Below are 41,172 nucleotides of genomic sequence, written 5' to 3' on the forward strand. Positions count from 1 at the left end.
CCGAGATCGTGTCCCGCACCCGGCGCTTCGCCCGTCGCCAGGTGCGGTGGTTCCGGCGCGACCCTCGCATCCGGTGGATCGACGTCGGGCAAAACGGGCTCGTGCCCGACGACCCGGTGCTGGGAGACTGGTCGAGATGCACCTGACGAAGCACCACGGCCTCGGGAACGACTTCCTGGTGCTCCTCGACCTCGAGGGCACCCGGCCCATCGACGCCGAGATGGCCCGCGCCCTGTGCGACCGCCGACGCGGGGTGGGCGCCGACGGGCTCATCCGGGTGACCTCCGGTGCTGACGGCGCCGACGTCGTCATGGAGCTGCGCAACAGCGACGGCAGCGAGGCCGAGATGAGCGGCAACGGCATCCGCTGCCTCGGCCAGGCGGTTGCCCGGGCGCGCGGGGTCACCGAGCTCGACCTGCTGGTCGCCACCGACGGCGGGTCCCGCCGCCTTGCGGTCATCCCCGGCGCCGACGACCGCACCGTGTCGGTCGAGGTCGACATGGGCGAGGTCCGGGAGGGCCCCGCCCGCGACCCGGACGCCCCGGCCCCGTCGCCTGCCCCGCTCGAGGCCGTCACCCTCGACCTGGGCAACCCGCACCTGGTGCTCCTCGTCGACGACCCCTGGGCGGTGGCCATCGAGACCGAGGGCCCGGCGCTCGAGGCGCACCACCCGCAGGGCATCAACGTCGAGTGGGTCGCCCCCGTGGCAGGACGCCCCGACACCATCGGGCTGCGGGTGTGGGAGCGGGGGGCCGGCGTGACCGAGGCCTGCGGCACGGGGGCGTGCGCTGCCGCCCACGCCGCCAACCGGTGGGGGCTGGTGGGCAAGCGCGTCACCGTGGAGATGCCGGGCGGCGCCGTCGAGGTGGTCCTGGCCGGCGACGGTGCCACCCTGGTCGGCCCGGCCACCTACGTCGCCACCATCGAGGTCCCGTGGCCCTGATCGAACGCTCCTTCCGGGAGCGCATCATCCTCGTGGGGGTCACGATCCCGCCGGAGACGGTGGAGGGGACCGAAGCCCACCTCGACGAGCTCGCCCTGCTCGTCGACACCGCCGGTGCCGACGTGGTGGGCCGGGTCTTCCAGCGCCGGACCACCCCCGACTCGGCCACCTTCGTGGGCAAGGGCAAGGCCCAGGAGCTGCACGAGCTGAGCCTCGAGGTCGACTCCGACACCGTGGTCTTCGACAACGACCTCACACCGGCCCAGCAGCGCAACCTCGAGAAGATCCTCGGGCGCACGGCCATCAGCCGCACCGAGGTGATCCTCGACATCTTCGCCCAGAACGCCCGGACCCAGGAGGGCAAGGCCCAGGTCGAGCTGGCCCAGCTGCGCCACCGCCTACCGCGCCTGCGCGGCCGAGGGACCCAGCTGTCGCGTCAGGCGGGCGCCATGGGCGCCGGCGGAGCCAGGGCGCCCATCGGGTCACGCGGGCCCGGTGAGACCCAGCTCGAGGTCGACCGTCGCCGGCTCTTGAGGCGCATGACCAAGCTCGAGGCCGACCTGGCGCGGGTGAGCCAGGTGCGCACGACCCAGGCCAAGGGCCGGGGCCGGGCCGGCAACCGGGGGGTGGCCATCGTGGGCTACACCAACGCCGGCAAGTCGACGCTGCTGAACCGCCTCACCGATGCCGGGGTGCTCGTCGAGGACCGCCTCTTCGCCACCCTCGACCCCCGGGTCCGCCGCCTCGACCTGCCCGGGGGTGAGGCGGTGCTCCTCTCCGACACCGTCGGCTTCGTCCGCAAGCTGCCGCACCAGCTGGTGGAGGCCTTCCGCTCCACCCTCGAGGTCGTGGTCGAGGCCGACCTGCTGGTCCACCTGGTCGACGCCTCGGCCCCCGACCCCGAGGCCCAGATCGATGCTGTGCGCACGGTGCTCGCCGAGATCGACGCTGACCACGTCCCCGAGCTGTTGGTGTTCAACAAGGCCGACCGGACCGACGACGCCGCGGCGCTGGTCGCCCGCCACGAGGGGTCGGTCTCCATGTCGGCGCTCTCCGGCGAGGGCGTCGACGAGCTGGTGGCCACCATCGCCGACCGCCTTCGCTCCCTCGAGGTCATCGTGGAGCTCGTCGTGCCCTACGACCGAGGCGACGTCGTCGCCGCCCTCCACCGCGACGGCGAGGTCCTGAGCGAGGTCCACGAGGAGGGCGCCACGCGCATCCGTGCCCGACTCGACGAGGCCGGCGCCCGGCGCTTCGCGGCGTTCGCCGCAGGCTGAGCCGCCGCGCGCCCGGCGCCTGTTCAGGCCACGCCGAGGCGGTCGGCCACGAGCTGGAGGCGGTCGTCGGGCTGCACCATGGCGATCCGCACGTGGGCGGCGGCGGCTGCGCCGTAGAACTCGCCGGGCGAGACGAGGCACCCCGCCTCGGTGGCCAGGCGCTCGGCGAAGGCCCACGCGTCGCCGCCGGGTGCGGGCACCCACAGGTAGAGGCCCCCACCGGGAAGGGCAACCTCGAGGTCGAAGGCGTCGATCAGCACCTGGGCCATGCGCTCCAGGCGCGCCCGGTAGCGGGCGGCCTGGGCCCGGGCATGGTGGTCGTCGTCGAGGGCCACAACGCCGGCGTGCTGCGCGGGCCCCGGGACCATGAAGCCGGCGTGCTTGCGCACCTCGCTCAGGTAGTGCACCAGGTCGGGGTCGCCGGCGTAGAAGCCGACCCGCAGGCCGGCCAGGCTCGAGCGCTTCGAGAGCGAGTGCACGGCTACCACCCCGTCGCCGCCCGACTGCAGCACGCTGCGGGCGGGCCCGTCCCAGGTGAGCTCGGCATAGCACTCGTCGGACAGCACGGCCACGCCATGGTCGCGACCCCAGGCGACCACTGCCGCCAGGTCGTCCAGGCCGCCGGCGGGGTTGCCGGGCGTGTTCGACCACAGGCAGAGGGCCCGGTCGGCGTCGGCCGGGTCGATGGCGCTGAGGTCGAGGCGCCACCGCTCGTCGACAGGCACGGCCACCGCCCGGCAGCCGGCGAGGATGGCCCCCATCTCGTAGGTCGGGTAGCTCACCGCCGGGTAGAGGACGGTGTCGAGGTCGGGGGTGCGCAGGCGCAGCCAGTGGGGCAGGCCGGCCACCAGCTCCTTCGTGCCGATGCAGGCAGCCACGTGGGCCGGGTCGACCTCCACCTCGAAGCGGCGCCCCAACCAGCCGGCGGCGGCGCTGCGGTAGGCGAGGGTGCCGATCGAGGGCGGATAGCCCCGCTCCATCCCCGACGAGGCGAGCGCCTCGATCACCGCCGGCGACGGGGGGTCGTGGGGCGTGCCCACCGACAGGTCGACGCTGCCGCCGTCGTGCGCCGCCGCCACCGCCGCCAGTGGGGCGAGGCGGTCGTAGGGGTAGGCGGGCGGGACGAAGCCGGCGGTCATGGCTCCATGGTGCCCGACGCGTCAGGGGCGAGGTCCCCAGCACCCGCCGCTAGCCTCCGGGCCATGGCTGACCTCCACGCCCAGATCGACGACCTGTGGGAGCGCCGCGACGAGCTCGAACCTGGTGACCCCGACGTGGGCGCCATCGTGCTCGAAGCCGTCGGGATGCTCGACCGGGGCGAAGCCCGGGTCGCCGAGGTCGACCCCGCGACCGACCAGGTGGTGGTGCACGACTGGCTGAAGCGAGCCATCCTCCTGCTGTTCCGCCAGGCGCGCATGGACACCACCGAGGTCGGGCCCTTCGAGTTCGCCGACAAGCTGCCGCTCAAGGGCGGCTACGAGGCGGCCGGCGTACGGGTGGTGCCCGGCGCCTCGGCCCGGTGGGGGTCGTTCCTCGACCGGGGCGTGATCCTCATGCCGAGCTACGTCAACATCGGGGCGCGGGTCGGCGCCGGCACCATGGTCGACACCTGGGCCACGGTGGGCTCGTGCGCCCAGATCGGCGCCAACGTGCACCTCTCCGGCGGCGTTGGCATCGGCGGCGTGCTCGAGCCGCCGCAGGCCGCTCCCGTCATCGTGGAGGACGAGGCGTTCATCGGCAGCCGCTGCATGGTCACCGAGGGCGCCAGGGTCGGGCGAGGGGCGATGCTCGGCGCCGGGGTGATCCTCAACCCGTCGATCCCCGTGATCGACGCCGAGACGGGCGAGGAGGTCAGCCGGGGCCACGTGCCGCCGTGGTGCCTGGCCATCTCGGCCACCCGCCCGAAGGCGTTCCCCGGCGGGGAGTTCGGCCTCGCCTGCGTCCTGATCATCAAGCGCTTCGCCGTGGGAGAGCGCCACGACAAGGCCGCGCTCAATGCCGTGCTCCGCCAGCACGGGGTCGCCACCTGATGTCTGGAGCCGTCGTGACCGACCTGCTCGCCCTCACCGCCGAGCTGGTCGACATCGCCTCGGTCAGCCACCACGAAGGCCCCCTGGCCGATCACCTCGAGGACGAGCTGCGGACGGTGCCATGGCTGGCGGTCGAGCGGGTGGACGACAACGTCGTCGCCCGCACCGAGCTGGGCCGCCCGCTCCGGCTGGTGCTGGCCGGCCACACCGACACCGTGCCGGCCAACGGCAACGAGGTCGCCCGCATCGAGGGGGACACGCTCTGGGGCCTGGGGGCCACCGACATGAAGGCGGGCCTCGCCGTGGCGCTCGAGCTGGCCCGAACCGTGGCCGAGCCCGCCGTCGACGTGACCTACGTCTTCTACGCCACCGAGGAGGTCGAGGCCCGCCACAACGGCCTGGGCCACCTCTTCCGCGACCGGCCCGACCTCCTCGCCGGCGACGCCGCCATCCTGGGCGAGCCCACCGCCGGCTCCATCGAGGCGGGCTGCCAGGGGAGCCTGCGCGCCGTCGCCACGCTGACCGGGCAGCGGGCCCACACCGCCCGGGCCTGGATGGGCGTCAACGCCATCCACCGGCTGGGCCGCCTCCTCGCCGTCCTCGACGACTACGAGGGCCGGCGGCCCGTGCTCGACGGTTGCGAGTACCGCGAGGCGATGCTGGCGGTGGGCGTCGAGGGTGGGGTGGCCGGCAACGTCGTGCCCGACCGGGCCAGCGTCAAGGTCAACCTCCGCTTTGCCCCGGACCGCTCGGCGGAGGAGGCGGAAGCCCACCTGCGCGAGGTCCTCGCGCCGGTCCTCGGCCCTGACGACGTCGTCGAGGTGCTCGACCTCGCGCCCGCTGCCGCCCCCGGCCTCGACCACCCGCTGCTGCGCAGCCTCATCGACCGCAACGCCCTCGAGGTGCGCTCCAAGCTCGGGTGGACCGACGTTGCGCGCTTCGCGGCGCACGGCATCCCCGCCTGCAACTTCGGCCCTGGGGAGCCCACCTTGGCCCACACCGCGCAGGAGCGGGTGGAGCGAGCGTCGATCGAGTCGACCCACGCCGCCCTGCTCGATCTGCTCGAGCTCGGCCCGTCCTGAGCGACCTCCTGGCGAGCTACCTGGTGTGCGCGCGGGGGAGGTGGTGGCGCTGGCGCCAGGCACCCGCGGCTGCCATGGCGGCAGCGAGGGCGGCGACGGTGCCGGCCGCGGCTTGACCGCCCGAGCCACCCTCGTCGTCGAGGGTGGTGAGGATCGCTTCGTCGCTCTCCGTCTCGTCGATGCCCCGCTCGTCGGGCACCGTCACCTCGGGAGCCTCGCCGGGGTCGCCCGCCGCCGTCTCGGGCTCAGTCGGGGTGTCATCGGCTGAGTTGGAAGCGGCCGGCTCGGTGGTCGGCTCGGCGGCGGTGGTCGGCTCGGCGGGCGGAGAGGTCTCGGGCGACGCGGTCGGCGGTGTGGACGCTGGCGCCACTGGCTCCTCCGGCGGTGGGGCCGGGGCCGGTTCCGGTTCTCCCAGGCCTGCCACGGCGGCGGCGAGGTCGAGCCGACCGGCGCCGTAGGTGCTGCGCGAGCCGAGGTCCTCAGCGGTCGCGAGCAGACGGTCGACCGTCTCCTGGGGCGAGAGGCCGAGCCCCCGCAGCACGGCTGCTGCCCCGGCGACGTGGGGCGCCGCCATCGAGGTCCCCTGGAGGTAGCCGTAGACGTCGCGCCGGCTGGGGTCGTCCCGGTCGAGGTAGGTGCTCAGGATCTGGCTCGAGGCGGGCTCGTTCAGGGAGCGGGCACCGCCAGGGGCAGCCATGGCCCACTTGGCCTGACCGGTGCCGTTGGAGAAGTACGACGCCTGGTCTTCCTTGCTGGTGGAGGTGACCACGATGGCGGGCTCGTCGGCGAACCCCGAGCCCAGCACGAACTGGTTGCCGGCGGCGACCACGAGGATGGCACCCTTGCTCCAGGCGTAGCGGACCGCCTCGGTGAACTTCGGCCCGAGGATGGCGTCGGTGTCGCCACCGAGGGAGAGGTTGATGACGTCGGCGCCGCTGTCGGCAGCGTGGCGGATGCCACGGTTGACGGCGTCGAGGCTGCCGCCGCAGGAGTCCTCCAGCGGGTAGTAGCGCAGCACCTTGACCGGCATGATCTTGGCGTCGGGCGCCACCCCGGCGATGCCGAGGCCGTTGCCGGTGCTGGCGGCGGCGATGCCCGCCACGTGGGTGCCGTGGCCGCAGTCGTCGCTCGCCGGGGCCGCGGGGTCGATGGCGTTGAAGCCCGGGACCAGCTTGTCGACGAGGTCCTCGTGGTCGAGCTGCACGCCGGAGTCCACGATGGCGATGACGGTGCCTGCCCCTCGCCCCACGCTCCAGGCCGCCTGGGCATTGATGCGCTCCAGGCCCCACTGGCGATCGAGGCCCGGGTCGCCGGCGGCCGGCGCGGGCACGGCCGCGGCCACCGTCGCCACCACGGCGAGGACGAGGACGGCGATCGGACGGCGCATGTCGGAAGTCTCCCTCATGTCCGACCCGACCGGTAGTCGGGGCGGCGCCGGGAGCACGGTGCTCAGAGGCGGCGCATCACCGTGACGACCTTGCCGAAGACCTGGACCGTCTCGGCGTCGAACGCCATGGGCGACAGCCGCTCGTTGGCGGGTACCAGCACCACCTGGCTGCCCTGGCGGGTGAAGGTCTTGATGGTGGCCTCCTCGCCCGGGATGCCGGCGCAGACGATGTCGCCGTCGCGGGCCTCGACCTCCTGGCGGACGACGACGAAGTCACCGTCGAGGATGCCGGCGTCGACCATCGAGTCGCCCCGGACCCGCAGCATGAACAGCGAGCCCTCGCCGGTGAGGTCGGCGGGCACGGGGACGAGCTCCTCGACGTTCTCGTTGGCCAGCACGTCGGTGCCAGCGGCGACGTCGCCGACGAGGGGCACGTGGTTGACGGGCCGGCGCTCGGCCGAGGCCCCCGAGGCCGGGTCGTAGCGGACCTCGATGGCCCGGGGCTTGGTGGGGTCGCGCCGGAGGTAGCCGCGCTTCTGGAGCGTCGCCAGGTGGCTGTGGACCGTGGAGGGGGAGGTGAGGCCCACCGCCTCGCCGATCTCGCGGACCGACGGGGGGAAGCCGCGGTCCTGCTGCTGGGTGACGATGAAGTGCAGGATCTCCCGCTGGCGGTCGGTCAGCTCGTCGGCCATGGCTGCTCCTCGGGTCCTCGGGATGTGGCCGGCGCCGGTCGCCGACCATCGAACGCATGTTCACGGGCGAGGGTACCGGAGGCCCCACGGCCTGGCAAACACCCGTTCGACTTGCCCCTTGACGTCGAACGCTCGTTCGTGGTTTGGTGGGGGTCCACGAACGAGCGTTCGACCCGCTGGAGGATCCCCATGGCAGCCATCGCCTACCCCGAGCTCGAGGCCCCGCCGGCGCCGGGCCGCCCCGCCGCCCCGCACCTGCGCCTGGTGGCCCCGGTGCCGCCTCGGCGGCGGGTGTCGGCGGTCCACCGCCGCCGTCGGGTGGCGGTGCTGGTGGCCGTGCTCCTCGTCGCCGGCGTCTCGTGGGCCGCGGTCGGGGCGCTGCGCCCCGCCGCCCCGATCGGGCCTGCCTCCTCCGCACCGCCCGCCTCGGTCGTGGTGGCCGGGCCCGGCGACACCTTCTGGTCGATCGCGGTGGCCACCGGTGGCGAGGGCGACCTCCGCGCCCGGGTCGACGCCCTCATGGCGGCCAACGGCGGCGCCTCGCTTCGCCCTGGCGACCGGGTCGTGATCCCGGGCTGAGCGGGGCCGTCGCTGCCGTGCTCGCTCCGGGGAGGCCCGGGCCAGGCGGTACCGTTCGGGCGTGCGGTGCCCCCAGTGCTCGAGCCTCGACGACAAGGTGGTCGACTCCCGCGTGGCCGACGACGGGGCGGCCATCCGGCGGCGCCGGGAGTGCCTGGCGTGCAGCCGGCGCTTCACCACCTTCGAGCGCCTCGAGGAGGCGCCGCTGCTCGTGGTGAAGCGGTCTGGCGAGAAGGTCCCCTTCGACCGGGCCAAGATCGTCGCCGGAGTGGCGGCCGCGGCCAAGAACCGGCCGGTGGCCGCCCCCGCCATGGCGGGCCTGGCCGCCGAGGTGGAGGAGGAGGCCCGCCTCGCCGGTACCGAGGTCACCACCCAGGCGCTCGGCATTGCCGTGCTCGAACGCCTCGCCACCCTCGACGACGTCGCCTACCTGCGCTTCGCCAGCGTCTACAAGGGCTTCGAGGATCTCACCGACTTCGAGCGCGAGGTCGGCCTCCTCATCAAGGACAGCGAGCCCAAGCACCGCGGGGGCTGACGCTGGCGAGATCATCTTCCCCAACCCCATGGGCCTGCCGCGCGCCGGTAGGCGCCGGTAACGTTGGACCCCGACCCGAGGAGCGCGCCATGCCAGAGAAGTCACCCCAGAAGCCGGCCGGGAAGAAGGCGGGCAAGTCGTTGAAGGAGAAGCGCGACGCCAAGCGGGAGAAGAAGGAGAGCAAGGGTCGCTGACCGGCCTCTGCGACCTCAGGACAGGTAGCGGGCGAAGAGGGTGCCGTCGTCCTCGAGGAGGGTGGCGAGGCGCAGGGCGGCCGGGGGCGTGAGCGCGGGGCCGTCGAGGAGGCGGGGGCCGTCGCCGGCGGTGAGGATCGGCGAGATCGTGAGGCACAGCTCGTCGAGCACACCGGCCGACGCCACCTGGCCGAGCAGCGTGGGCCCACCCTCGCACAGCACGAGGCGGTGGCCCCGCTCGCCGAGGGCTGCCAGCGCCGCGGCGACGTCGACCCGCTCGTCGCCGGCGACGACCACGTCGGCCACCTCGCGCACCGCGGCCAGGCGCCCGGGGTCGGCGGCGGCGCAGGTGACGACGATGGTGCGGGCCGTCGCCTCGGTGAACAGCGCCGAGGTGAGGTCGAGGTCGAGGGAGCGGGTCACCACGGCGATTGGCGCCGGCCCCCGCGCCGGCCGGTAGTGCTCGGCTCGGACGGTGCCCGCGGCGACCAGGATCACGTCGGCCAGCGAGCGCAGCAGGTGGAACACGGCGCGGTCGGCGGGGCCACCGAGGGGCCCGGAGCGCCCGTCGACCGCTGCACTGCCATCGGCGGAGGTGACCATGTTGGCCATCACCCAGGGCCGCCCGACGGGAGCGGGACGGTCGTCGTCGGCGTAGACCACTTCGGGGTCGACGTCGTCGACCGGGTCGGGGAGCAGCTGGCGCATCGTCCGGCGAACCTACTCCTCGGGCCTCGTCGCAGCGCCGGTCGTGGGAGGATGGCCGCTGCCGGCGAGACCTCTGGGGGGACGATGACCGCGATCGACGAGGAGCCGACCCGACGGGTCGAGCACCGGACCTGCCCGCTCTGCGAAGCCACGTGCGGCCTGGCGGTGACCTTCGAGGGCGACCGCGCCGTGCACATCCGCGGCGACCGCGACGACGTGTTCTCCAAGGGGTTCATCTGCCCCAAGGGATCCACGCTCCGCCAGCTCGACGAGGACCCCGACCGGCTGCGCACGCCCATGATCAAGGGCGACGACGGGGTCCACCGGCCGGCCACCTGGGACGAGGCCTTCGCCGAGGTGGCCCGTCGCCTCCCTGCGGTGGTCGACGCCAACGGCCGCGATGCCGTGGCCATCTACGTCGGCAACCCGAACGCCCACAACCTCTCACCCATGCTCTACAACGCCGCGCTCATCCGTGCCCTCGGCACGTCGAACCGCTACTCGGCCAGCACCGTCGACCAGATGCCGAAGCAGGTCGCAGGGGGCCTGATGTTCGGCACCGGCATCTCGGTGCCGGTGCCCGACGTCGACCGCACCGACCACCTCCTCGTCCTGGGCGCCAACCCGTTCGCGTCCAACGGCTCGCTCATGACCGCGCCCGACATCCCCGGGCGACTGCGGGCCCTGCGCGCCCGTGGCGGCCGGCTGGTGGTGGTCGACCCCCGCCGCTCCAAGACCGCCGAGGAGGCCGACGAGCACGTCGCCATCCGGCCCGGGACCGACGCCTTCCTCCTCTTCGCCCTCGTCCACGTGCTGGTCGACGACGGCCTCGTCGACTTGGGGTCGGTGGGCGATCACGTGGCCGGCCTCGACGAGGTCGCACGCCTGGCTGCCGACTTCACCCCCGAGGTGGTGGCCCCGGTGTGCGGGATCGACGCCCCCACCATCCGTCGCATGGCCGCCGAGCTGGCTGCCGCGCCCACCGCCGCGGTCTACGGGCGCATCGGCACCTGCACCCAGGAGTTCGGGACGATCGCCAGCTGGCTGGTCGACGTGGTCAACACCCTCACGGGCAACCTCGACCGCCCCGGCGGGGCGATGTTCACCAGGCCCGCCACCGGCTCACCCACCACCTCGGGGGCGCCGGGGCGGGGCCGGGGCATCCGCCTCGGCTCGCGCCACACGCGGGTGCGGGGATTGGCCGGCGCCCTCGGGGAGCTGCCGGTGGTGGCGCTGGCCGAGGAGATCACCACGCCGGGCGAGGGCCAGGTGCGGGCCCTGTTCACGGTGGCCGGCAACCCGGTGCTCTCCACCCCCGACAGCGCGGCGCTCGACGCCGCCCTCGGCCAGCTCGAGCTGATGGTCAGCGTCGACATCTACCTCAACGAGACGACCCGCCACGCCCATGTGATCCTCCCCGGCGCCGGTCCGTTCACCAAGGGCCACTACGACCTGCTGCTCTACCGCCTGGCCATCCGCAACGTGGCCAACTGGTCGCCACCGTCGGTGCCGCTGGCCGAGGGCGAGCTCGACGAGTGGGAGATCCTCGCCCGCCTGGCGCTCATCGCCGCAGGCGAGGGGCCCGACGCCGACCCCGCCACCCTCGACGACGCCATGGCCGCCGACATGGTGGCCCGGGCGGTGGCGGACCCGCACGGTCCGGTTCACGGTCGCGACGCCGAGGAGCTGGTCGCGGCCCTCGGGAGCCGCCGGGGCCCGGCGCGCCTCCTCGACCTCATGTTGCGGACGGGCCCCTACGGCGAGGCGTTCGGCGCCAACCCCGGTGGTCTGTCGCTCGACGTCCTCGAGGCCAACCCCCACGGCGTCGACCTCGGCCCGCTCGAGCCGAGGGTCCCCGAGGCGCTGCGCACGCCGAGCGGGATGATCGAGCTGGCGCCGCCCGAGCTGGTGGCCGACACCGACCGCCTCCGCGCCGCCCTCGACCGCCGGGCCGACGACGGCACGTTCGTGCTCATCGGCCGGCGCGACCTGCGCTCCAACAACTCCTGGATGCACAACCTGGAGGTGCTGGTGAAGGGCCGACCCCGATGCACGATGCACGTCCACCCCGACGACGCCGAGCGCCTCGGCCTGGTCGACGGCGCGACGGCCTGCGTGACCTCCAGGGTGAACGCGGTTGAGGTCCCGGTGGAGGTCACCGACTCGATCATGCCGGGCGTGGTGAGCATCCCCCATGGGTGGGGCCACGGCGTGGCCGGCACGGACATGGCGGTCGCCGGTCGTCACGCCGGGGTCAACGCCAATCTGCTGGTCGATGCCGGAGTGGTCGACCCGCTGTCGGGCAACGCCGTGCTCAACGGTGTGCCGGTGACGGTGGCGCCGGTCACGGCGCCCGCCCCGGTCCCGGCCTGACGGCGCCGGCGGTCGGCCGCGGGGGCGCCCACCGGCCCCCGTAGGATCCCGGCGTCCGACGACGAGGGGGAGCACGACATGGCCGAGGGCCTGCAGGGACGGGTGGCGCTGGTGACCGGCGGGGGCCGGGGGATCGGCCGGGCGATCTCGCTCGGCCTCGCCGCCGACGGCGCCGACGTGGCCGTCAACTACCGACGCGACCGCGAGGCGGCCGAGGCCGTCGTCGCCGAGATCGAGGCCATGGGCCGCCGGGCGGGCGCCTACCAGGCATCGGTCGACCGCATCGACGAGGACCGAGCCATGGTCGAGGCGGTCCAGGCCGACTTTGGGCCCGTCGGCATCCTGGTCAACAACGGCGGCATCGCCAGCCGTGGCAACAGCGTCGTCGACACCGACCCCGACGAGCTCGACCGGGTCGTGCGCACCCACGCCTACGGCCCCCACCACCTCTGCGCCCTCGTGGTGCCGGCCATGCGCGACCTGCCGCGCGGCGACGTGGTGATGATCTCGAGCGTGGCCACCGACGGCCTCGCCGCCCGCGGCGGGCCCTACAACATGGGAAAGACGGCCATGGAGGCGCTGGCCCACACCCTCGCCAAGGAGGAGCGCGGCCTCCACGTCAACATCGTGGCGCCGGGCCTGGTGGCCACCGACATGGGCGACCGGCTGGCCCGGGCCACCAGCGGGGGCGTGCTGAGCGAGGCTGCCGACCTCGACGACCGCAGCCCCTACGGCCGGGTGTGCCGGCCCGACGACGTTGCCGCGGTGGTGCGCTTCCTCGTCTCCGACGCCGCCGGCTACCTCACCGGCCAGCGCATCCGCGTCGACGGCGGCGGGCCGCTGGCCTGAGCCGCCCGCTGGTCTGACGGCGGGTTGTGTGCGCTGGACGTCCGCTCCGGACCGCTGACGCGCACAGCTCGGGGTCCGGCGGCGTCGTCCCCAAGGGGGGAGGGGCGTCGTCCCTGGGTACGCTGGGTGGCCGCCGGTGGCCGCCACCGCCCTGTGGAGCGTGCCCCGGGTTTTCCCCATGGGTTTCCACAGGGTGGGGAGGAAAGTCACAGGAAACACCCCCTGACGATCCACAGCGGCCCCGTCCTACGGTCGACCCGGTCGGCCGGGGCGGTCAGGCCGCTCGTGCACGCGTGCACGAGCGGGAGATTTCGCGAACGCCCTCTGACCAGCGGTTTCCCGGAGGTGCCACCGTTGACACCTTCGTAATTACACTGCTGTAATGACCCGACATCTTGTGGCCCGGCTCCGTGGGGCCCACCAGATGTTGTGGCCAGAGCAGGTCGGGGCAGTGGTGACACAGCGCCGGTGACGCACAGCGACAAGACATCAGGCCCTCCGTCCGGGGGACCGGCGAGCGGCAGAGGAGAGCACGAACCATGGCGATGGCACCTGAGCGAACGGGGATCGGCATCACCCGGCACTTCGTCCCGGAGGGTTCGCATCCCTACGACCAGGTGACGTGGGAGCGCCGCGACAGCCGGATCACCAACTGGAAGGACGGCAGCGTCGCCTTCGAGCAGCTCGGCGTCGAGGTGCCCTCCACGTGGTCGCTCAACGCCACCAACATCCTTGCCCAGAAGTACTTCCGCGGCACGCTCGGCACGCCCGAGCGCGAGACCTCGCTCAAGCAGGTCGCCGACCGCGTGGTCGACACCATCGCCGCCTGGGGCCGCAAGGACGGCTACTTCGTCGACGAGGCCGAGGCCGAGGCCTTCACCGTCGAGCTGAAGCACCTCATCATCACCCAGCGGGCCGCCTTCAACTCCCCGGTGTGGTTCAACATCGGCGTCAAGGACGTCCCCCAGCAGGCATCGGCCTGCTTCATCCTCTCCGTCGACGACCGCATGAGGTCGATCCTCAACTGGTACGTCGAGGAGGGCACGATCTTCAAGGGCGGCTCGGGCTCGGGCATCAACCTGTCGCGCATCCGCTCCTCCGTCGAGCCGCTCGAGGGCGGCGGCACCGCCTCGGGCCCGGTCAGCTTCATGCGGGGCGCCGACGCCTCGGCCGGCACCATCAAGTCGGGCGGAAAGACCCGCCGCGCCGCCAAGATGGTCATCCTCAACGCCGACCACCCCGACATCGAGGACTTCATCTGGTGCAAGGCCCTCGAGGAGCGCAAGGCCCGCGTGCTGCGCGACGCCGGCTTCGACATGGACCTCGATGGCAAGGACTCCGCCTCGATCCAGTACCAGAACGCCAACAACTCGGTGCGCGTCACCGACGAGTTCATGCAGGCCGTGGTCGACGGCGCCGACTGGGACCTCAAGGCCGTCACCACCGGCGAGGTCGTCCGCACCGTCAAGGCCCGCGACCTCATGCGCCAGATCTCCGAGGCCACCTGGCAGTGCGCGGATCCGGGCATGCAGTTCGACACCACCATCAACCGCTGGAACACCGCCGCGGCCACCGGGCGCATCAACGGCTCCAACCCGTGCAGCGAGTACATGCACCTCGACGACTCCGCCTGCAACCTGGCCAGCATCAACCTGCTGAAGTTCCTCGACGACACCGACGACCGCTTCGACGTCGAGGGCTACAAGCGTGCCGTCGAGGTCGTCTTCACCGCCCAGGAGATCCTGGTCGGCAACGCCGACTACCCGACCGAGGGCATCGCCGAGACCTCCCGCCGCTTCCGCCAGCTCGGCATCGGCTACGCAAACCTGGGCGCCCTGCTGATGGCCCTCGGCCTGCCCTACGACTCCGACGCCGGGCGGGCCTGGGCCGGTGCCCTCACCGCTCTCATGACCGGCCACGCCTACGCCACCTCGGCCCGCACCGCGGCGCGCATGGGCCCCTTCGCCGGCTACGCCGAGAACGCCGAGCACATGGTGCGCGTGCTGCGCATGCACCGCTCGGAGGCGGCCAACATCGACGAGGACCTCGTCCCCCACGACGTGCTCGGCGCCGCCCAGCAGGCCTGGGACGAAGCCGTCGAGATCGGCGAGCTCTACGGGGTGCGCAACTCCCAGGCCAGCGTGCTCGCGCCGACGGGCACCATCGGCCTGCTCATGGACTGTGACACAACCGGCATCGAGCCCGACCTCGGGCTGTGCAAGATGAAGAAGCTGGTGGGCGGGGGCAACATGACGATCGTCAACCAGACGATCCCGCGGGCGCTCCGCCGTCTCGGCTACGACGACACCCAGATCACCGAGATCGTCGCCTACATCGACGAGAACAAGTCGATCCTCGGCGCCCCGCACCTCAGCCCCGACCACGTGCCGGTGTTCGCCTGCTCCATGGGCGACAACGCCATCCACTACAGCGGCCACGTCAAGATGATGGGCGCCGCCCAGCCGTTCCTCTCGGGTGCCATCTCCAAGACGGTGAACATGCCCGAGGAGGTCACCGTCGAGGACGTCGAGCAGCTGCACATCGACGCCTGGCGCCTCGGCATCAAGGCCGTGGCCATCTACCGCGACAACTGCAAGGTGGCCCAGCCCCTGTCGATGGCCAAGAAGGGCGAGAAGCAGGGCACCGCCGAGGCGCCCAACGGCGTCGAGCTGGCGCCCGCCCAGGTGATCGAGCGGGTCATCGAGAAGATCGTCGTCCAGCCCACCCGCGACCGGCTGCCCCGCAACCGGCGCAGCCGCACCTTCGAGTTCCGGGTGGCCGACTGCAAGGGCTTCGTCACCGTCGGCGAGTATGACGACGGCCGCCCCGGCGAGGTCTTCATGAAGGTCTCCAAGCAGGGCTCCACCTTGGCGGGGATCATGGACGCCTTCGCCATCTCGGTGAGCCATGGCCTCCAGTACGGCGTTCCCCTCAAGGCCTTCGTCGAGGCGTTCACCAACATGCGCTTCGAGCCGGCCGGCATGACTGACGACCCCGACATCCGCTTCGCCTCGTCGCTGGTCGACTACATCTTCCGCCGCATGGCGGTCGACTACCTGGCCCTCGACGAGCGCATGGAGCTCGGCATCCTGTCGGTGGGGGAGCGCACCAACCCCACGTTGCCCGGCATCGAGGAGGCCACCACCGTGTCCAACGCCGGCCTCGACGTGGTCCCCTCACCGCCCGGCGACAACACCCCCTCGGTCGACCTCACCACCCAGGTGGCGCCGCCGATCGAGACCATCGCCTACGTTGCCAGCGCCGACGCACCGATCTGCATGCTCTGTGGCGTGCAGATGCAGCGGGCCGGCTCCTGCCACGCCTGCCCCAGCTGCGGCAGCACCAGCGGCTGCTCGTGATGGAAGATGTCATCCAGGGCAAGGCCGATTTCGCGTCCTTACGCTAACTATCGCGAGCACCGGACCCCGGGGGACCACCCCCGGGCCTGGCTCGCTTTGAGGCACGGTTGAGGTCGCTCCGTGGCGATCAGTTTCGGACGGAGCGTCACGGGTAGAGGTTGACGCGACGCTGAGAGCGTTGTCTGTCCCGGGTGAGTAATCTGTTCCCCGACCTGACGGCGTAGAGTCCGAAGGACGGTGCCTTCGTGTATCCCCGAACCACTGGTCTCCGACCATCAACAGACCGGCGCATGAGGCCTGGCGCCACCGCCGTGTTGCCGATGGGGTTCCATCACCAGTACTTCGCTGAGAGAGCCGCTTCCGTCTCCGACATCGCCGAGGCACATGGAGTGGCGTCATGATCAGTGGTGCCGGCGGACGTCCCCAGGGCGACGCGCCCGCGCTTGGGAGCGAACTGCTCCCTTCGGACCATGAGCTACCGAACGCCGATGAGGTCATCCAGCGGTTGCTCCGCGCCGTTCGTGAGCACCTCGGGATGGACATCGCGTTCATCGGTGAGGTCACCGATGCGGCTCGGGTGTTCCGCTACGTCGATGCCGCCCCCAGCGTCGACGTCGTCGAGGTTGGGCACGCCGATCCCCTCGACGAGGCGTACTGCTCCTACGTGCTCAACGGCGAACTGCCCGAGCTGCTCGTCGATCCCATGGAGCACCCGCTCGCCGCCAGCATGCCGGTGACCCAGGAGCTGCCTGTCGGATCGCACCTCAGCGTGCCGATCCGCTTCTCCGACGGTCGCGTCTACGGGACGTTCTGTTGCTTCTCCTTCGACGTTCATGGATCGCTGGACCAGCGCGACGTCAGCACGCTCCGGATGATGGCCGAGCTCGCCGGGGAGTACATCGAGGCAGCGGACGTGGCCGAGCGGCACGGACGTGAGCGCCGCGCGCTGGAGGAGGAGATGCGCAGCTACCGGCGCAACGAGATCCGGCTGGTAGCGGCAGAAGCGGATTCCCTGGAGGCATCGCGCCTCAAGAGCGAGTTCCTGGCCAACATGAGCCACGAGATCCGGACGCCGTTGAACGGGGTGATCGGGATGGCGGAGCTCCTCGCCGGCACCGCACTCACCCCGGTCCAGACCGAGTACGTGCACGCGCTCGACCAGTCTGCAGAGGTGCTGCTCGGCATCATCAACGACATCTTGGACCTGTCCAAGATCGAAGCGGGGCGCCTCGATCTCGAGGATGAACCCTTCTCACCTGCAGAGGTCCTCGAAGAGGTCGCAGTGCTGCTCGCCCCACGCACCGACGAGACCACCGTCGAGATCGTCGTCGACATCGCTCCGGACGTGCCCGCCCTGGTGCACGGCGACGCTGGCCGTTTCCGCCAGGTCGTCTCCAACTTCGCCAGCAACGCGGTGAAGTTCACCGCGGCTGGGGAGATCCTCCTGCGGATGCGGGCGACCGTGGCGGATGGGATGGCCGACCTGCATGTGAGCGTCGAGGACACCGGCATCGGCATCGCCCCGAGCGTCATCGACTCGATCTTCCAGAGCTTCACCCAGGCAGAGTCGTCGACCACCAGGCACTACGGGGGAACCGGCCTCGGCCTCACCATCGCCAGGCAGCTGGCGGAGGCGATGGGCGGGCAGGTCGGTGTCAGCAGCGAGCCCGATGTCGGCAGCACCTTCTGGTTCTCCCTTCGAGCGAGGTGCGCCGAGGCGCCACCGGCGCTCGTCGCCCCCGCATCGTTGCGGGACGTCCGGGTGATCGTGGTCGATGACAACGCCACCAACCTCGTGCAGGCCATGGGGGTGCCGGTTGGGCCTGCGCCCGAGGGCGGCGAGGCGGACGACCCGCACCTCACCGACCGACGCCAGGACACCGCTGCCGGCCCGCAGGTGCTCGTGGTCGAGGACAACGAGATCAACCGGCTCGTCGCCGTGGGCATGCTGGAGCGCCTGGGCTGCGACGTCGAGCTCGCCTGCGACGGCGCCGAAGCCGTGGACCGGGCGCGCGCCGGCTCGTACGATGTCATCTTCATGGATTGCCAGATGCAGGGCATGGACGGCTTCGAGGCAACCATGGCGATCCGGGCACAGGAGGTGGCGCGACGCACTCCGATCCTCGCGCTCACCGCCAGCGCGCTGCCCAGTGACGAGGAGAAGTGCATGGAGGCGGGGATGGACGGCTACCTCACCAAGCCGGTCACCTCGGTCAAGCTGCAGGCGGCGCTCGAGCGGTGGACCTCCTCCCGTTTCGGCGGCGCCGGAGCGACGGCGGAGCACGCTCCCGGAGGTGACGGAGGCGGTGTGCTCGACGTTGCCATGGTCGAAGGGCTCCGGGCCCTCGGAGTGACGGAAGACGGCGTTCCCGTCGTGGGAACCATGGTGGAGATCTTCCTCGTCTCCTCCGCAGCGCGGATCGACGCCCTCGGTGAGGCGCTGCGGGCCCGAGACCTCGAGCAGGCCCTCCTGCATGCCCACAGCCTCAGCGGGAGCTCACTCACGTTCGGTGCCCGGCAGCTGGGTGAGCTCGCCGGTGAGATCGAGCAGCTCGTCGCGGGGGGAAGGATCGAGGAGGCGGAGGTGCGGTACGAGGAGGTGGCCCCGGCGATGGAGGTCGCTTCCAAGGCGTTGACGGCAGCCCTCCGGACCCAGGTGTGACCACCCCCACGCCGGAGCCGTCGGGTGGGTCAGGCCAGCGGCTCGCCCGGAAGGGGGACGAGCGTGCCGCGTTCCCGACCAGGTCCGTCGCCCCATGAGCGATCCGACCATGGACCCTACGACCACGGCAGTGGTGCTCATCGGCTTCCAGAACGACTTCTTCGCTGACGACGGCGCCCTGCGGTCCGTGTTCGAGGATCCAGCCGGGGCCACCAACGCCCTGGCCACGACGGTCGAGCTGGTCGAGCGCATGACCGCCAGCGCCGCCACGGTGGTGAACGCTCCCATCGCCTTCAGCGAGGGCTACGCGGAGCTGGTCGACCCCGTTGGGGTGCTGGCGGCGATCAGAGACGCCGGGGCGTTCCGCACCGGCACGGCGGGCGCGAGCACCGTCGACGAGCTGGAGTCGTTCGGGGACCGCATCCAGGAGGTGCCGGGACGCCGCGGCATGGATGCCTTCTCGAACACCCGCCTCGATGAGGTCCTCACCGAGGCCGGGGTCACCGACGTCGTCCTCACCGGTGCGCTCACCTCCGTGTGCGTGGACTCCACGGCACGTTCTGCCGTCGAGCGCGGCTACCGGGTGACGGTGGTGCGGGACTGCGTCGTCGGGCGCACCGCCTTCGAGCACGCGTTCTTCTGCGACAACATCTTCCCGATGTACGCCGAGGTGCTCGACGCTGCCGACGTGCTCGGTCGGATCGGATCGCAGCCGTCGTGACGGAGCGACCTTCCGCCGCCGAGCTGCAGGTCCAGGTCCAGTACCGCCTCATCGAGGCCCTCCAGGAGCGAGAGCACCAGCTGGCTGCCGCCCAGCGGGTCGCCAACATGGGGAGCTGGAGCTGGGACGTGGAGGCGGACGAGATCGACTGCTCCGACCAGTTCTACCGGATCTTCGGCCTGCCCCCGGGTCAGGCCGCCGTGAGCTTCTCCGCGCTGTTCTCGATGATCCCGGGAGAGGACCGAGAGCGTTGCCAGAGCATCGTCGCCGACGCGCTGCGCGACGGCAGCCGTTGCACCTTCGACTGCCCGATCGTGCGACCCAACGGTGAGCAACGTTGGATTCGCGTCATCGCCGACGTGGAAGTCGATGAGGCCGGCGTCGGAGTCCGGATGCACGGCATCACCCACGACATCACCGAGGCGCACGCGGCGGATGTCGCCTTCCGGGAGCTCGATGGCCTCTTCCGGGCGCTGGTCGAGAACACCTCCGACGTGTTCACGATCATCGACGACGACGGCGTGGTGCAGTACACCAGCCCTTCGCTGGAGCGGATCCTCGGTCGGCCTCGGATGAGCGGAGCGATCGTCGAGATGGTCCACCCCGACGATGCTGAACAGGTGCTCTCCGGCCTCGCTGCGCTGCTCGACGAACCGGCATCGGTGGTCACCATGCAGCTCCGGGCTCGCCACGCGGACGGCTCGTGGCGCAGGTTCGAGACCACGGGGAAGAACCTGCTGGAGGACGAGTCGATCCGGGGCCTGCTCTTCACGAGTCGCGACGTCACCGACCGCGTGGAGGTGGAGGCGCGCCTGGAGCACGAGCTGCTGCACGATTCGCTGACCGGCCTCCCCAACCGCACGCTCCTCACCGAGATCGCGAAGGCGGCGCTGGGCAGGGCAGCGCGACAGCAGACGACCACTGCGCTGATGGTCGTCGACATCGACAGCTTCCGGTCGATCAACGAGCGGTTCGGCTTCGCCGTGGGCGACGTCGTCCTTGCCGACATCGCCCACCGGCTGGAGGGGGCCTTCCGAGTCTCCGACGGCGTCGCCCGTGACGCAAACCTCGGGCGGTTCGGAGGCGACGAGTTCCTGGTCCTCTGCGAGAACGTCGGTGTCGCCGGTGCGGTCGAGGCGCTGTGCCAGAGGGTGAGCTCGGTGCTCGCGTACGAGATGACGGCGGGGGACACGTCCGTGGCAGTCACCGTGAGCGCCGGCATCGCCGTCGCTCCGCCCGGCACCACTGATTTCGACACGATGCTCCGCCAGGCCGGAGCCGCCACCGCCACCGCCAAGTCGGGCGGTCCAGGAAGGTGCGAGCTGTTCGACGCCGATCTGCGTCGCGCCGAGGACCAGCGCACCGGCGCCGTCGACGCCTTGGCTCGTGCTCTGAGCGAGGGCCAGCTGCGCCTGCACTACCAGCCGAAGATCTCTTTGGCCACCGACCTGATCATGGGGGCCGAGGGCCTGCTCCGCTGGGAGCACCCCGAGCGCGGCCTCGTTCCGCCGCTCGACTTCATCCCGCTCGCCGAGGAGACCGGGCTCATCGTTCCCATCGGGGCATGGGTGATCGAAGAGGCGTGCAGGCAGGCAGCGCGCTGGCGCGACGCGTTCCTCGATCGTCCACCGCTGGTCCTGTTCGTGAACGTCTCGACCCGCCAGTTCGCCCCGCAGCTCGTCGACACGGTGGCCGCGGCCCTCCAGGCGGCGGGTGTCCCGGGATCGATGATCGGCATCGAGGTCACCGAGAGCGCGCTGATGGGCGACGTCACGACGGCCATCGGCGTGCTCGAAGGGCTGCGGGCGCTCGGCGTGACCCTCGCCATCGACGACTTCGGCACCGGTTACTCGTCCCTGGCCTACCTGAAGCAGTTCCACCTCGACGAGCTGAAGATCGACAAGTCGTTCATCGACGACCTCGGTCAAGAAGGGAGGGGCTCGGCCATCGTTGCCGCCACCATCGGGCTCGCCCACGCCCTCGACCTCCATGTCGTCGCCGAGGGCGTGGAGACCGGCGACCAGGTGGAGCGCCTCCGAGCGCTCGGGTGTGACATCGGCCAGGGGTACCACCTGGCTCGCCCGGCTCCTCCCGAGGCCATGGAGCAGCTCCTCCGCGCCGAGGCCACCGCGAGCTGGCGAGGCCGTGAGTCGGCAGGAGTGACGCCCGGTGCCCCCGATTCCTACCGGGCGGTCCGGGTCCTCGTCGTCGACGACGCCGCTGAGGTGCGCCAGCTCGCAGCCCTGAGCCTCGGCGCCGTCGGGTTCGAGGTGGCCGAGGCTCCCGACGGTCGAGCGGGGATCGAGTCAGCATTCGCGTTCGAGCCCGACTGCATCCTGCTCGACGTGATGATGCCGGAGATGGGCGGGATGGAGGCCTGTCGGCTGCTGCGGGCCGACCCGAGGACCGCCAGCTGCACGATCATCATGCTCACGGCCAACGCCGACGCCGCCGACAAGGTGGCGGCGTTCTCCCACGGCGCCGACGACTACATCATCAAGCCGTTCTCCCCCCGCGACCTCTCCTCCCGTGTCAACGCCGCCCTGCGCCGCCGCGCCGAGTCGGCACCGCCCTCGTAGCGTCGTCGGCGAGCGTGCCCAGTGGTACCGGGGTGGGCATCGAGCGGTCATCGGGTAGGACTGCCCAATGCGGCGGATCGGGCGCTCTGGGGTGGTGGCGGTGGTGCTCGCGCTCCTCGCCCCGGTGTCCATGGCGCTCGGCGACCCTGGGGGCGACCGCCACCACCAGGTCGCGCCGGGGGTGTCGTACACCGAGCTGCGCCGGTCGCCTGGTCTGGTGGCTCACGTGGCGCGGATCGCCCCGAACTCGGGCTTCGAGCTGCGACCCGTCCTGGCCCACGACCTCGTCGACGGCGGTGGGCGGCAGGCCACGAGCGAGCTGTGCCGGCGTGCCGGCGGCGTCGTGTGCGTCAACGCCGACTTCGCCGCCTGCCCGACGTGCCGCCAGCCCTACGGGGGCGTGGTGGCCGACGGGCGGGTGCTGCGGACCCCACACCACGCCCACGAGCAGGTGACGATCACCGGTGACGGCCCCACCTCGGCGCAGCTTGCCTGGGGTGGGCAGCTGGTGGTGGAGCAGGTGTGGCGGGCGCCGTTGAGCGGTCCGCTGCTGAACGAGCCGGAGGGGGAGGGCTTGGAGCTCCGCCGGGAGCGCCGGGTGCTGCCCCTCGGGGGCCTCAACGTCGGCCCGATGGCCAACGGGGCCGTGCTGTTCACCCCCGACTGGGGCCCGGTCACGCCCTCACCGGTGGGCCACCTCGAGGTGGTGCTCGCGACGGCGGGGCCGGTGATGCCCGGTGTGGTGGGCGCCGATCTCGGCGGCCAGCGCGACGGCGGCGGGCCCGTGCCCCCCGGTGGCGCGGTGGTGTCGGCCAACGGTGAGGCCGCCGCCGACCTGCAGGCCCTCGCGGACGAGTGGCGCCAGAGCGACGCCACCGAGAAGACCCTCGTCGTCGAGACCGCCCTGTCGCTGGGTGCCGTGCACAGCGTCGGGGGGCACCCAGTGCTGCTTCGTGACGGTCAGCGCCAGTCGTGGTGGACCGGGGACGCCAAGGCTCAGGGCCGCCACCCGAGGACGCTGCTCGGCTGGACGCCGTCGGGCGAGACGCTGCTCGTGGTGGCCGACGGTCGGGCGCCCGGCCACAGCGCCGGTCTCACGCTGGAGGAAGCCGCCGACCTCCTCGCCGAGCTGGGGGCAAGCGACGGCATCAACCTCGACGGCGGAGGGTCGAGCACCTTCGTCGGCACGTGCGACGTCGGGCCGTGCGTGCTGAACCGCCCGAGCGACGGCCGGGAGCGGTTGGTGCCGATCGCCCTCGCCCTGGTGGGCGACGCGCCGGTGCAACCGATGTCGCCGGCCCCGGCGCCGCCGCTCGCTCCGCCGGGGCCGCCCCCGGCCGACGACCCGGCGTCGACCGCACACGTCCCGGAACCGGAGCCGGAGCCCGAACCGCCGCCGGAGGCGCCCGCCGCGTCGCAGGAGCCCGAGGCCTCGCCGTCGGCGGATGACGGTTCGGAGGAGGCTGACCTGGCGGTGGCGGCGCCGGCACCGGTGGTCGTCCCGCGCCCCTCGCCTCTGTTCGACCGCTGGGCCGACATCCAGGCGGTCGGCCGCGGGACGGAGGGGCCGGCACCGGGCGACCGACCTGCGGGCGATACGCCGTGGCTGCCGGCCGTGGCAGCCACGGCGCTCGTCGCCGGTGTCGCCGGCGGAGGAGCCCGGCTGCGCCAGCGGAACGTCGTCTGAACGACGGGTGCAGCGCGTCGGGGAGGGTAACGAGCCCCGGCCGCGTGCCAGCGGATGGCATCGTTGACGGCCATGGCTCGCTTCCTTCGCCGCGCCGCGCTTCGGGGGGTCGTCTCGGCGGTCGTGGCGCTCGGTGTCGCCCTCGTCGCCCGGAAGGGGGGCCGTGACGGGTCGGCGACCGCGGCGGCGGCCGGCGCCCTCGTCGCCGGGTCTGCCCAGGAGCTTCCCGTGGCCGCGCTCCCCGCCGCGGCCGTCGGCGCCCTGACGATCTGCCGTGCACGCCCGAGACCGAGGGCGGCGGCCGTCGGTCTGGCCCTCGGCGCCGGGGTGGCCCTCGGGTTGCGACGCGTCTGGCCGGTGCCACCTCGGACGTCGGCCGAGGTGCGCCGCACGCACACCCAGGTGTCCTCACGACCAGCCCCCGATGGGACCGGCCTCACCGTCGTGGTCAACGCCGCCGCGGGGATGCCCGGGAAGGTGGACATCGCCGACGACCTGCGTCGTCGGCTGCCGGGAGCCACCGTCGTCGAGGTCGGGGAGGGCGACGACCTCGATGCCGCCCTGGCACGCACCGCCCCCGCCGACGTGGTGGGCATCGCCGGTGGTGACGGCTCGGTCAACGCCGCTGCCGCGGTGGCCCGGGAGGCGGGCAAGCCGCTGTTCGTGGTCCCCGCCGGCACCCTCAACCACTTCGTCCGCGACCTCGGGGTCGAGGGTGTCGATGACGCGGTCGAGGCGCTGCGCCATGGGCACGCGGTGGCGGTCGACACCGGGACGATCGACGGCCGGCCCTTCCTGAACACCGCCAGCTTCGGCACCTACAGCGACCTTGTCGACGCCCGCGAGCGCCTGGAGGGGACCATCGGCAAGTGGCCGGCGCTCGTCGTCGCGCTGGCGCGGCTGTTGCGGACCGCCGAGCCGATGGAGGCTGAGCTCGACGGGCGGGACCGCAGGCTCTGGATGGTCTTCGTCGGGAACTGCACGTACAGCCCGCCGGGCTTCGCCCCGGCCTGGCGCGAGCGGCTCGACGACGGGTGGCTCGACGTCCGCCTGGTCGACGCCAGCAGCCCCTTCTCACGGTCCCGCCTCCTCTCCGCCGTGCTCACGGGCCGCCTGGCCAGCTCGACGGTCTATGAGGCCTTCCTGACCAAGGAGCTGCAGGTGCGGACGAGGGGCGCGCCACTCCGGCTGGCCCACGACGGGGAGACCTTCGACGGTCGGCGGGACTTCACGATCGCCAAGGGGGCACCCCTGGCGGTCTACGCGCCGCCCTCGTCCTGAGCGGGCCCGTCGTGTCCGATTCCCACTGCTGCCAGCCTCCCCGGCGCCGAGCGCGGTAGAACAGGTCCATGCCCGACATCGCCGAGCTGGTCGCGGAGGTGCTGCCCGCAGGTGCGGCGATGACCGGCGCCGAGGCCGGGGACGACTACACCCACGACGAGGCGCTCACCGGAGAGCCCCAGGTGCCGGCCGCCGTGGCCTTCCCCACGACCACCGCTGAGGTGAGTGACATCCTGCGACTGGCCGCCGAGCACGGCGTGCCCGTCACGGCGCGAGGGAGCGGGACCGGGCTGTCGGGCGCAGCCATCCCCGTGGCCGGCGGGATCGTGGTGTCGTTCGAGCGCATGAACCGGGTGGTCGAGGTCGACGCCGCCAATCACGTCGTCGTGGTCGAGCCGGGCGTCACCCTCGCCGCCCTCGACGAGGTGCTGGCCGGCCACGGCCTCGTCTACCCGGTGTTCCCCGGTGAGTACAACGCCAGCCTGGGCGGCAACGTCGCCACCAACGCCGGGGGCATGCGGGCGGTGAAGTACGGCGTCACCCGCCACCAGGTCCTCGGCCTCGAGGCGGTGCTGCCCGGTGGCGAGGTGATCCGCACCGGTGGGCGGTACGTGAAGTCGTCCAGCGGCTACGACCTCACCCAGCTCATCGTCGGGTCCGAGGGGACCCTCGTCCTCGTCACCGAGGCCACGCTCCGGGTCTATCCGCGGGCGCCGCACACGGCCACGGTCCTGGCCCCGTTCCGAAGCCTCGACGAGGTGATGGAGGCGGTGCCCAAGGTCGTGACCAGCGGGGTCGACCCGCTCATCCTCGAGTACATCGACATGCTGACGATGGCCGCCATGACCGCTCACTCGGGGCTCGACCTGGGCGTCCCTGACGACGTCCGGGAATCCGCTCTCGCCTACCTGGTGGTGATGCTCGAGGGCCACCACGCCGACCGCGTCGATGACGACCTCCAGCGCGTCGCCGAGCTGATGACCGACCTCGGCGCCATTGACGTGTACGTGCTGCCGCCGGCGTCGGGGACCCGGCTGATCGAGGCGCGCGAGCAGGCGTTCTGGATCGCCAAGGCCAACGGGGCCGACGACATCGTCGACATCGTGGTGCCGCGCGCCGCGATCGCCACGTTCATGCGCGAGGTCTCTGCCCTCGGCGAGCGCAGCGGCAGCTGGATCGCAGGGTGCGGCCACGCCGGCGACGGCAACGTCCACCTCTCGGTCTTCCAGGGGGACCCGGCGCTGCGTTCCGAGACCGTCCGCGAGCTGTTCCGGATCGGGCTTTCCCTGGGCGGGGCGATCTCCGGAGAGCACGGCATCGGCACGGTCAAGCGCAGCTACCTGCTCGAGCTCGAGGACCCCGCCAAGATCGCCCTGATGCGTCGGATCAAGGCGGCCTTCGACCCGACTGGCATCATGAACCCATCGACCCTCCTCGGAGGGGGAGCGGAGGACGAACCGTGAACGGCGCCCGAGCCCTGATCCGCACCCTGGCCGATGCCGGCGTCGATCTGTGCATCACCAACCCCGGCACGTCGGAGATGCACTTCGTGGCCGCCCTCGACGACGTGCCGGAGATGCGCGCCGTCCTCGGGCTGTTCGAAGGTGCCGTCACCGGCGCTGCCGACGGGTACGGGCGCATGGCCGACCGGCCCGCGGCCACGCTCCTCCACCTTGGCCCCGGTCTCGGCAACGGTCTTGCCAACCTGCACAACGCCCGCCGCGCCCGCACCCCGGTGGTCAACATCGTCGGTGACCACGCCACCCACCACGAGCGCTACGACGCGCCCCTGCAGTCCGACATCGAGGGGGTGGCCCGCAACGTGTCCCGTTGGTACCGGCGGACCACCCGCACCGAGGACCTCGCCGGCGACGCCGCCGACGCGGTGGCCGCCGCGCTCGGGCCGCCAGGGCAGGTCGCCACCCTGGTGCTGCCGGCCGACGTGTCGTGGAACGAGGGGGCGGAGCCCGCCACGGCCGTGCCACCCACCGCCCGGACCGTCGTGGCCGACGACACCGTCGAGGCGGTGGCCAAGGTCCTCCTCGGAGGCGAGCCGGCGGTGCTCCTGCTCGGCGGCAGCGCGCTGCGCGAACCCGCCTTGGTCGCGGCGGGGCAGGTTGCCTCGGCCACCGGTGCGCGGCTGATGGGGGAGACCTTCCCGGCCCGGCTCCAGCGGGGGGCGGGCATCCCTGCCGTCGAGCGCATCCCCTACCTCGGTGAGATGGCCCTCGCCCTGCTGGCGGGAACCCGCCACCTCGTCTTGGTGGACGCCCCGCCGCCGGTGTCGTTCTTCGCCTACCCCGACAAGCCGAGCGACCTGGTGCCCGACGGGTGCGAGGTGCACGTGCTCGCCGGGGGGAGCGAGGACGCCGCCGGCGCGCTGGCGCACCTCGCCGAGCGGGTCGGCACCGGCCACGAGGTGGAGCGACCGCCCGCCGTCCGTCCCGGCCGGCCCACCGGGGCCCTGACCGCGCAGTCGGTGGCCGAGGCCCTTGGTGCCCTCCTGCCCGACGGGGCGATCGTGGCCGACGAGGCGAACACCTCGGGGCTGTTCGCGCCCGGCGCCACCGCCGGCTGCCCGCCGCATGACTGGCTCACCAACTGCGGCGGCTCCATCGGGATCGGGATCCCGCTCGCCACTGGTGCTGCCCTGGCGTGCCCCGACCGCCCGGTCGTCTGCCTCCAGGCCGACGGCAGTGGGATGTACACCCTCCAGGCGCTGTGGACCCAGGCGCGCGAGAACCTCGACGTCACCACCATCGTGTTCACCAACCGCTCCTACGCCATCCTCAACATGGAGCTCGACCGCGTGGGCGCCGGGGCCGGCGGCCCCAAGGCGCTCGACATGCTCGACATCAGCCGCCCCGACCTCGATTTCGCCGCCCTGGCCCGGGGGATGGGGGTCGACGCCGTCACCGCCACCACGGCCGACGAGCTCACTGGCGGCCTCGCCAGGGCGCTGGCCGAGCGGGGTCCGCACCTGATCGACGCCGTGCTGGGAGGCTGACGGCCCCGGCGCTGGATCCAGGCTCAGTCGCCGACCACCGCGATCGACATGCGGGCCGTGAACAGATCGATGGTGCGGATCGCCACGCCGACCCTCGTGGCCACCATCGCGCGGAGGCCCGGCGGCACACCCGGAGCCTTCAGCTCCACGGTGATGGCACCCCGCTGGCGCCGCACGGTCACGGCAACGCCCTCGGTGGGCAGCTCGTGACCTGTCAGCACCGCCTCGAGCGCCCGCAGCGCCACCTCCTCGTGGCGACGGAGGGGTGCAGCGGCGGCCTGCTCGCAGACGCTCACCACGTCGTCGGTGCCGTCGATCGTGACCGCCGCCCAGTCACGGTAGGGGTGGACCTCGCTCTCTCCGGCGACCACCAGGGGGATGTGGTGCCGCAGGGTGCACACCACGCCGTCCTCCAGCGCCGTGGGGCTCACCGACGGCCGCTCCCGGACCACCACCGCGACGTCGATCCCGTCGTCGTCGAAGGGGCACGTGGGCTCGTCGTCGAGAGCAGTGCAGGCAAAGGACGTCTCCCCCGGCGTGTGGCAACGGAACACGCGGTGGCCGGCGTCCTCCAGCTGACGCTGGGCGGCCATGCCCGATCGTCCGTGGGTGTCGAGCATGAGCACGTCCATGGAACCCTCCTCGTCGCGCGACCCGATGTCGCATCCGTGGTCATCCTGTCGACGGAGGTAGCGGCGGGGGAGGGCCGGTCGTCACGGGTGACCGGGACCTTGGTCACATGCGCGGCATGTCGCCGCATCATCGGTGCGCCCGAGATGGGCTGCCAGACTCGGGCCATGAATGTCGATGACGGCCTCCAGATGGTGGTCGACGGGTCCGTGGCCCGGGTGACGCTTGCCCGCCCCGACAAGCTCAACGCCCTCGATGACGCCCTCCGCCGGGCACTCGCCGAGGCCCTGCGAGAGCTGGAGGACCGGCCCGAGGTGGCGGTGCTCATCCTCGCCGGCGAGGGGCGGGCGTTCTCCGCAGGTGCCGACCTGCGCCGCACCGCGTACCCGGAGGTGACGGGAGACTGGGTCACCCGCCGCCACCGGACCGCGACCTGGCAGCGGGTGCTCGAGCAGCTCGACCGCATCCCCCAGGCGACGGTGGCCCGCCTCCACGGCCACGTGGTGGGCGGCGCGGCGCTGCTGGCCGCCGCGTGCGACATCCGCGTGGCCGCCGACGACGTGGTCCTGCGCATCCCCGAGCTGGCCATCGGGATCCCCCTGACCTGGGCGGGCATCCCGCTGCTGGTGCGCGAGGTGGGCCTCCCGCTGGCGCGCGACTGGGTGATGACCTGTCGCCCGGTGGAGGCCGAAGAGCTGCACCGCAGCGGCTTCGCCCAGCGCCTGGTGCCCCGCGCCGAGCTCGACGAGGCCGTCGAGGCGTGCGTGGCCGAGCTGCTGGCGGTGCCTCCGGGCCCGCTGGCGATGACCCGGGCCATGACCTCGGCGATCGGGCGGAGTCACCCGGCGATGGTCGCCGGGTGGGGCGACGCCGACCACCAGCAGTGGGCCTTCACCGAGGATGAGCACCGCCAGGCCGTCCGGCGCTACGTGCAGGGCATGTCGGGCCCGTCTCTGGCGGATGGCTGAGCGCTAGCGCCGTCGTCCCTTGCTGGCGCCGAGGACGAGCAGCAGCACCGAGGCACCGGCGAAGGCGATGAGGATGGACCACAGGTCGAGGCGGTCGATGCCGTCGTGGCCCGCCGCCTGGGCGATGGCACCCCCGAGGAGCGCGCCGATGACACCGACGGCGACCTTGGTGAGGCAGCCGCCGGCGCGTCGGCCGGTGGCCATCTCGGCGAGCAAGCCGGCGAGGAAGCCGAGGACGATCCAGGAGATGATTCCCACGAGTCGTCAGCGTAGGCGGCGAACCGCTCCCGTCCGAGCATCGGCCCGTGGCTAGCCTGGGAGCGACCGCGACTGAGGAGACGAGATGGCGACGCCGGTCCACGAGATGGAGCTTCCCGAGCTCGACACCTTCGGGCTCGACAAAGAGGAGTCGAGGGTCGCCATGGAGGCGGCGCGCGAGCAGCACTGGCTGGCGCGCATGCCGCTCGGTTACACGGTCACCCGCTACGAGGACGTCGTGGCGATCCTGCGCGACCGTCGGTTCCACTCGGCGCTGGGGATGATCGCCCAGATGCAGGGCGTCGACGACGAGGCGTTCACCCGGCGACGCCAGGAGTCGATCCTGTCGATGGAGGGCGACGAGCACGCCCGCCTCCGGCGCCTGGTGGCGCCTGCCTTCAGCCCGAGGGCGGCCGACCGCCTCCGGCCGTTCATGCGCGAGGTGGTGGGCGGCCTGGTCGACGCCGTGGCCGACCAGGGGCGCTGCGAGCTGGTGGCCGACGTCTGCGAGCCGTACCCCATCCCGATCATCTGCGAGCTCCTGGGGGCGCCCAAGCAGGACTGGAAGCTCTTCTCGGCGTGGGCGACCGACATCTTCCGCATCTTCAACGGCGACATCGCCAACGACCTGCCGCTCATCCAGGCGGCCTCCGACGAGCTCGACGAGTACGTCCGCGCCATGGTCGACGAGCGCCGCTCGTCACCGTCCGACGACCTGTTGAGCGACCTCATCGCGATCGAGCAGGAAGGTGACCGCCTCGCCACCGACGAGCTGGTGATGCTGGCCGAGGCCGTCCTCATGGCCGGGACCGACACCACCCGCAACCAGCTCGCCTGTGCCGTTGCGCTCTTCGCCGAGGATCCCGAGAGCTGGGCACGCCTGGCCGAAGACCCGTCCGTCGCCGGCGGCGCGGTGGAGGAGTCGATGCGCCACCTCGGCGCGGTTCGGGGGACGGCCCGCATCGCGTCGGTCGACATCGAGTACCGCGACGCCGTCTTCCCGGCCGGGACCCTGGTCGCCACCAGCCTGGCCACCGCCAACATGGACCCGGCGACGTTCGACGACCCGCATCACTTCGACACGGGGCGCCCTGCCTCGCCTCAGCAGCTCACCTTCGGCTCCGGCATCCACTTCTGCCTGGGGGCGGCCCTCGCCCGGGCCGAGTTGCAGGAGGCACTCCCGCTCCTGGCCCGCCGGATGCCGAACCTGGCGCTCGACGGGCCGGTCGAGTGGAAGCCGCAGACGGTCGGCATCTGGGGCCCGGCCAGCCTGCCGCTGCGCTTCGACCCCGGTCACTGACCCAGCCGGGCTGTCGTCGGCCAAGCGGCGGGGTCAATGCTGTATAATGATGCTGTATGTCGTCGACCCGAACGCAGGTGTATCTCACCGAGGAGCAGCGTCGTCGCATCGACGCCGTCGCCGATGCCGACGGCGTGACGATGGCCGAGGTGATCCGGCGCGCCCTCGACGCCTACCTGGAACGCGACGGTGACCCTTCTGCCGCCCTGAAAGCCTCCTTTGGGGCTGACCCGGACGCGACCATGCCCGATCGTTCTGAGTGGGACCGTGGCTGACGTCCTCGTCGACACCGACATCTTCATCGATCACTTGCGGGGTGCCGCTGTCCTCTCCCCCGGCAAGCACCGACTGCACTACTCGGTGGTCACCCGCGCCGAGCTTTTCGCCGGCAGCTCGGCCACCGATCTCGTCCACCGGCTGCTGTCGCCCTTTCGGGAGATCCTTGTTGACCGTGCCATCGCCGAACGCGCCGGCCGGGTCAAGAACGAGACCAGGATCCCGATGCCAGATGCCCTCATCGCCGCCACCGCCCTCGAGCGGGGTCTGAGCGTGGCCAGTCGCAACACGCGCCACTTCCAGTCGGTGCGTGGTCTGCGCCTGCGCTCGCTCGCCTGAACACCCGTGAGCGACCGAGAACACAACCTCGTCATCCGGGCCCGGCCAGCGGGGTTCCTGTGAGCCCGGCGAGCATCCCCGGGGGTGTTGAGGCAACCCCGGGACCTCTGTCGGCTCTTTACTTCTGGGCTTGGCCTCATAGCGCTGGATCTGCTGTTCGGCGACACCGAGGGCATCAGCGAGCTGGCGTTGGGTCCAGTCCCGTGCGACCCGAGCCTTGATCAACAGGGTCGCGAGCTCGGCCAGCGACGACGCTTCGATCGAGGAGACCTCCCCGGACCGCAGCCGTTCGAACTCTTGCCACTCGGCCCGCAGATCTGCGGCCTGGGCGCGGGCTGCGTCGATCTCGAGCTGGGCCTCGGTGTGGAATGCGAGGCGCTGCTATCGCACCAGGAGGTCACCGCGAACTGCGTGCGCTCGCCACCACGGAGATCGGCGCATCGCCAGCGGCCCGAGGGCGCTGCGTTCTAGTCGTGGCCCCTCGACGCCCTGAACGCCGAATGTGTGGGTGATCGAGCACGCTCGCGTGTCCACCCGCGACACTCGCCCGATGGAACACCGGGGACGCAGGCACCGGACGACGACCTCGATTCCACTCACCTTCGATGTCCCTGGCCGGTCGCTGCACTGTCCGATGGTCACGGCGACCATCGCGGGCTGCACGACACAGCTCATCGTCGACACCGGCGCGACGGCCCACCTGCTGACCACGGACCTCGCGCAACGCGCGGGTTTGCATCTCACGGCGGCAACCCCGGGACGCGACGTCGCAGGCGATCTCGTGCCGAGTTGGAGGGTCGGTGACGTGCCCGTCGACCTCGAGAGCTCCAGCATCATGCTTCAAGAAGTCGTCGCGATAGACGGCCCAGAGCCATTCCGCGACTGGGGCGTCGGCGGTTTCTTGAGTCCGCAGGCACTCGCAGTCGATGCGACCGTGCTCCTTGACCTGGCGACCGATCGAATCGACATCGTCGGCGACGAATCCGCGACCGCCGTAGCTGACCTCGTCCGCCGGTTCGACAACTCTGTACTGCTGGAGGGTACGCGGCACGCCGCGGGCACGCTCGGGATCCACGTTCGGGTCCCGCCCGCTCGTCCCGTGGTCGCGATCTTCGACACAGGAGCGGCCGAGACCGAATTCGCGGCCGACGCCCTCGAGACAACCGTCGACGGGGTGGTGCGACTCAGCGGCAAAGGCGTCGGCGGCTCAGAAATCAGAGTGACGATCCTCAAGGACCAGGATCTCGACATCGGAACCGTTCAACTCCGAGTGCCCAACCTTGGGGTTCGCGACGAGATCCCCGCACCGCATGATGCTGCGGAGAGCGAAATCCCGCGCGCGCTCATCGGGATGGACGTCCTGCGCGGCACCGCCATCGCGATCACGACTCCCGATCAAGGATCGGTCTGGTGGTGCGTGCCGAACCAGGGATGACCCAACAAGCGGATGCTGCACCGAACAGGCGCCCCATAACCCAGGTCTGACAGGACATGCGCCGCGACCGATCGGCGCTTACGCGGCGGTGATCCGCGGCGACTTGGCCACGTGTCGGCCGCCCTCGGGTCGGCTTGCCGCTCAGGCAGGCGAGGAGCTCTTCTGGCGTGTCGAGGACATCCAGCCACTGGTCCGTGACCCGCTCGATCTGGGCTGCCCACGACTGCTCGTGGACATGACTGATGGCTACGTCCCGACGTTGCCGGTACTGGCTCGCCGGGTCCTGGAACTCACCGATGGGGTGGCGCACGCCTGAAAGCCGACAGGCGAGTGCGTCTCACAAGCCGCATGATGTTCCGGTGATGACAGGCGAGGTCGAAGCAGCTCTTCGCGGTCTCGGGGTGCGCGCGACGGCGGTGGCCGTGCTGAAGGACGAGCCGTTCGCCAACTCGAGCTGGCTCGTCGAGTCAGCTGAGCGGGGACGGATCGTGCTGCGCCGCTACCACGACCGGGCAACCACAGCGGACATCACCTACGAGCACGCCGTTCTGCGGCACGTCGCCTCGAAGGGCTGGGTCGTGCCAGCACCGATCGGCGACCCCCTCGAACTGCAGGGGCGGATCTACAGCTTGAACCGCTTCGTGCCCGGCGGACCAGCCCACGCAACCGACCGCGAGGCCCAGGATCGCCGGGGCCGGGACCTCGCCCGGCTCCACATCGACCTGCGCGGACTAGCCGAACGCCTCGGACAGCGACCCGGATGGCGAGCACAACACCACAACACAACCGTGCACATCGACATCGACTGGAACCGCTGCCTGGCAGCCTTCACCGATATCGATGACCGGTTGGCGGAATGGGCGGCGCTCGCCGCAGCAGACGCGCAGGCCACCCTCGCGGACCTCAACGCCCATGAGCTTCCCGAGCTGGTCGTGCAAGAGCTCCACACCCTCAGATGGCCCCTCGATGAGCTCGAGGAAGCATGCATGCAACCCATCTACAGCGCGTTCCGTGTCGACATGGTCGCCTGGCTACTCGACCACGGCCACCGCACCGGCGACTACGACCTCGAAGCAATCGGACGTCACCTCGCCCGAACCGCAACCCCCGCCCCCTAGCCCCACCGCACCTAACACCCACCCCAATCTGCATCACTTCCCATCGCGCTGGCCGTCCCGATCGGCGCGTACTCGCGCGGTCTTACGTCAACCGCGAGAGGACGACTTGCGGGCGTCGCGGCGCCTCTTTCCGGCACTTCCCGGCTTCGGCTGGGCTGCTGGGAGGTCGCCGAGGAGGTAGCGCGGCCCTTCGCCCTGGGCGGCTGCTTCGTCGTCTGGGTTCTGCAGTGCGCAGGTCGTGAGGCTGAGGCATCCGCAGCCGATGCAGGAGTTGAGCCGGTCCCTGAGCTCCTCGAGTGAGCGGATTCGGGCTTCGAGCATTGGTCGCCATCCCTTGGCGAGGCGCTCCCAGTCCTTCTGGGTGGGGGTGCGGCCGCCGGGGAGGGTGGCGAGGGCGGTGCTGATCTCGCTGAGTCCGAGTCCGACCCGTTGGGCGGCGAGGATGAACGCGACTCGGCGGAGCTCGTCGCGCCGGTATCGGCGCTGGTTGCCCTCGCTGCGCGTGGAGGAGAGGAGCCCCTTCGACTCGTAGAAGCGGAGGGCGCTGGTGGGGACACCGCTGCGTTCGGAGAGCTCGCCGATGGTGAGCGTCGACATCGTTCCTCGATCCTCTTGACCTCAAGTGCACTTGAACTTTTACCCTACGGCCATGACGATCACCAAGGAGAGCTCCGGCGGCGTCGATGCGGGTTCGGTCGACGACCTCCGACGGGACGGGAAGCTGGTCACCAAGGTCGGAGAGCATCCCGTTGTCGTGTTCTGGCATGACGACCGGCCCTACGCCATCGAGGACCGATGCCCGCACCTAGGTTTCCCCTTGCACCGGGGGACCGTCGAGGCGGGACTGGTCACCTGCCACTGGCACCACGCCCGCTTCGATCTCCAGTCGGGCTGCACCCTCGATCTGTTCGCGGACGACGCCCGCGCCTTCGACAGCGCCATCGAGGATGGGCGGGTGCGGGTGTGGGCGCGGGCGGTGCCCGACCCGCGTGAGGGGCTCGAGAACCGTCTCTCCGACGGCCTCGAGGACGGCCTCGACCTCGTCATCGCGAAGGCGGTGCTCGGCCTCCTCGAGGCAGGGGCGGCGCCGGAGCAGATCGTTCGCACGGGCCTTGAGTTCGGGGCGAAGAACCGCCATGACGGGTGGGGCGCGGGCATGACGGTGCTCGTGGCCATGGCCAACCTCCTCCCGCACCTCCATCCGGACGACCGGGCCGCCGCCCTCGTCCACGGCCTCACGTTCGTCTCGTCGGACACCCGCGGCCGGGCGCCACGGTTCCCCCTGGCTCCGCTCGGCTCGGGCGAGGTGGATCTGGTCCGTCTGGCCCGCTGGTACCGGCGGTTCATCGACACCCGCTCCCCCGATGCGGCCGAACGGACGCTGGCCACCGTCTTAGCGACGCATTCACCGACCGACGCTGAGGCGGTGATGGTGGCCGCGGTGACCGACCACGTCTTCATCGACGAGGGTCACACCCTCGACTTCACCAACAAGGCAATGGAGGCGCTCACCCACGTTGGCGAGGAAGCGGCCCCACTCCTGCTGCCCACGCTCGTCCTCCAGACGGCGCGGGCGTCGAGGGAGGAGGAGACGTCGCCGTGGCGCCACCCCGACGACCTGGCGGCGATGCTCCGCCGAACGAACGAGCGGCTCCCCGGCCTCGTCGCCGAGGGGGAGGCCAACGGCGTCGACCCGCACTACGACGCCGAGGCGCTGGCGTGGCGGGTGCTCGATGACGATCCGACGCAGGTGGTGGCAGCGCTCGAGGACGCAGTCGCAGCCGGAGCCACCGGCGAAGCCCTCGCACGGGCCGTCGCCTACGCAGCGGCGCTGCGGATCACCCGGTTCCACACGCAGAACGACTTCGGTGACTGGAACACCGTCCATCACGCCTTCACCGCCGCCAACGCCCTGCACCAGGCCCTACGCCGGGGAAGCTCCGTCGAGCTGCTCCGAGGGGTGTTCCAGTGCGGGCTGCGGGTCTACCTCGACCGGTTCCTGAACGTCCCCGCGGCCCGACTACCCGCCACAACCACCGGCGACCTCGCCCACCTCGAAGAAGGCTGGCGGACCCAGGGCCACGTCGACGCAGCCGGTGCCACCGTCGCCGGTTACCTGCGAGGCGGCGGGAACCGAGCCGACGTCGTCGCCGCTCTCGGCCACGCCTTGTTGGAGGAGGACGCCGGGTTCCATTGGTACCAGGTGGTCGAAGCCGGCGTCCGCCAGGCCCACGCCTGGCCCGAGCACTCCGAGCCATCCACCCTGATCCTCACCGGCATCGCCCGGTTCCTCGCCGCCCACACGCCGACGCGCCGCCAGCTGTCGACGACGATCTCCATCGCCCGCCGTCTACGCCGCGGCGAGCACCTCTACGAGGAGGAGGGCGCCGCCACCTGAGATTCGCTACCGCCTTGCTGGTGCGAGATGGTGTCGCCGGCGTCCGTTGACCGTGCGCGCCTGACCTCAAGGAGCCGAGCAACCGGACACAGAACGCGCACACCGAACGCCGATCTCGGTGAGTCGATCGGGCGAACAGAACGGCGCGTAGCCGGCGGGGAGTCGGTGATGATCAGCGGGTTGTTGGCCGCACGACGCCTGCCCACTGGCGCAGCCGCTGAGTCGAACGAGCCTGGTTTGAGGTTGCTGGCGGGGCGAGAGTCGTGAGGGCGCCCAAGGCCGCGAGGAGGGCTGCCAGCAACGCTACCTGGTTGTCGTAGTTGCCGGAGATGAGGCGGGCCGGGGGGAGACCTCCGATGCTGGAGGTGAACGCTCCAGTGTTGAGGGCGATGAGCAGCAGGCTTGCTACGGCGGCCGCTGGCAGGGTCCGAAGGGTGAGCCGGCGGAGTCGCGGTCGTCCCAGCCAGCGTCTCTTGCCGCTGCTGAGTTGGAAGACCTGTCGCCCGAGCACGACCACGGCGAGCAGGATGAGCATGATCGTTCCGAGCCCGACGAAGCGGCGAACGGTGCTGAAGGTGGTCGCGATCGACGGTCGCTCCCCGATGACGTCATCGAACCATCTCAGGGCGAGTTCAAGTTCGAGGCCGATGCCTGTCTCGGCATTTGTGAGCACGACCAGGTAGCTGCGCTGGTCGGGCACGGCGACGTACAGGGCGTTGTAGCCCTCGTGTGATCCGTTGTTGGCAAGGAATCGACGTCCGCTGGGAAGCGTGGCGGCGGCGAGGCCGAGCCCATAGCCGCCTGCGTCACCGAGGCCGAAGGCACCACGTGCCGCGTCGGGAACGGTGTGCATCTCTGCAAGCGAGTCGGCGCTGAGCAGCCCGCCCTCGCTCGACGGCGTCACCAGCGCGCGAACCATCTTGGCGATGTCGGGCCCGGTTGACAGCAGCCCGCCTGCGGATCGGGGCAGCTGCCGGTACCGGTCAGCGCGCCGGCCGGCGGAACGATGCCCGGGTGCCACCCGGCTCAACAGCGCCGGCTCCTCTTGAAACCCGGAGTTTGACATGCCCAGGGGATCAAAGACGAGCGCCCGCATGGCGTCCGGGTAGGGCTGCCCGGTCACGTCTTCGATCACAAGCTCGAGGATCCCGTAGCCCGGGTTCGAGTACACAAACGCGCCACCGGGTTCGGTCACGATCCGCGCCGCGACGTGGCCGTGGATCCCGTCGAGCACCTCGGGCAGGGGTGGTGGCGGGACGTCCGGCGCCGCGGGCCTGTCCAGCTCAGCAGCAGGCACCCCCACAGGCAGTCCTGCGGTATGGCTCAGCAGCCGCCGAATCGTGACTCCCTCAGGGCCGAGACCGCCGGACGCTGGCTCCCAGCTCACCAGGTGCGAGGTGACCGGGTCGTCCAGACGCAATCGTCCTTGCTCGCCGAGCATGAGGACCGCCAGCGCCGTGGCCGTCTTCGACAACGAAGCGACCTGGAACACAGCCTCCTCTCCGTTCTCAGGGAGCGGGATCACCGCAGTCCCTTCAGGCCACCCAGCCACGACAACCGCTTGCGGCACCTCGAACCGGCGCAGAAGAGCCCGACCGTCGTCTCTCACGCTCTCTTCGAACTCCACGGCGCTCCTACCCCCATCCCCCGACGGCTGAGCACCGCTCGCCAGCACGCCAACCGCGGCGACGACCGTCCCCAACACCGCGTTTCGCCCCAGCACGGCGACATCTTGCCGCGTGGCTTGAGGATCATGCCCGACCGTGACCTCTGTCTCACCCCGCTCGTAGGCAAACCGTGTCTTCGCGGTGATCAGATTGGGACGGTCACTACTGTCCTCGGCGCACGTAACGAGCGCGCAGAACTCCCGTGCACTGCATCGTCCACGCGCGAGTTATCGGCGCGTATCGGGGGCGCTTGACGACGATCGTCGGGAAAGCCCTGGCTTTCACGAGACCGTTTCGTAGCCGGCCCGTGGGGTGTCCAGCTTCGAAGCGGCTCGATCGTGCATCGGCTAGATTCGCCGCCCGCGTCGTAGGTCGCGACACTCAGCTGCAAGGAGCACTCGATGCCCAAGATGGTGATCACCCACGGAGTCGCTGATGTCGACAAGTGGCTGGGATTCAAGGCGGAGCGGGCCGAGGCGATCGCCGGGCTCGGTGGTTCGGACGTCGTCGACCACGTGGCACACGGTGGCAGCAAGCTGGTTGCCGTGTCGGCCAACGTCAGCGATGTCGACGGGGTGATGGCGGCGCTCGGGTCGCCACCCCCGGAGCTCGCCGCGGCCATGGAGAAGCACGGGGTGCTGCCTCCCTTGGTTGCCTACGTCGAGGGGTAGCCGCTCGCGACTGCTGGCTTGCCGGGGCGGAGTTGGCCAGGAACGACGCGTCCACAATGTGCCGGTAGAGGACACCAGCTATCGACCGCACCGAACGACGTTGGGTGGCTCTGCGGGAGCGTCCCTATCGGCGCTTATTCGCTGAACGGAGGCCCACAAACCCCGACCGCATCGGCGTACACATGCAACCGAACGGCGCATCTCCAGTGGCAATCTGGGCGGCTCACTGCTCGATCCCCTGGTCGACCGATCGGCACCTCGGGGCGGCAGCCGCCACGAGAGAGACCCGTTGTACGTCTGGGGCTGCCGCGCGCCGTGGTCAGGCGTGTGCCACGACCTCGTATACCTCGATTGACGTGATCTCCACGGGAGCATCGTCTGGAATGCTCGCCCGCGCGTTCGCGGCCGCAGTCTCCGCTGCCTCCTCAGTCTCGAAGAGGACCATGCTGCGGCCGTTCTTCCCGTCTGGAGACCGGGTGAAGGTGCCGCTGACGAAGCCTGGCGCCGAACGGAGGTTGGCCAGAATTCCCTGCGCCATCTCCGGTTTGGCCTCAGGACCCAACTTGCTGACCCCAACGATCGCGTACATGTCTGCGCTCCTCACACTCGGATGTCGCCGAGCCCGGCGACCGAGACCTCAGATACTGCCGGCTCGCGCTTGCGTTGTCCACCGGGAAGCTGCTCCGATCAGGCGCGCATAGCCCGCCGCCACGACCGCTGCCGACGCCCGCGCGATCGGCGCGTAGCGCGCGCCTGAACGGGCCACAGGTGACAGGGCCGAGAGAGAACCTGCGGGCGTGGTCGAGGCCTTGTGGCGGCGTGCCGTGTCTCAAGACTTCGACGGCACGTCGCGCCTAGCGTGTGGCCAAATCGACGGAGGGAATTGTCATGGCAGAGAGCGTGTACACCGTGGTCGAGCTCATCGGGACGAGTACGAAGTCATGGGAGAAGGCGGCCGCAGCGGCGGTGACGAAGGCATCGCAGTCGCTACGTGATCTTCGGGTGGCCGAGGTCGTCGAGCTCGACATGCAGCTCGAGAACGGGAAGGTCTCGGCATACCGCGCCAAGGTCAAGGTCTCGTTCAAGTACGAGGCGAGTTCAAAGTCTCCGGCAAAGAAGAAGGCTGCCTCCCGCCGGAGCTGAGGAGAGGGCGACTCGGAACCGCACCACCGCAAGGGCTCGGGCCCGCGGCGGTGGCACGCTGCGACAGAACGCGCGCCCGATAACGCGTCGGCTGGGGTCGCGAATGGGCGAACCGAACGGCGCTTACGCAAGCGCTCCGGTAGGCGGCGGTCCGGGAACGATGCCGCGCGGGATTCGGGGACAAGCCGTGGGAAGCACCGGCGTCGACCACCCGGCATTCGGGGATGGTGCCGTCGCGGAGATCGACGCCGGCGTCATGTGGCCTGTCATCGCTCGAGGTGCGGGGCGTGTCCTCGTGCTGACGGGTTCGTAAACACGCTTGAGAAAGATTGACGGGCGAACGACACAAGCGGACACACACCAGAGATCCTTTCGAGCTCCCGCCGGGTCAGGTGCTCGGCGGCATCTCCGACCACCCGGGACCGATGGTGGTCCGGATCTGGACGACAGTTACCGTCGCGGTCATGTCTTGTACCGTCGCGGTCATGTCTGGGATCGGTTCGCAATGAGAACCCACCGACTCCTGGCAGCGGTGGTGATGCTGTTGTTTGGGCTCTGCATTGCCTCTGCGCCCATGGCGTCCGCCCGGACCGGCGCGGACCAGATGGCTGTGCCTGCGTATTCCTCCTTCGACCCGATCGACAACGGCGATGCCGTGCAGGTCCGCACGTTGTCGAGTCGCGCTGACCTCGTCAGCGGTGGTGATGCGTTCGTCGAGATCGTCGTGCCGGCCGGGTCCGACCTCACCGCCGTGGTGGTCGATGTCGACGGTGTCGACGTTTCGTCCTCCTTCGTCGCCGCCGGTCCGGGTCTGCGAGGCCTGGTCAGGGTGCTCCCGGTCGGTTCCAGCGTGATCACGGCCACGCTGTCCGACGGCAGCGGTGCGCGGCTCGACGTGGTGAACGCGGCTCAGGGTGGTCCGGTGTTCTCCGGGCCGTTGATCGAGCCTTGGACGTGCACCAATGGTTCGGAGGAGCCGGACTGCAGCCAGGACCCGACGGTCAACTTCTACTACCGGTCGACG

The 41,172-nt window shown here is 71.3% G+C and carries 35 protein-coding genes; 26 read left to right on the top strand and 9 right to left on the bottom strand.

Features of this window, described 5'->3' with window-relative positions:
• The first annotated feature begins 136 nt into the window (after positions 1 to 136).
• Both dapF and hflX read left to right on the top strand, forming a co-directional pair.
• On the top strand, positions 137 to 943 hold the full coding sequence (gene dapF, locus VMN58_10750) for a diaminopimelate epimerase (protein ID HUF33671.1): 807 nt from the start codon (positions 137 to 139) through the stop codon (positions 941 to 943).
• Positions 934 to 2,220, top strand: coding sequence for a GTPase HflX (gene hflX, locus VMN58_10755; protein HUF33672.1), 1,287 nt, complete (start codon positions 934 to 936; stop codon positions 2,218 to 2,220). Before dapF ends, hflX begins: the two co-directional genes overlap by 10 nt.
• A gap of 23 nt (positions 2,221 to 2,243) precedes the next feature.
• On the opposite strand, the gene VMN58_10760 is transcribed toward hflX, so the two are convergent.
• Positions 2,244 to 3,359 (bottom strand): aminotransferase class I/II-fold pyridoxal phosphate-dependent enzyme, encoded by a 1,116-nt coding sequence (locus VMN58_10760; GenBank protein HUF33673.1) that lies wholly within the window; start codon positions 3,357 to 3,359, stop codon positions 2,244 to 2,246.
• Between the two features lie 63 nt (positions 3,360 to 3,422).
• On the opposite strand from VMN58_10760, the gene VMN58_10765 reads away from it, so the two are divergent.
• Positions 3,423 to 4,250 (top strand): 2,3,4,5-tetrahydropyridine-2,6-dicarboxylate N-succinyltransferase, encoded by an 828-nt coding sequence (locus VMN58_10765; protein HUF33674.1) that lies wholly within the window; start codon positions 3,423 to 3,425, stop codon positions 4,248 to 4,250.
• Positions 4,251 to 4,264: 14 nt separating this feature from the next.
• Positions 4,265 to 5,332, top strand: a complete 1,068-nt coding sequence (dapE, locus tag VMN58_10770; protein ID HUF33675.1) for a succinyl-diaminopimelate desuccinylase — start codon at positions 4,265 to 4,267, stop codon at positions 5,330 to 5,332.
• Between the two features lie 16 nt (positions 5,333 to 5,348).
• Here dapE and VMN58_10775 read toward each other — a convergent pair whose 3' ends face one another.
• The gene (locus tag VMN58_10775) at positions 5,349 to 6,719 is read right to left on the bottom strand and encodes a S8 family serine peptidase (protein HUF33676.1); all 1,371 of its coding nucleotides are present in this window, start codon (positions 6,717 to 6,719) and stop codon (positions 5,349 to 5,351) included.
• A gap of 62 nt (positions 6,720 to 6,781) precedes the next feature.
• Positions 6,782 to 7,411 carry a transcriptional repressor LexA gene (gene lexA / locus VMN58_10780; GenBank protein ID HUF33677.1) on the bottom strand — a complete coding sequence of 210 codons (630 nt, stop codon included), beginning with the start codon at positions 7,409 to 7,411 and terminating at the stop codon, positions 6,782 to 6,784.
• A gap of 189 nt (positions 7,412 to 7,600) precedes the next feature.
• Between lexA and VMN58_10785 the strand changes: the two genes are divergently transcribed.
• Both VMN58_10785 and nrdR read left to right on the top strand, forming a co-directional pair.
• On the top strand, positions 7,601 to 7,990 hold the full coding sequence (locus tag VMN58_10785; protein HUF33678.1) for a LysM peptidoglycan-binding domain-containing protein: 390 nt from the start codon (positions 7,601 to 7,603) through the stop codon (positions 7,988 to 7,990).
• Positions 7,991 to 8,051: 61 nt separating this feature from the next.
• Positions 8,052 to 8,525, top strand: coding sequence for a transcriptional regulator NrdR (gene nrdR, locus VMN58_10790; GenBank protein HUF33679.1), 474 nt, complete (start codon positions 8,052 to 8,054; stop codon positions 8,523 to 8,525).
• Between the two features lie 209 nt (positions 8,526 to 8,734).
• On the opposite strand, the gene VMN58_10795 is transcribed toward nrdR, so the two are convergent.
• Complete coding sequence (locus VMN58_10795) at positions 8,735 to 9,427, bottom strand: pyrimidine reductase family protein (GenBank protein ID HUF33680.1); 693 nt, start codon at positions 9,425 to 9,427, stop codon at positions 8,735 to 8,737.
• An 84-nt stretch (positions 9,428 to 9,511) separates the two neighbouring features.
• Here VMN58_10795 and VMN58_10800 point away from each other — a divergent pair, with 84 nt between their 5' ends.
• From VMN58_10800 to VMN58_10845, 10 genes are all read left to right on the top strand, one after another.
• Positions 9,512 to 11,800 carry a molybdopterin-dependent oxidoreductase gene (locus VMN58_10800; GenBank protein ID HUF33681.1) on the top strand — a complete coding sequence of 763 codons (2,289 nt, stop codon included), beginning with the start codon at positions 9,512 to 9,514 and terminating at the stop codon, positions 11,798 to 11,800.
• Positions 11,801 to 11,878: 78 nt separating this feature from the next.
• Entirely contained in the window at positions 11,879 to 12,649 is a 771-nt protein-coding gene (locus tag VMN58_10805; GenBank protein ID HUF33682.1) for an SDR family oxidoreductase, read from the top strand.
• 488 nt (positions 12,650 to 13,137) lie between these two features.
• On the top strand, positions 13,138 to 16,008 hold the full coding sequence (locus tag VMN58_10810) for a vitamin B12-dependent ribonucleotide reductase (protein HUF33683.1): 2,871 nt from the start codon (positions 13,138 to 13,140) through the stop codon (positions 16,006 to 16,008).
• A 397-nt stretch (positions 16,009 to 16,405) separates the two neighbouring features.
• On the top strand, positions 16,406 to 18,670 hold the full coding sequence (locus VMN58_10815) for an ATP-binding protein (GenBank protein HUF33684.1): 2,265 nt from the start codon (positions 16,406 to 16,408) through the stop codon (positions 18,668 to 18,670).
• Between the two features lie 94 nt (positions 18,671 to 18,764).
• Positions 18,765 to 19,391: a cysteine hydrolase family protein gene (locus VMN58_10820; protein HUF33685.1), complete on the top strand. Its 627-nt coding sequence runs from the start codon at positions 18,765 to 18,767 to the stop codon at positions 19,389 to 19,391.
• Positions 19,388 to 21,970 (top strand): EAL domain-containing protein, encoded by a 2,583-nt coding sequence (locus VMN58_10825; protein ID HUF33686.1) that lies wholly within the window; start codon positions 19,388 to 19,390, stop codon positions 21,968 to 21,970. The genes VMN58_10820 and VMN58_10825 overlap by 4 nt, the downstream gene beginning before the upstream one ends.
• Before the next feature lie 67 nt (positions 21,971 to 22,037).
• Positions 22,038 to 23,657, top strand: a complete 1,620-nt coding sequence (locus VMN58_10830) for a phosphodiester glycosidase family protein (GenBank protein HUF33687.1) — start codon at positions 22,038 to 22,040, stop codon at positions 23,655 to 23,657.
• Between the two features lie 72 nt (positions 23,658 to 23,729).
• Positions 23,730 to 24,938, top strand: coding sequence for a diacylglycerol kinase family protein (locus VMN58_10835; protein ID HUF33688.1), 1,209 nt, complete (start codon positions 23,730 to 23,732; stop codon positions 24,936 to 24,938).
• Positions 24,939 to 25,006: 68 nt separating this feature from the next.
• Complete coding sequence (locus VMN58_10840; GenBank protein ID HUF33689.1) at positions 25,007 to 26,401, top strand: FAD-binding oxidoreductase; 1,395 nt, start codon at positions 25,007 to 25,009, stop codon at positions 26,399 to 26,401.
• Positions 26,398 to 27,945, top strand: coding sequence for an acetolactate synthase large subunit (locus tag VMN58_10845; protein ID HUF33690.1), 1,548 nt, complete (start codon positions 26,398 to 26,400; stop codon positions 27,943 to 27,945). Before VMN58_10840 ends, VMN58_10845 begins: the two co-directional genes overlap by 4 nt.
• Positions 27,946 to 27,968: 23 nt before the next feature.
• Here VMN58_10845 and VMN58_10850 read toward each other — a convergent pair whose 3' ends face one another.
• The gene (locus VMN58_10850) at positions 27,969 to 28,577 is read right to left on the bottom strand and encodes a hypothetical protein (GenBank protein HUF33691.1); all 609 of its coding nucleotides are present in this window, start codon (positions 28,575 to 28,577) and stop codon (positions 27,969 to 27,971) included.
• A 165-nt stretch (positions 28,578 to 28,742) separates the two neighbouring features.
• On the opposite strand from VMN58_10850, the gene VMN58_10855 reads away from it, so the two are divergent.
• Positions 28,743 to 29,543: an enoyl-CoA hydratase/isomerase family protein gene (locus VMN58_10855; protein ID HUF33692.1), complete on the top strand. Its 801-nt coding sequence runs from the start codon at positions 28,743 to 28,745 to the stop codon at positions 29,541 to 29,543.
• A gap of 3 nt (positions 29,544 to 29,546) precedes the next feature.
• Here the strand turns inward: VMN58_10855 and VMN58_10860 are convergent, their stop codons facing one another.
• Positions 29,547 to 29,801 carry a GlsB/YeaQ/YmgE family stress response membrane protein gene (locus VMN58_10860; protein HUF33693.1) on the bottom strand — a complete coding sequence of 85 codons (255 nt, stop codon included), beginning with the start codon at positions 29,799 to 29,801 and terminating at the stop codon, positions 29,547 to 29,549.
• Positions 29,802 to 29,886: 85 nt separating this feature from the next.
• On the opposite strand from VMN58_10860, the gene VMN58_10865 reads away from it, so the two are divergent.
• From VMN58_10865 to VMN58_10885, 5 genes are all read left to right on the top strand, one after another.
• Positions 29,887 to 31,101: a cytochrome P450 gene (locus VMN58_10865; GenBank protein ID HUF33694.1), complete on the top strand. Its 1,215-nt coding sequence runs from the start codon at positions 29,887 to 29,889 to the stop codon at positions 31,099 to 31,101.
• Positions 31,102 to 31,157: 56 nt separating this feature from the next.
• A complete protein-coding gene (locus VMN58_10870; protein HUF33695.1) occupies positions 31,158 to 31,376 on the top strand; it encodes a CopG family transcriptional regulator in 219 nt (72 codons plus the stop codon).
• Positions 31,369 to 31,716 (top strand): type II toxin-antitoxin system VapC family toxin, encoded by a 348-nt coding sequence (locus VMN58_10875; protein ID HUF33696.1) that lies wholly within the window; start codon positions 31,369 to 31,371, stop codon positions 31,714 to 31,716. The genes VMN58_10870 and VMN58_10875 overlap by 8 nt, the downstream gene beginning before the upstream one ends.
• Positions 31,717 to 32,242: 526 nt before the next feature.
• On the top strand, positions 32,243 to 33,151 hold the full coding sequence (locus VMN58_10880) for a retropepsin-like aspartic protease (GenBank protein HUF33697.1): 909 nt from the start codon (positions 32,243 to 32,245) through the stop codon (positions 33,149 to 33,151).
• A 296-nt stretch (positions 33,152 to 33,447) separates the two neighbouring features.
• On the top strand, positions 33,448 to 34,269 hold the full coding sequence (locus VMN58_10885) for a phosphotransferase (GenBank protein ID HUF33698.1): 822 nt from the start codon (positions 33,448 to 33,450) through the stop codon (positions 34,267 to 34,269).
• A gap of 87 nt (positions 34,270 to 34,356) precedes the next feature.
• Here the strand turns inward: VMN58_10885 and soxR are convergent, their stop codons facing one another.
• Positions 34,357 to 34,866, bottom strand: a complete 510-nt coding sequence (gene soxR, locus VMN58_10890) for a redox-sensitive transcriptional activator SoxR (GenBank protein HUF33699.1) — start codon at positions 34,864 to 34,866, stop codon at positions 34,357 to 34,359.
• A gap of 52 nt (positions 34,867 to 34,918) precedes the next feature.
• Here soxR and VMN58_10895 point away from each other — a divergent pair, with 52 nt between their 5' ends.
• Positions 34,919 to 36,667: a Rieske (2Fe-2S) protein gene (locus VMN58_10895; protein ID HUF33700.1), complete on the top strand. Its 1,749-nt coding sequence runs from the start codon at positions 34,919 to 34,921 to the stop codon at positions 36,665 to 36,667.
• Positions 36,668 to 36,839: 172 nt separating this feature from the next.
• Here the strand turns inward: VMN58_10895 and VMN58_10900 are convergent, their stop codons facing one another.
• Positions 36,840 to 38,294 carry a serine hydrolase domain-containing protein gene (locus tag VMN58_10900; protein ID HUF33701.1) on the bottom strand — a complete coding sequence of 485 codons (1,455 nt, stop codon included), beginning with the start codon at positions 38,292 to 38,294 and terminating at the stop codon, positions 36,840 to 36,842.
• A gap of 441 nt (positions 38,295 to 38,735) precedes the next feature.
• On the opposite strand from VMN58_10900, the gene VMN58_10905 reads away from it, so the two are divergent.
• Complete coding sequence (locus VMN58_10905) at positions 38,736 to 39,005, top strand: hypothetical protein (GenBank protein HUF33702.1); 270 nt, start codon at positions 38,736 to 38,738, stop codon at positions 39,003 to 39,005.
• 319 nt (positions 39,006 to 39,324) lie between these two features.
• Here VMN58_10905 and VMN58_10910 read toward each other — a convergent pair whose 3' ends face one another.
• On the bottom strand, positions 39,325 to 39,594 hold the full coding sequence (locus VMN58_10910) for a hypothetical protein (GenBank protein ID HUF33703.1): 270 nt from the start codon (positions 39,592 to 39,594) through the stop codon (positions 39,325 to 39,327).
• A 299-nt stretch (positions 39,595 to 39,893) separates the two neighbouring features.
• Here VMN58_10910 and VMN58_10915 point away from each other — a divergent pair, with 299 nt between their 5' ends.
• Together VMN58_10915 and VMN58_10920 are read left to right on the top strand one after the other, a co-directional pair.
• Positions 39,894 to 40,148, top strand: a complete 255-nt coding sequence (locus VMN58_10915; protein HUF33704.1) for a dodecin family protein — start codon at positions 39,894 to 39,896, stop codon at positions 40,146 to 40,148.
• Positions 40,149 to 40,686: 538 nt separating this feature from the next.
• Positions 40,687 to 41,172 (top strand): DUF6351 family protein (locus tag VMN58_10920; protein ID HUF33705.1); only part of this gene is annotated, 486 nt, incomplete at its 3' end.

This window comes from Acidimicrobiales bacterium (genome assembly GCA_035512495.1).
Taxonomy (GTDB): domain Bacteria; phylum Actinomycetota; class Acidimicrobiia; order Acidimicrobiales; family CADCSY01; genus DATKDW01.

Coding starts and splice junctions, on each gene's coding strand:
- dapF (HUF33671.1), top strand. CDS start 137: ATGCACCTGACGAAGCACCACGGCCTCGGGAACGACTTCCTGGTGCTC.
- VMN58_10760 (HUF33673.1), bottom strand. CDS start 3,359: ATGACCGCCGGCTTCGTCCCGCCCGCCTACCCCTACGACCGCCTCGCC.
- VMN58_10765 (HUF33674.1), top strand. CDS start 3,423: ATGGCTGACCTCCACGCCCAGATCGACGACCTGTGGGAGCGCCGCGAC.
- VMN58_10775 (HUF33676.1), bottom strand. CDS start 6,719: ATGCGCCGTCCGATCGCCGTCCTCGTCCTCGCCGTGGTGGCGACGGTG.
- lexA (HUF33677.1), bottom strand. CDS start 7,411: ATGGCCGACGAGCTGACCGACCGCCAGCGGGAGATCCTGCACTTCATC.
- VMN58_10785 (HUF33678.1), top strand. CDS start 7,601: ATGGCAGCCATCGCCTACCCCGAGCTCGAGGCCCCGCCGGCGCCGGGC.
- VMN58_10795 (HUF33680.1), bottom strand. CDS start 9,427: ATGCGCCAGCTGCTCCCCGACCCGGTCGACGACGTCGACCCCGAAGTG.
- VMN58_10800 (HUF33681.1), top strand. CDS start 9,512: ATGACCGCGATCGACGAGGAGCCGACCCGACGGGTCGAGCACCGGACC.
- VMN58_10805 (HUF33682.1), top strand. CDS start 11,879: ATGGCCGAGGGCCTGCAGGGACGGGTGGCGCTGGTGACCGGCGGGGGC.
- VMN58_10815 (HUF33684.1), top strand. CDS start 16,406: ATGATCAGTGGTGCCGGCGGACGTCCCCAGGGCGACGCGCCCGCGCTT.
- VMN58_10820 (HUF33685.1), top strand. CDS start 18,765: ATGAGCGATCCGACCATGGACCCTACGACCACGGCAGTGGTGCTCATC.
- VMN58_10830 (HUF33687.1), top strand. CDS start 22,038: ATGCGGCGGATCGGGCGCTCTGGGGTGGTGGCGGTGGTGCTCGCGCTC.
- VMN58_10835 (HUF33688.1), top strand. CDS start 23,730: ATGGCTCGCTTCCTTCGCCGCGCCGCGCTTCGGGGGGTCGTCTCGGCG.
- VMN58_10840 (HUF33689.1), top strand. CDS start 25,007: ATGCCCGACATCGCCGAGCTGGTCGCGGAGGTGCTGCCCGCAGGTGCG.
- VMN58_10850 (HUF33691.1), bottom strand. CDS start 28,577: ATGGACGTGCTCATGCTCGACACCCACGGACGATCGGGCATGGCCGCC.
- VMN58_10855 (HUF33692.1), top strand. CDS start 28,743: ATGAATGTCGATGACGGCCTCCAGATGGTGGTCGACGGGTCCGTGGCC.
- VMN58_10865 (HUF33694.1), top strand. CDS start 29,887: ATGGCGACGCCGGTCCACGAGATGGAGCTTCCCGAGCTCGACACCTTC.
- VMN58_10870 (HUF33695.1), top strand. CDS start 31,158: ATGTCGTCGACCCGAACGCAGGTGTATCTCACCGAGGAGCAGCGTCGT.
- VMN58_10885 (HUF33698.1), top strand. CDS start 33,448: ATGGGGTGGCGCACGCCTGAAAGCCGACAGGCGAGTGCGTCTCACAAG.
- soxR (HUF33699.1), bottom strand. CDS start 34,866: ATGTCGACGCTCACCATCGGCGAGCTCTCCGAACGCAGCGGTGTCCCC.
- VMN58_10895 (HUF33700.1), top strand. CDS start 34,919: ATGACGATCACCAAGGAGAGCTCCGGCGGCGTCGATGCGGGTTCGGTC.
- VMN58_10905 (HUF33702.1), top strand. CDS start 38,736: ATGCCCAAGATGGTGATCACCCACGGAGTCGCTGATGTCGACAAGTGG.
- VMN58_10910 (HUF33703.1), bottom strand. CDS start 39,594: ATGTACGCGATCGTTGGGGTCAGCAAGTTGGGTCCTGAGGCCAAACCG.
- VMN58_10915 (HUF33704.1), top strand. CDS start 39,894: ATGGCAGAGAGCGTGTACACCGTGGTCGAGCTCATCGGGACGAGTACG.